Below are 57,671 nucleotides of genomic sequence, written 5' to 3' on the forward strand. Positions count from 1 at the left end.
ATGCATGTTTAAAGTACTTATGGCAAACTGATGTCTCAGGCATAGCAGTTGTGACTTATGTGGGTTGTGGTGATTTACATAAGATCATAAATTGCTGTGCCTGTCACGTTTTGGGGATTCGTCAGCCCTTTGGGCAGCGCCTGTTTAGCATTAATGCTACGTTATCGCCCATTTATGGGGAATAACCACACTACATAGGCTCTGCCTTGCCTAAATACCAAACAGACTGCTGCAAATTTAACCTTGAAAGATCAACAGACCCTAGGAAGAACCCTTTGGGCAGCGCCTGTTTGGCATTAATGCTACGTTATCGCCCATTTATGGGGAATAACCACACTACATAGGCTCTGCCTTGCCTAAATACCAAACAGACTGCTGCAAATTTAACCTTGAAAGTTCAACAGACCCTAGCACAAAGTCATTTAGCCAACTTTGCGCTGTGCAGCCTGAATGTATTGCACTAAATCTTCAATAGAAACCACGGTCATATTATGTTTATTAGCATAATCACTCACCTCAGGTAAGCGCGCCATTGAACCATCAGGATTTGTTAGTTCGCAAATTACGCCAAATGGTTTTAAGCCGGCAAGTTGCATTAAATCAACGGATGCTTCGGTATGACCGCGACGCACTAATACGCCACCCGTTTGTGCCTTTAAACCAAATACATGCCCTGGGCGCGATAAATCACTTGGTTTTGCATTATCCGCTGTCGCTGCTTTTATAGTAGTTACTCTATCAGCAGCAGACACACCTGTTGTTACGCCATGCTTAGCTTCAATAGTGACTGTATAAGCGGTGTTATTTTGACTCGTATTGTTAGCTACCATTTGCGGTAAGTCGAGCTGTTTAATGCGCTCATCCCCCATGCATAAACAAACAATACCGCTGCCTTCGCGGATCATTTCGGCCATTTGAGAAGTCGTTAAATGCTCAGCTGAAAAAACAAAGTCGCCTTCATTTTCACGGTTTTCATCATCAACAACAAGTACGCCTTGGCCTTGCTGTAGTGCAGTGATTGCGCTTTGTACGCGGGTATGGCTTTCGCCGAATTGAGTAAGTAGAGACTGAATCATCATTATATTCCAAATAAAAATAATAGATTCAGGACTGTGAAAGGATCGGTAATACATCACTTAAATTTAAAGTGATCACTACCAAAATAGCTTAAATAAAATAACAAAAAGCACGCAGCAAAAAGCAGCGCACACTGTTATACCAATAACATTAAATTAGTGACTAATTATAGCGCAAAGAAAAATAGCTCACTTAACGCGATACAAGGATCATGTCTTTAATAAAATTGGTTTTAGTATAATAAGCCATATTCTCTTTCATCCGGACTGTAACCGTCGGCTCTGGCATCTCACCAGATCTGCTTGACCTTTACTTAACCTAAAATAAGTTAAATAAAGCGCTCGCGGGCTCGTTTAAGTCATAAAAAACATTAAACATACCGCAGGTGGGGAATTTCACCCCGCCCTGAGAATTTACAGTAAGTATTAGCACTTACTGTAGGCATATTATACGCTTGTATTTATTTGTTTTTCAAAACTAAATACAATAAAAACTACGAAAGTTGAATATTTAACGATGCGCGATCTACTATACCTTCGTTTATATCAGCAACTAACGTACAGGTAGCACCATTGACCAAATTTAAGTTAGGTTGAACGTGCCCTATATCGGCATCAAAAATTACAGGAAATAAACACCCACCTAGCGCTACATCTAATGCATGGCGATAATCAAAGGCATCGTAATGACCTTGTGTTATTTCACTTCTCCCTAAAACCAATCCATTGATATCATCAAATATTCCGGCTAATTTTAATGACAGTAAAAATCGTGCAACGGTTGTTGGTGTAAGTTCTGAGTTTTCGAGGTATAAAATAAGCCCTTCGGGCGCACTGTCCTTTTTAAACTCATGCAGCGCTAAAAATGGCGAGTCGAGCAATAAACCTACGGTATCTAAACACCCACCAAATAACCGGCCAGACATTTCTATGGTACGTTTATCTGTGTAGTTTAAACATTGCCAGTTTGTGGGCTCACTCGGGCTGAGTAATTCGTTCGGGTTTTGCGCGTAATTAGGCTTATTTTTTTGGTATAAAGAAGAAGGACCTTGCTCAAATTTACTACCGGCTTCGTAGGTCAGAGTTTCAAATATTTGTAAGCTATACGGATTTTTTTCATCTGGATGTAATTGCATAAGATTGGCGCTGTGAAGGGTTGCCCATTGGCACTTAGCAGTGAGTGCACATGCAATAGTACTCACATCAGAAAAACCAACTAACCACTTAGGCTTTGCTTCTTTAATGGCGTTAAAATCAAGTAGTGGCAGTATTTCCATTGCCAGCTCACCACCCATTGGCGGCATAATCGCATCTATTTCATCATCTAATAAAAAACCCATTAGCTGCTTAGCATGCGCTTTAGCATTAAGCTGTTCGCGTGGTTTGTTTTGACGTAAAAACTCGCCTTCAACAACATTATACCCTCGTTGTTTTAGTCCATTTATAACAATATCTAAGCGTCCGTGATACTTTTCTTTTAGCCCAGATGAAAGCGAGCAAATAGCAATTTTAGAGCCTACTTTTAAAGGCGCTGGGTAAAGTATATTAGCCATTGAGTGTTCCTTTTAATGAAGTGATTATGTACCTATATCATCATGCTCACTCTTTATGCAATATGAACACCCTTATCAGTATAGTGATTTATTTAAGGCATAAAAAAACCGATGTAAATACATCGGTTTTTATTTAAAACGTTAAAGTGAGTTATGCGTTAAAGATACTCAACTTCAATGATTTCGTACTCAACGATACCTTTTGGCGTTTGGATAGACACTGCATCGTCTACTTGTTTACCAATTAAGCCACGTGCAATCGGTGAATTAACAGAAATTAAGTTGTTTTTAATATCTGCTTCATCATCGCCTACAATACGATATTTTACTTCAGCATCCGTATCTACATTTACTATAGTTACTGTGGTACCAAAAATAACTTTGCCCGTATTTGGCATTTTAGTTACGTCGATTATCTGAACATTTGAAAGTTTAGCTTCAATTTCTTGAATACGACCTTCACAAAAACCCTGTTGCTCACGTGCAGCGTGGTACTCAGCGTTTTCTTTTAAGTCACCGTGTTCACGCGCAACAGCAATGTCGGCGATAATTTTTGGACGGGTAACTGTTTTTAATTCGTTAAGCTCTTTGCGCAGTAAATCTGCGCCACGAACTGTCATCGGAATTGATTGCATACTTTTCTCACTTAACACCAAGGCCCTAGTTGGCCTTGGCACATTTCCTTAGTTCAATCGCAGGTGTAGCTCTTGAACTGACGTTACTTTACTACGGTCATCTGCTTTGTTAGCAGTACAGTTAGCAAAAGCCGCGTTCAAGGTTGTCGTATAGTTGGTTTTATTTTGCAATGCACCACGACGTAACACCTTCGAATCTTCGATCGCTTGGCGACCTTCGGTGGTATTAACGATATAGCTGTACTCTTTATTCTTGATATAATCAAGAATATGCGGGCGGCCTTCATATACTTTGTTTACACGTCGTACTTCAATGCCAGCTTCTTCAAGAGCTTGTGCCGTGCCACCCGTTGCGTCAAGTTCAAAACCTAAGTCGGTCATAATCTTGGCTAATTCAACAATGCGTGGCTTATCGCTATTACGAACAGATAATAACGCGCGACCACCGCGTGGTAAAGTGTTGCTTGCACCTAATTGTGCTTTTGCGAATGCTTCGGCGAAAGTATCACCAACACCCATCACTTCACCCGTTGAGCGCATCTCAGGGCCACGAATTGGATCCACACCCTGAAACTTAGCAAATGGTAAAACAACTTCTTTAACGCTGTAATAAGGAGGGATCACTTCTTTAGTAATACCTTGGCTTGCCAAAGACTGACCCGCCATACAACGAGCCGCCACTTTTGCAAGCGCTACACCGGTTGCTTTTGATACAAACGGTACAGTACGTGCGGCACGCGGGTTAACTTCAATTAAGTACACTTTGCCATCTTTTACAGCAAACTGTGTATTCATTAAGCCAACAACACCAAGCTCAAGCGCCATATCTGTTACTTGCTTGCGCATTACATCTTGCACTTCTTGCGATAAAGAATGTGCTGGTAATGAACATGCTGAGTCACCAGAGTGAACACCGGCTTGCTCAATGTGCTCCATGATACCGCCAATAATTACTTGCTCGCCGTCGCAAATTGCGTCAACGTCAACTTCAATTGCGTTATCTAAGAAACGGTCAAGTAATACAGGTGCTTCGTTTGATGCAGATACAGCTTCGGTCATGTAGCGACGTAAATCGTCTTCATCATATACAATTTCCATTGCACGACCACCTAGTACATACGAAGGACGTACAACGAGTGGAAAACCAATTTCGACTGATTTAAGTAGTGCTTCTTCAGTTGAAGTTACTGTTGCATTTTCTGGCTGAAGTAAGTTCAAACGCTCAACAAGTTGTTGGAAACGTTCGCGGTCTTCTGCACGGTCAATCGCATCAGGTGAAGTACCAATTACTGGCACACCATTCGCTTCAAGCTCACGTGCTAATTTAAGTGGTGTTTGACCACCGTACTGCACGATAACGCCTTTTGGCTTTTCAACACGTACGATTTCGAGTACGTCTTCAAGTGTAATTGGCTCAAAGTATAGTCTATCAGATGTATCGTAATCGGTAGAGACCGTTTCAGGGTTACAGTTAACCATAATGGTTTCATAACCGTCTTCGCGAAGCGCAAGCGAGGCATGTACACAACAGTAATCAAATTCAATACCTTGGCCGATACGGTTAGGACCGCCACCAATAACCATGATTTTGTCTTTATCTGTTGGGTTTGCTTCACACTCTTCATCGTAAGATGAGTACATGTAAGCTGTGTCTGAGCTAAATTCTGCGGCGCACGTATCAACACGCTTGTATACTGGCACGATGTTTAATAGGTGACGTTTTTTACGAATTTCAGCTTCAGATACACCAGCAATTTCAGCTATACGTGGATCTGCGAAACCTTTGCGTTTAAGTTTACGTAGGAAGTCGGCATTTAAACCAGCCATACCTACTTCACCAATTTTTGCTTCGTCTTTTAAAATATCTTCTATTTGTACTAAGAACCAGCGATTAACTTTAGTCAGCTCATAAACATCATCAACGCTCATACCATGGCGCATTGCATCGGCAATGTACCAGATACGCTCAGCACCTGGCTCGCGTAATTCGCGGATGATTTTTTCTTTCGCTTTAGGGTCATCAAGTGCAACTATTGGGTTAAAACCTGTTGCACCCACTTCAAGACCACGTAATGCTTTGTGTAATGATTCTTGTTGGTTACGACCAATCGCCATTACTTCGCCAACCGATTTCATTTGCGTAGTTAAGCGATCGTTAGCACCGGCAAATTTTTCAAAGTTAAAGCGAGGAATTTTTGTTACAACGTAATCGATTGAAGGCTCAAAAGACGCTGGAGTTTTACCGCCAGTAATATCGTTTTGAAGCTCGTCAAGCGTGTAACCTACTGCTAGCTTTGCAGCAATTTTAGCAATTGGGAAACCCGTTGCTTTTGATGCAAGTGCAGATGAACGTGATACGCGTGGGTTCATCTCAATGATAACCATACGGCCATCTTCAGGATTAATACCAAACTGCACGTTAGAACCGCCAGTTTCTACACCAATTTCACGTAATACCGCCATAGAGGCGTTACGCATAATTTGGTATTCTCTGTCGGTTAGCGTTTGCGCTGGTGCAACGGTGATTGAATCGCCAGTGTGAACACCCATAGGGTCAAAGTTTTCAATGGTACAAACAATAATACAGTTATCGTTTTTATCACGTACAACTTCTGTTTCGTACTCTTTCCAACCAATCAGTGATTCATCAATCAATAATTCGTTTGTTGGCGATAAGTCTAAACCGCGCTCACAAATTTCTTCAAACTCTTCCATGTTGTAAGCAACACCGCCACCGGTGCCACCCATGGTGAAAGAAGGACGAATGATACATGGTAAGCCAATTCGGCTCATTGTATCTTTAGCTTCTTCCATTGAGTGAGCAATTTCAGCACGAGGACATTCAAGGCCAATGTTTTTCATTGCTACGTCAAAGCGTTCACGGTTTTCTGCTTTGTCGATTGCATCCGCCGTTGCGCCAATTAGCTCAACGCCGTGCTTAGCCAACACACCGTGCTTGTCTAAATCAAGTGCACAGTTTAATGCTGTTTGACCACCCATTGTAGGCAGTACTGCATCTGGCTTTTCTTTTTCAATAATTTTTTCTACCACTTCCCAGTGAATTGGTTCGATGTAGGTAGCATCGGCCATTTCAGGATCGGTCATGATAGTTGCAGGGTTTGAGTTAACTAATATAACTCTATAGCCTTCTTCTCTAAGTGCTTTACACGCTTGAGCACCAGAGTAGTCAAATTCACAAGCTTGACCAATTACAATTGGGCCTGCGCCTAAGATAAGAATGCTTTTTATGTCGGTACGTTTTGGCATTATTACTCCAGTTAAATTAGTGTTTACGCGCTTGCATCAAATCGATGAAGTGGTCAAATAATGGTGCTGCATCGTGTGGACCTGGACTTGCTTCAGGGTGACCCTGGAAGCTAAACGCAGGCTTATCAGTACGATGAATACCTTGAAGCGTTCCATCAAATAACGATTTATGCGTGGCACGAAGCGTACTTGGTAGGCTTGATTCTTGAGCTGCAAAACCATGGTTTTGAGCTGTGATCATAACTACATTACGGTCTAGGTCTTTAACTGGGTGGTTACCACCGTGGTGGCCAAATTTCATTTTTTCTGTTTTAGCACCTGAGGCAAGGGCTAATAACTGATGACCTAAACAGATACCAAAAATAGGTGTGTCGGTTTCTAAAAAGGCTTGAATGGCTTCAATAGCGTAAGTACATGGCTCAGGATCACCAGGGCCATTAGATAAGAAGATACCATCAGGGTTTAAAGCAAGTACGTCAGCGGCAGAAGTTTGCGCTGGTACTACTGTAAGTTTACAACCACGGTCTACAAGCATACGTAAAATATTACGTTTTACACCGAAGTCGTAGGCAACAACATGAAACTTTTCATCAGCAGCGTCAAGGGTTTTAAATCCTTCACCTAATGTCCAGCTTGATTCGCGCCACTCAAAATTTTCCTTGGTTGAGACAACTTTTGCTAAATCCATACCTTTTAAGCCTGGGAAGGCTTGCGCGGCTTGTAACGCTTTATTTTCGTCTAGCTCGTCACCGGCAACAATACACCCGTTTTGTGCGCCTTTATCACGCAAAATTCGAGTTAGCTTTCTGGTGTCGATGTCCGCAATACCTAAAATATTACGTTCTTTTAAGTAATCATCTAACGATTGCTCGTTACGAAAGTTACTTGCTAGCAGTGGCAAATCACGGATCACTAGGCCTTTAGCCCAAATTTGATTCGCTTCTTCGTCTTCGCTGTTGGTACCCGTATTACCGATATGTGGGTACGTCAAAGTTACGATTTGTTCCGCGTATGATGGATCAGTCAAAATTTCTTGATAACCAGTCATAGACGTATTGAATACCACTTCACCGACTGACATGCCGTCAGCGCCGATTGCAGTACCGCGAAACACTGTGCCGTCTTCTAGGACTAACAGAGCGGATTTAGTCAAGTTAAACCTCCTAACAGTAAAAAACGGGAGTAAGCAATTGCTTAACACCCCGCCAATACCCAGAGGGATCGTCAAAACCAGATTTTTGTGAGCTTAAATTGTTTTACGCAGTCTTAAATGATGCAGATGTAAAGCATTCAACCTTCAATCATTTTTCTTGCCTAAAACTATTTTCATTCCCACTGAAACCCTGGATTTACTAGCCACTTGGGTATAATTGGAAACACGCATTTAGTAATTTTTGGCAAATTGGCTGCATATTACATGAAGTTGCTATTTAGGTCTAACATTATTTGGTTAATTGTTACAAATAAGTCACTGTAGGTAAAATTAGACCCAAACAGTTAAAATAGTAACTAAACTACTTAAGATCTAGCACATCTTGCATATCATAAAGTCCAGCAGGTTTGTTTTTTAACCAGCTTGCAGCCCTTATAGCACCTAGAGCGAACGTCATTCTCGAACTTGCTTTATGTGTTAATTCAAGCCTTTCACCCATTGTAGCGAAGTATGCGGTATGTTCACCTACTATATCGCCCCCTCTTAGCACAGAATAACCAATCTCATTTTGAGATTTCGCTGTTTCTACTTGGCTTCGGTCATATACCGCAACCTGGTCGTGATCCCAGCCTTTCGCTTGCGCGATTGACTCACCTATTGCCAGTGCAGTACCCGATGGTGCATCTATTTTATGACGGTGATGCGCTTCAAATATTTCGATATCTAAATCGTCACCAAATTTAGTCGCTGCAGTTTGCACAAGGTTAAGTAATACATTGACACCTACGCTGTAATTTCGTGCAAATACAATAGGGATATGTTTAGCGGCATCGTGTAATAGCGCCATATCATCATTTGTTAAACCTGTTGTGCCAATTACCATAGGAATTTTTTGCGCAACAGCTGTTTTTAAATGGTTTTTCATACCCGCTGGCAGCGTAAAGTCGATTAAAACATCTACATTATCTATTGTACTTTCGTCGCTAAAGCTAACACTGTTATCGGCTGCGCTATTTACTTGATTTACATTAATGCCCAATAGCGATGAACCACTACGAACATATGCGCCTGTAAGTTGTGTTTGATCTTTAATTGTCGCGGCTTCTAATAGGGCTAAGCCCATTCTGCCGTTAGCACCAAAAACACCTATTCGATTTGTAGTCATGGTTTTTACCTAATTTAATTTGAATCCGTTTATTAGCCATATATCCGGGCATTACAAAATACGCAGGTGGGTATTTTTATGCAGTTGGATAAATATTAATCGCTGAAAATCGCGTTGCTTTATAGATATTATCTAAAAGTCATGCAATAGTCAGGTGACCTTTTAATTTAATAATAATAACAATACCAGTTTACTTTAGCCATCTATACATTTAAACTTCTCTTTCGCGTCGATTTGGTCTTTGGCTTGCGGACGCTGCGGCTAACAACTTTTTAAAATAAAAAGTTGTACTGCTAAATTCAGCTAAAAGAGGAGTTTTGGCTGTGATAAATTTTACTGGTTATGAGGATTATGATGCAGCCATCATTTAATAAAAACAAAGCAATACTTTCTTTACTTCCCCTACTTACCTTTGTAGCGCTATTTTTAGGCTCAGGTTTGTATTTGCAATCGCAAGGGGTTGATTATGCTTTTTACCAACTACCTGCACCTGTTGCTATATTGCCCGCCATCATGCTTGCGTTTATTTTAAATAAAGGCACGGTAAACCAATGTGTAGAGACCTTTATTAAAGGTGCCGGACACAACAATATTATTACCATGTGTTTAATCTACTTACTTGCAGGTGCTTTTTCTGCTGTGGCAAGTGCAACCGGTGGTGTAGATGCGGTAGTAAATGCAGGCTTATCGCTTATTCCACCTTCGTTATTGCTCCCTGGTTTGTTTTTAATTGCGGCCGTTGTTTCTACTGCAATGGGAACGTCAATGGGTACGATTGGCGCCATTGGCCCTATCGCTTATGCGGTATCAATTAAAACGGGTATAGATCCAGCATTAATGGCCGGTACGATTGTATCTGGCGCTATGTTTGGCGATAACTTATCTATTATTTCAGACACCACTATTGCAGCTACGCGCACGCAGGGCTGTGAAATGAAAGACAAGTTTAAAGAAAATCTTAAAATTGCAGTCCCTGCAGCCATTCTAACAATCGCCCTGTTGTTTTATTTAACACCTGCTGCACAAGTAGTTGAAACTAAAGATTATGATATTTGGTTAGTACTTCCTTATGCCTTTATTTTAGTGTTAGCAGTTGCTGGCTTGAACGTATTTGTAGTGTTGTTTAGCGGTATTATTTTTGCCGCATTAATGGGCTTTACCGGTAGTTACGAAGGCGCAAGCTTTGTAAAAGACATTTACAAAGGCTTTACTGATATGCAGGAAATATTTTTACTTTCTATGTTTATTGGTGGCTTATCTGAATTTATTCGTATTAACGGTGGTCTTGATTACATTGCTCAAAAAATTCAAGCAATTACTAAAATCATTGCAAAATGGCACCGTAAAGTGGCTGACCAATTAGGTATTGCCGCATTAGTTTTAACAAGTAATGTATGTATTGCTAATAACACAGTGTCTATTATTGTCGCGGGTCCTATTGCTAAAAAGCTAGCAGATGACGGTGAAATAAGCGGTAAACGCTCTGCCAGTTTACTTGATATATTTGCCTGTGTTACACAGGGTTCATTGCCATACGGTGCCCAAGCATTGTTATTAGGTGCTACGTTTAAAATTAGCCCGTGGGAAGTATCAACGTCTTCTTATTACTGCTTTATTTTAGCATTTACAGCCATTGCAGTTATTTGCTTACGCCGTAATAAAGCATAGTTTAAACACCGACACTATGTTGCAGCTTAATAAGTAAGCTGCAACATATGTTAAAATAATACTCTACATATCAATCACTTTTGCTATAATGCGCGCCTTCGCGTGTCACTAAAATTATAGTTAAATACAGATATGAAATTTAAAAAATTACTTCCTCTCGTTACTTTTACATCAATTGCTTTATCGTCTTCTGCTTTTGCGGCTAATTGGAGCAGCACAGCACTACATATTAATAATGGCGACCAAAAAAACCCATTCACTGAGCAAGAGTCAAACACCACTGTTTACTCGGTTCAACATGCATCGGGTTACGATTACGGCGATAACTTCTTTTTTATCGATTACAGTAAAGACGATACCGATGATGGTTACCAAGATGCTGATTTTTATGGTGAGTGGTATTCAACGGTAAGCTTATCGGCCATTAGCGGCGAAAAAATTGGCGCAGGCGCATTATTAGATGTGGGCCTTACCGGTGGTATTAACGTTGCTGGCGACGCTAAAGTAATGAAATACTTGCCTGGTGTTAAATTAAGCTGGGATGTACCTGGGTTTAACTTTTTTCAAACGCTATTCACAGCTTACATTGACGATAGTGAAGGTGTAGCAAAAGGCGGTGCTCCTATTGAAACAAATAGCTGGATGCTTGATGTTGCCTTTGAATACCCTTTCACTATTGGCTCACAAAAATTTAGCTTTAAAGGCCACGCTGAATACATTGCAGAACGTGAAGATGAATTTGGTAACGATGTAGAGGCGTGGATACTCGCACAGCCTATTTTAGTATGGGATATGGGCCACGCTCTTCAAATGAAAGAAAACACACTACTGTTGGGTATGGAATTACAATACTGGCACAATAAACTAGGTACTGAAGTCACTGAGTCAGTGCCACAAATCCATATTGAGTGGACGTTTTAAGCTTTAACGATACTCGTTTTACTCTACATTAATAAGCGAAGCTCTCTTTTAGCTTCGCTTTTTTCATCTCCAAATTAAACAACGTTGAGCATGACAAAGCCTCAATTGAATAGTACTTAATGTTTGGTTACTATAATGAATTATTCTGAGTTTTATATATTAGAGCTCATATTATTTGTCCTTAATTGGAGTAACCAAATGTCGTCGATTAAAGTTATTTGCTTTTCTACTTTATTGTTATTAACAAACAATGCATTAGCGAGCACAACGCAAGATACCTCTTCACTTTCTTATGATGCACTTTTAAGCAGTTATCAGTACGACTTTAAAGTAAATTACTTTAACATTGAGTCACAAAAACAGTCCCTTAAAATGGCGTATATTTACTTAAAGCCTACCAAATCCGACATGCCTACAGTGACGCTTATGCACGGCAAAAATTTTAATGCAGATTACTGGACTACCACTGCGCAATACCTGCAATCTTTAGGCTACGGCGTATTAATTCCTGATCAAATTGGTTTTGGAAAATCATCTAAACCAACTAATTACCAGTATTCATTTGCGGCTCTTGCTCATCATACTCATGCGTTAATGGACTCACTTAATATAAAAGAGTCAATTGTATTAGGGCACTCTATGGGTGGGATGCTAGCGAGTCGTTTTGCACTAATGTACCCAAACACAACTAGTAAATTAATTTTACTTAACCCTATTGGGCTTGAAAACTACCTGCAGTATGTTGATTACAAAGATACAAATTTTTTCTATAAAAACGAATTTTCAAAAACGCCAGAAGGCGTAAGAAAATACCAACAAAAAAATTACTACGATGGTAAGTGGAATACCACATATTCAGCCCTAACCGACTTTATAACAGGGCAAATACAAGGCCCAGATAAAGAACAAATGGCATGGGTAAATGCAAAAACATACGATATGATTTTCACTCAACCTGTAATAACCGAATTTAAAGATTTAGCAGTACCGGTTAAATTAATTATTGGTACACGCGATAGAACCGGCCCTGGCCGTAACTGGAAAAAAGACGGTGTTGATTACGAGCTTGGTCGATATGATAAATTAGGCAAACACGCTGCAACACTTATCCCTGACGCACAATTATTTGAACTGGATAATTTAGGGCACCTGCCGCACATTGAAGATTTCGAACGCTTTAAAAATGTATTTAAACAAGCACTTGCTGCTGAATAACCACGCTTAAAAACTAAAATAAAACCCCTGTAGGTAAAATACTTACAGGGGTTTTATTTTAATTACGCATTAATACTAAACGTACACTACTTCAGATAGTAAAGCGCTTAACTACAGTGTGCATTGTGGGTTTTTACCCTGTGCTTTAGCAGTGCTTTGCTCGCTAAGTGCTTTACTCATTTGCGCTTGTAGATTTTTAATACGGTTACTTGGCGCTGGGTGAGTAGATAAAAACTCAGGGGTTGTACCGCTGCCCGCTGCACTCATATTTTCCCAAAGTGTAACCGACTCTTGTGGATTAAACCCCGCCTGTGCCATTAAATCCAGACCTATAGTATCGGCTTCTGATTCGTGAGAGCGGCTAAATGGTAAAACAACTCCATATTGTGCGCCCAAACCTAAGCCTTGCATAATTTCGTTACGGTATTGAATATTACCCATTTCAAGTGCAGCACTACCAAGCTGCATACCGGTATCTAAAATAGAGCTTTGTGAAACACGCTCATTAGAATGCTCAGCAATTACGTGCCCTACTTCGTGCCCTAGTACTGTTGCTAATTGGTCTTGATTGGTGGCTATTTTTAATAAGCCCGTATGAACCCCAATGTAACCCCCAGGTAATGCAAAAGCGTTAGCAGATTCATCTTCAAATACCACTACTTCCCAATTTTGCGACGCGTATTCTTTTGGTAATACAGCCACTACTTTTTCAGCAATACAATTTACATAAGAATTTGTTTTAGCGTCTTTATTTATTGGCTGAGATGCTTTCATTTCGGCAAAGCTAGCAGTACCCATTTCACTCATTTGTTGATCTGAGTAAAGCGCTATTTGAGTACGTCCTGTTGGTGACGTTTTACAACCGGCTAAAACGGCTGTCGCTAATACTGCAAGTACTAGTTTTTTCATGATAATTCTCTTAAGTAATGAATTTTTTATTGCTTGTAGAATAGCAAACACAGTACCAATTTAAAATATTTGCTTTATGTACCGTTATATTAAAAAAAAAGCAATATGACGATAAACTTAGCGGGCAAACTAAGTTTATCCAAATACAATGCCCTGTTACACTATAACCCTTGTTTTTAGTGATTGTTGAGTTTACACATGGACGCCTCAGCCTCGTCTTTTAATACCCGTATTTTATTGCCTTTATTAGCCAGTATAGTGGCGATTACGCCATTGGCGATAGATATGTACTTACCTGCCATGCTGGTAATTGCAAACGATTTACACACTAATATGCCCAATGTACAAATATCGTTGAGTATTTACTTAGCAGGCTATTCATTAGGGATGCTATTTTTTGGCCCCATTGCCGATCAAATTGGCCGCCGTAAGCTTGCACGTATCGGCTTAACCTTATTTGGTGCAAGCTCACTTGCACTGGCATTTACCACCGAAATCCATGCTTTTTGGACTCTTCGAGCAGTGCAAGCATTTACGGGAGCGGCAGCAACGGTAGTAGTACCGGGTATTATTCGCCATATTTATCAGCAAAATACAGCTAAGGGAATGTCGTATGTGTCGATGATTATGATGGTAGCGCCGTTAGTTGCCCCCTCTGTTGGCTCGTTTATTTTAGGATTTTCTGTTTGGTCAACCATATTTTTGGTTCTTGCTGGGTATAGCTTTTTAATATTGGCGTTTGTGCAAGTGTATCTAATTGATATTCCTATTCACAAAAACGAAAAAAAGGGTCTCGCTCTATTTTTTGATAGCTATAAAACAGTACTCAGTAATAAAGATGCACGTGCCGACATACTCAGTTCTATGTTTGTATCGTTTGGATTTTTTTGCTTTTTGACCTCAGTACCATTTATTTATTTAGATTTATATGAAGTGTCAGAACAGTTATTTGGTGTGTTATTTGCCTTTAACGTAATGGCGCTGATGTTTGGTAACTTTTTAAATACGCGAATTGTACCAAGGCTGGGCTCTCGAAAAATGCTCTATATTGGGCTTACATTTGGATTTGTATCGGGGCTGGCTTTGTTAACATTTAGCTTATTGCATTTATCACTTTATTATATTGTGGCTGCTATTGCGCCATTAATGATGAGCTTAGGCGTCACTGCAAGTAATGCTGACTCGCTAATATTAATGAAGTTTGAAAAAAACACAGGCACGGCAACGGCCGTAATTGGCACACTTCGTTTTGGCAGTGGCGCATTAGTTGGCCCACTACTCGCTATTATGCATGCAAAAAGCGCAGTGCCGTTTTCAAGTTTAATGTTCAGCGCTGTTTTGCTTACTATGCTCGTACAGTTAATTCACTATAAAAAAGACAAAAAAAATGCCTCAATATGAGGCATTTTTTAAAACTAATAATTCAATTAAGCATCAGCAGCTTTAGAAACCATAACCATTGCAGGGCGTAATAAACGACCATTCAATGTGTAACCTTTTTGCATAACAGCAAGTACTGTATTAGGTGTTACATCGTTACTTGGTTGAATTGACATTGCTTGATGAAAATCTGGATTAAACTGCTCACCTTGTGGGTTTACAATTTCAACACCAAACTTTGCAACAGCATCGTTAAAGCTTTTAACTGTCATATCGATACCTTCAAGCAACGGCTTTAAAGTCTCATTTTCTTTATCAGAAAACTCAATAGCACGCTCAAGATTATCAATTACAGGTAGTAATTCGTTAGCAAATTTTTCTAGTGCAAACTTATGCGCTTTTTCTACATCTTGTGCTGCACGACGACGAATGTTGTCTACGTCTGCTGCAGCACGAACAACACCATCTTTTTGATCAGCAATAGTTTGTTTAGCAGCTTCAAGCTCTGCATATAGCATAGCTATTTCTGCTTCAGGGCTTTGCTCTTCTTCTGCATGTTGATCAGCGGCTTCTACTGCTGCTTCTACATCAGCCTGCATTTTAGAAATTTCTTCGTTTAATTCTACTTCTTGCTCAGGGTTTTGTGTCTGCTCAGACATAAAATACGTGCTCCAATTCTTTACAACTGCGGTAATTATGGGGATTGAATAAAAAGATTCAAGAGTTAGATGCCTCAATTAATTTAAATTCTCGAATTATTTCTTCGATTTGCGCTGATTTAGGGCAAATTATACAAAAGCGGCTTTGGTATTCTTGATTTTGAAAGTACGGCACGCTTATTACGATCAATTCATCACACTCAGTAAAAGGCAATTTTTCGCTATTAAGTACCGATACACCGTTTTTAAAAGCGAGTTTATCTTCTACATAATTTAAAAACGAAACACCAATATTTAAACTTTGCTCACAATCGATTTGTTTATAGAGGTAATTTTCGCCAACTACAATACTATTATCTGAGCCTAATTTTTGACTTAGCTGTCGCGTCCATTGATTAAGCGAATCATGACAATTTCGAGGCGCTGTATTTGCCATCGCCTGCATACGATACAGACCCTCCATAAGAGTTTGTTGGCTAAATACGGTATTCAACCATGTTGCAAACTGATAACGAACAGAATCTGACGAATCATGAGGTTTATCAATACAAATGTTGTGGCTCTGCCCAGCCCTGTCTATTAATAGAATAAGCCAGTCGGTAGAATCAAAATCAAGCACCTCTACTCTAAACACTTGCTGCGAGCTGACTTGTGGTAAACCAACACAACAACATATTTGGTATTTTTGGCTCAAACCATGTGCTAGTTCAACGAGTTGTGATTGCTCTGGTTGCCAATAATTAGCAATGTCAGCGAGTGGAAAAAACTCGTCAAACCAATAATCAAACCCTTCATTTGTGGGCACTCGTCCTGCAGATGTATGAGGTGAATACAATAGCCCCACTTTTTCTAAGCGAGCCATAGCATTACGAACCGTAGCCGAGCATACTGCCATGCCTTTGAGCTTGGCAATTTTTGTTGATGGAACAGGCAAGCCTTCACCATTACAGTACATGTTCATAACAGCTGAAAAAATTTGCTGATCTCGTGAGTTTAGTTTCATGGTATCTACATCTTGTTGCATGAAAGAGATATCGGGGCGTTTAGTTGTTTTTCAAGTCGTGCAGTTAACTGACTGCGAATAAAATTGAAGGTTTATAATATTGCTATAATCTGTATTTTCAAACACTTCTGTTTTGAGTTACTCTACAATTATTAAATCTTTTTGTGCGTACATTATGGACTCTCCTTTTAATACCATAGGCCTAATTGGCAAACCTAATCACCCGGGAGCCGCTGCTACCCTTCAGCGCTTACATACATTTTTACTTGCGCTTGGTTTTGAGGTAATAGTAGAAAAACGCACAGGGAGTCAATTAGACGATATCCCGCATGACAAACTTGTTAAGTTAGTCGACTTAGGAGAACAAGCCGATTTAGCTATTGTTGTAGGCGGTGACGGTAACATGCTTGGTGCTGCACGCGTGCTTGCGCGCTTTAACATTGCTGTTATTGGTGTAAATAGAGGTAACCTTGGCTTTTTAACTGATTTAAACCCTGAAGGGTTTGAAGCGAGCTTAGAGCAAGTCCTCAGTGGTGAGTACCTTGAAGAAAAACGCTTTTTATTAGAAGTAGAAGTATATCGCCACAACGAATTAAAGAGTGCAAACTCAGCCGTTAACGAAGCGGTACTTCATGCCGATAAAGTAGCGCATATGATTGAGTTTGAAGCTTTTATAAATAATGACTTTGTGTTTTCTCAGCGCTCTGACGGTTTAATAGTATCAACCCCTACTGGCTCTACGGCATATTCACTTTCAGGTGGCGGGCCAATTTTAACGCCAGAGCTAAATGCAATATCGTTAGTACCTATGTTTCCTCATACCTTATCTAGCAGACCTTTAGTTGTCGATGCCGATAATGAAGTTCGTTTAAAGCTAAGCCTAGAAAATACAGATAGCCTACAGGTAAGTTGCGACAGCCATGTCGTGCTTGCCGTATTACCCGGCGATGAGGTAGTAATTAAAAAAGCGGATAAACAATTGCGTTTAATTCATCCAAAAAATTACTCGTACTACAACGTTTTACGTACAAAACTAAATTGGGGTAGTCGTTTGTACTAATTTTATTGCCAAAAGTTAAACGATAGAGCAAAATATTAGTAACAACTAAAAATTAAACATTTCAGGAACAAACGGCAATGACTTATGTAGTATTCTTTGCTTTACTGCTATTAATTACACTTTTATACAGTTACCTCAAAATTGAGAGTAATCGCAAAAAAGCAATCGAAGCTAGAAAAAAGCTATTTAATGAACGTGTTTCGCATGTAAATTCACGCCTTAGAGTAAAACTTAATGATCTTCTTGATGCTAAAATAATTCGCCCAAAATACGCTCCTCGTATTCAAGCTATTGTAAATAATTTTTTTGTTGTGCAATCGCATACAGACGAGAATTTGCAACAACTTGAAGATACCGCTGACCTACTAATTAATACGTTGTCCAACGAGTTAATTAAAACTAATCAAACGAATATAATCCAGCCATTGATTGATAATATACAGTACTTTGTATCTGAGTTACCTCAGCAAGGAATTTTATACAATAAGAGTTTTTACCTAAATACTTTACCTCCACTTATCGGACTACTTAAAACCGAAGACATTATACAAGCTACTGATATTGTTGATGATCAAATTGATACCTCCCCAAAAACTTCTGATACACAATTTACTCAAGATGTAAGCGTTGCATAAATAATAAAAAATTAATTTGCAAAAAACCAAAACACTGTATAAATTAACAGTTAATTGACTGGATGGATAAACAGTATGTTAATTGGTTTAGAAGTTAAAAATTTTGCAATTGTTAGTAATTTAAGCACAGAATGGCGCAGCGGTATGACCGCGATCACTGGCGAGACAGGTGCTGGTAAATCTATTGCTATTGATGCGCTATCATTATGTTTAGGTGAGCGCGCTGAAGCGTCAGCAGTGCGCCCAAGCTCTGATAAAGCAGAAGTATGCGCTCAATTTGACCTAACAGATTTACCGCTAGCTCAATCGTTTTTAGAGCAACATATGCTAAACAATGACGATAATGAATGTTTATTGCGTCGTGTTGTTTGCAAAAATGGACGCAGTAAAAGCTATATTAATGGCAGTGCCGTTACCGCATCACAATTAAAAGAACTTGGTCAATATTTAATATCTATTCATGGACAACATGCCCACCAACACTTATTAAAAGCTGAGCATCAGTTACAGCTTTTAGATGCCTATGCAGGGCATCACCACTTAGTAAATGATGTAAATAACAACTATAAACAGTTTGCTAACTTACAAAAAGAATTTAAACATTTAGAGCAACAACAGCAGCAACAAGCAGCGCAAAAACAATTGTTAGAATACCAAGTTGCAGAACTCGATGAGTTTGCCTTACAAGAAGGTGAGTTTGATTTAATTGAGGCCGAGCATTACAAACTTAGTAACAGCCAAACAATATTAGAATCGTGTCAACGTGAATTACAATATTTATATGAAAGTGATGAACAAAATGCTTGTTCAATGCTGCAGCACAGTGCCCAACAATTCGCTGAGCTGGCTCAATACGACGAAAGCTTAGCAGGCGTAGCAGCCCTCCTTAGTGAAGCCGCAGTACAAGTTGAAGAAGCAAGCCGTGAAGTTCGAAATTATACTGAGCAAGCAGATTTAGACCCTGCTCGTTTAGGTGAAGTAGAAAATAGACTAAGCGGTGCGATGGATTTAGCGCGTAAGCATCACATAAAACCACAGCAGCTAGTTGAGTTTCATCAATCGATTGCTCAGGAGCTTGAGTCAATAAGTAATAATAGTAATCGTCTGGAGCAACTAGAATCAGAAATAGAAAGCGCGTTACTTAGTTATAAGCAAGCTGCCGATGAACTAAGTAAAAGTCGCTATGAGTATGCTAATACACTTAACACACTAATAAGTGAAAGCATGGCTAATTTATCGATGGAAAACGGTGTATTTGAAATAGCTTTAACTCAAGAGAGTAGCCGCGCACCTAATAGCTTAGGGTACGATAATGTGTCGTTTTTAGTATCAACTAATCCGGGGCAGCCACTTCAGCCGTTAGCTAAAGTAGCCTCAGGTGGTGAGCTTTCGCGAATTAGCCTTGCTATACAGGTAATTATTGCCCAAAAAGTAACAACCCCAACGCTTATTTTTGATGAAGTTGATGTAGGTATTTCTGGCCCTACAGCATCAGCCGTAGGCAAACTATTGCGCCAGTTAGGTAAGTCTACTCAAGTGATTTGTGTTACCCATTTACCACAAGTTGCTAGTAGCGCACACCAACAATTTTTTGTAGCTAAAGAAATAGCACAAGGCGAAACGTTCACTCATATGCTGCCTTTGAATAAAGATGGTCGTATTAATGAAATAGCTCGCTTACTTGGTGGTGATAATATCAGTAAAACAGCTAAAGCGAATGCTAAAGAACTAATAATGGCCCATGCCTAATATTGGTTAATAGAGCTTTGAAGGATTAAATAATGCACAGTACTTTAGTTAATTTTTGTATCATTTTAAGTTGGTTTTTATTAGCGCTAAGCAGCTGTTTAATTATTTTTAGTAAATATAAGCATATTTACTTTAAACAGCGTTTACTGAGGTTTTTAAATAGCTTTTTAGTTCTTCAGATAATCGCTGTAGCCTATTACTTTACTAGCGAAAAAGTAAATAACCTAAGTAACTTAGGGATAAGTTATTGGCTATTAATTACAATGCAGATTGCCTGCAATGCAATGTGTTACATGAGCGTAAAGCGCAGAAAGGCTAAAATAAAGCCATCACTTGATTCGTTTTCAATGGATTAAAGTAGATAAACCTTTAAGAAGAACACGTTCTGTTTTTACCTTGCGCTTTTGCTTTATAAAGTAGTTCATCAGCACGCTTGATATCAAGATCAATTGAGCGTTCGGCACTTGCAGAGATAACACCAATACTTAGCGTAATATTGGTACTATCTGAAAATAAGCTCACAACTGAAGCTTTAAGGGCGTGGTGGATTTTTTCTGCAACTTGCTCCCCCTGCTCAACTGTTGCATCTGGAATAACAATTAAAAACTCCTCTCCGCCCCAACGTGATGCAATCGCATTTTTTGGAATACTTTTATCAAAGGTTTTAGCTAACTGAATAAGTGCTTCATCGCCAAAATCATGGCCGAATTGATCATTAATTTTTTTAAAATTATCTACATCAGCTAATAAAATTACAAAAGGAGTATGATTATCTTTCAGCTCACTTTTAAAAGCCACAAGCTTATTCATGGTATAGCGACGGTTTGGCAGGTTGGTGAGTGGATCTATAGTTGCTAAAAATTCATTCTTTTGACTCAAAGCAATTATTTTATTGCTGTATTTTTCTCTTGAACACTCGTAGTAGCCACTCAGCGACGCGACAATCATAAAGGCAATTATTATTCTTATAGGAAACTGTTCCGGACTATAGTCATATATGTTGAATATATCAGCACAGTAAAAGCCTAAAACAATCGCTAATAAAAACAAAATTATATCAAATGTACCTCGTTTAAGTCCGCGTATTGAATAAGTAACAGGAGACACTATGAATATCCATATAGGTCCTGTTCCTTGTGCTCCCCCAGTGAGAACTAGGTAAAACATTAGTGCATAAAGGTTGTATAAAATTATAGTGCCTGACTTCTCTACTCCCCTACTTATGCTAAATGCCAATAAATAAACAAACGAAGAAACAACCAGGGTACACGCTAATAAATAACTGCTATTAATAAATGCTAAGCTAGCCATCGAAAACGTTGCTATAAACCCTATTGAAGAGAAGAATCGAACAATGAGTTTCCTTTCCGATTTGTTTGAATATTCGTACATAATTTCTATTTATTTTATTAATGTATAAAAGCCTACTTGTATGTAAAAAGTAAGCAAACCGTAAACAGCGTGCGATAATGAACCAACTTTATATTTAAATCAACTCCAAAGATTAGTTATTTAGGCTTGATAAAAGTGTATATTTTAGTCATTATTTACCTTTATCAGGGATGAATACGGTTATTGTAATGTATGATCCCATGATGTAATACGCTTTATTTAAAGAAATAAAGCCTAGGATAAAACAATAACGTTAAGGATTAAAAATGAATAAACTTGCTCTTCTTGTTCCTGCACTAATAGTACTGAGTGGCTGTAAAAGTAATGATATAACTCGCGCAGTTAAAGATGGTATTAACGGTGCTGTAAATAGTGTATCTAGCTCTAGCAACCAATCAATTAACTCTTCAAATCAAAGTGCTTATACAACGACGCAAACAAAAGTTTTAGCGTATAAAGCAACAAAAGAAGCTAGAGATTATGGCCAAATAACGTTAGCTAGTACAGCTGAAAATCCAAAAAAACAAACTCGAGTTGCTATAAATAAGTGCCTGCATCCTCGTGTAGGTGAAGTAAAATGTAAGGCTTATATGTATGAGATTAGCCCTCAAGGCTGGTTAATAGATGCCCAAAGCAACCGTATTTGGCTCGAAACAAGAACAACCCACTATGACAAGGTAGTTCCTTCTGGTAGTTACTATATGAAAGTAAGAACGGAAGGTGTCGCTAAAGAAAGCTATGCTACAGGTGATATTAATATAATACCGTTTGTTACTAACTACGTTGACATTACATTCGAATAAAACAAATAAAAAAGCAAGCCAGTTGGCTTGCTTCTTATTCATTTTATTAATACGAACAATTAGACTTTTAAATAATCCATAATACCTTCTGCAGCATTACGTCCTTCAAAAATAGCGGTTACCACTAAATCTGAACCACGCACAATATCGCCACCAGCAAATATTTTAGGGTTCGTTGTTTGATGTGTAAATTCACCTTGTTCTGGAGCATTAATGCCGCCCCAGTGGTTTATTTCTACATCGTATTTTTCTAACCAATCCATTTTATGAGGCTGGAAACCAAATGCCATAATAACTTGATCAGCTTCTATCACATGCTCTGAACCAGGTACTTCTTCAGCACGACTTCTGCCATTTGCGTCAGGTTCGCCTAATTTAGTTTTAACCATTCTAACGCCAGTTACTTTACCTTTATCGTTCAATACAATGCCTTTAGGCTGAACGTTATAGGTAAATATAACGCCTTCTTCTTTGGCGTTTTTAACTTCACGTTTAGAACCAGGCATATTTTCTTTATCACGACGATAAGCACACGTTACTTTTGCAGCATTTTGACGAATAGACGTACGCACGCAGTCCATCGCTGTATCACCACCACCAAGTACAACTACTTTTTGGTTAGCCATATCAATACACGGCTGCTTAGTCTCGTCATAGCCCATTACACGGTTAGTGTTACCAATCAAGAACGGGAGTGCATCGTGAACACCTGGTGCATCTTCATTTTCAAGACCTGCACGCATACTTTGATACGTACCAACTCCTAAAAATACGGCGTCGTAATCAGCTAAAATTTGATCCAGCGTAATATCAACACCTACTTCAACATTTAACTTAAACTCCACGCCCATTTCAGTGAAAATTTCACGGCGCTTTTGCATCACTTCTTTTTCAAGTTTAAAAGAAGGAATACCAAACGTGAGTAGTCCGCCAATTTCTGGGTGACGATCAAACACCACTGGTTTTACGCCGTTACGAACTAAAATATCAGCACACCCTAAACCAGCTGGGCCTGCACCAATAATAGCTACTTTTTTGTCGGTCCATGTTACATAAGACATATCAGGCTTCCAGCCCATTTTAAATGCCTCATCGGTAATGTATTTTTCAATATTACCAATCGTTACAGCACCAAACTCTTCATCTAATGTACACGAGCCTTCACACAAGCGGTCTTGTGGGCAAACGCGGCCACACACTTCTGGTAAACTGTTTGTACGATGTGAAAGCTCAGCTGCCTCTATAATACGACCTGTGCGTATTAACTTTAACCATTGTGGAATGTAGTTATGTACTGGGCACTTCCACTCACAATACGGGTTACCACAATCTAAACAACGATCAGCTTGTGAGTTAACCTGATTCTCTGAAAAGGGTTCGTAAATTTCTACGAAAGATTTTTTACGTGACGAGATTGGTTTTTTGCGTGGGTCTACACGCTGCACGTCTATAAATTGATATACATTTTCGCTCATACTGCCCCCTTATTGCGCCTGAACACGTAGTTCGGCACTACTACGAGCGCGATGCCCGAGTAAACTTTTTACGTCGCTTGATTTTGGTTTTACTAATTTGAACATAGGTAAGTACAGTTCAAAGTTAGCTAAAATGCTTTCTGCTCTGCACGAACCTGTAAGCTCTAAATGCTCAGCAATTAAGCCGCGTAAATGTTCTTGATGCGACGTTAATTCCTCTAGTGTTACTATTTCGACAAGCTCTGGATTAATGCGTTTTTCAAAATCATTTCGCTCATCTAAAATATAAGCAAAACCACCAGTCATGCCCGCGCCAAAGTTAACACCTACATTACCAAGTACACACACAACGCCACCGGTCATGTATTCACAACCATTGTCACCTACACCTTCAACAACCGCTTGCACACCTGAGTTACGTACTGCAAAGCGCTCACCGGCACAACCCGCTGCAAACAGTTTTCCGCCTGTAGCGCCGTACAAACATGTGTTTCCGGCAATGGTTGCTTTATGGCTTTCAAAAGATGAGCCAAGTGGTGGACGAATCACTAACTTACCGCCTGCCATGCCTTTACCTACGTAATCGTTAGCATCGCCAACCAATGTCATTTCAAGACCACCGGCATTCCAAACACCAAACGATTGACCCGCCGTACCGTGTAATTCAATTGCTACGGGGTCTGCCGCCATACCTTGATTACCGTGTTTATCAGCAATATAACCCGAAAGCATTGCACCTACAGAGCGGTCAGTATTACAAATACGACTCACAAGCGAGATACCGCTTGACGTATCAATTGCCTCTTGCGCTTTAGCTAATAAACTTTCGTTTAACTTACCTAGATAATGCGAACTGTTAGGCGCACTACAATAAAGCGTTTCGCCAGTTGGGTTGTTCGGCTGAGCAATAACAGACGATAAATCAATTTTCTTCTGCTTTGCAGTTTTGCCTTCAATTTCTTCTAATAAATCTAAACGGCCAATTAAGTCAGTTAAATTTGCAACGCCTAGGCTAGCCATAATTTCACGCGCTTCTTGCGCTATAAACTTAAAGTAGTTCATCGCCATTTCTGGTAAGCCGTGATAATGCTTTTGACGAAGTGTTTCGTCTTGTGTTGCAACACCGGTCGCACAGTTATTTAAGTGACAAATACGTAAGTATTTACACCCAAGGGCAACCATTGGACCAGTACCAAAACCAAAGCTTTCAGCACCTAAAATTGCCGCTTTAATAATATCTAAACCTGTTTTTAAGCCACCATCTGTTTGCAGGCGAATGCGATGACGAAGGCCATTTTCAACTAGTGCTTGCTGTGTTTCAGCAAGTCCAAGCTCCCATGGGCTACCCGCATATTTAACAGAAGTAAGTGGGCTTGCGCCTGTACCGCCATCGTAGCCAGAAATAGTAATTAAATCGGCATATGCTTTAGCAACACCTGTTGCAATGGTTCCCACACCTGGCTCTGAAACAAGTTTTACAGAAATAAGTGCTTTAGGGTTTACTTGTTTTAAATCGAAAATTAGCTGTGCTAAATCTTCAATTGAGTAAATATCGTGATGCGGTGGTGGCGAAATTAACGTAACACCTGGTACCGAATAACGAAGCTTAGCAATATACGGCGTTACTTTTTCACCTGGTAATTGTCCACCTTCGCCTGGTTTTGCACCTTGCGCTACTTTAATTTGAATAACGTCAGCACTGCGTAAGTAATGAGGCGTTACACCAAATCGACCTGAAGCGACTTGCTTAATACGCGAGTTTTTTTCTGTACCATAACGCAGTTTATCTTCACCGCCTTCACCCGAGTTTGAACAACCACCTAAGCGGTTCATTGCAATTGCTAGCGCTTCATGCGCTTCTGGTGATAACGCACCAATACTCATTGCTGCTGAGTCAAAACGCTTGTATAGGTTTTCTGCAGACTCTACTTCATCAATGCTTATACCTTGCTCAGGTAATTTAAGCGCTAACATATCGCGCAAAGTCGCAATTGGGCGATTATTAACTAAATCAGCGTACGCACTGTAGTCTTTATAATCACCTGATCGAACCGCTTTTTGCAGGGTTTGAATAACATCTGGATTATAAGCATGATACTCACCACCGTGAACGTACTTAAATAAACCACCGTGGCTTAATAATTTCCGCTTACTTAAAGCAAGTTTGTGCAAACTTTGCTGATCGTCATCAAAGTCGGTAAAGCATGCACCTTGTATACGACTTGCAACGCCTTTAAAGCACATTTCAATAATCGCATCAGATAATCCCACCGCTTCAAACAACATTGAACAACGATAAGACGCAACCGTACTTATGCCCATTTTAGACATAATTTTGTACAAGCCTTTATTAATGGCTTTACGATAAGCAAGGGTCACTTCGCAATACGACTTATCAATAATTTTGCTGTCGCTCATCGCAACTAACGATTCATACGCAAGGTATGGATAAATTGCCGTAGCACCAAAACCTAATAGCACAGCAAACTGGTGCGCATCTCGCACACTGCCAGTTTCAATGATAATATTTGATTCACAGCGCAAGTTGTTATCAACTAAGCGTTTTTGTACCGCACCTACAGCCATAGCTGCTGGAATTGGTAAATTTATTTCATCAAAGTTACGGTCAGTTAAAATAAGCATGATACAGCCCGCAGCTGCTTTTTCTTGTGCTTGGTCACAAATACGCGTAACCGCGTTTTCTAAACCCTCTTCAACTGTGTAGGTAATATCAATTTTACAGTAGCTGTAGTGCGCTTCATCAGCATTTAATAGCTGCTGCATATCTGCGTACATTAAAATTGGTGTATCAAACTGTAGGCGCTTAGCGTGGCCTGTTGTTTCGTTAAATACGTTTTGCTCACTACCAATACAGGTTGCAAGCGACATTACATGGTTTTCACGTAGTGGATCGATAGGTGGATTTGTTACTTGCGCAAATTTTTGGCGGAAGTAATCATAAAGTGAACGATGCCCTTCACTAAGCACAGCAAATGGCGTGTCATCACCCATTGAGCCTGTCGCTTCTTGGCCGTTTTCACCCATTACACGAATAACGCTATCTAGCTCTTCGTTGGTATAACCAAACATTTTTTGATATTTAGCTAGCGTTTCGTCATCAAATGAGCGATTACCGGCGTCTTGCTCAGTAAGTTCTTCAAATGGAACTAAACGTTTAACGTTTTCTTCAAGCCATGACTTGTAAGGATGGCGAGATTTTAAATCTTGATCGATTTCATCCGAGTGCCAGATTTTGCCAAGTTTAGTATCAATAACTAATAATTCACCTGGACCAACACGGCCTTTTTCAACCACTTCATCGGCAGTGTAATCCCAAATACCCACTTCTGATGCAAGCGTAATAAAACCATCTTGTGTAATTACATAACGTGCTGGGCGAAGTCCATTACGGTCAAGGTTACACGCCGCAAAACGACCATCCGACATAACAATACCTGCCGGGCCATCCCATGGTTCCATATGCATAGAGTTAAAGTCGTAAAATGCACGTAAATCGTCGTCCATTGCACGGTTTTTCTGCCATGCAGGCGGCACGAGCATACGCATAGCGCGGAATAAATCCATTCCGCCAGCTAAAAATAGCTCAAGCATATTATCTAGGCTTGATGAATCAGAACCGGTTTCGTTTACAAACGGCGCTGCGCTTTGTAAATCAGGAATAAGCGGTGACGCAAATTTATAAGAACGTGCGCGTGCCCACTGGCGGTTACCTTCAATAGTATTAATTTCACCATTGTGTGCTAAATAGCGGAAAGGTTGAGCTAAAGGCCAACGCGGCTGAGTATTAGTAGAAAAGCGCTGATGGAAAACACAAATCGCACTCGTCATACGAATATCAGCTAAATCTAGGTAAAAATTAGGTAAATCCGCAGGCATCATTAAGCCTTTATAGATAGTTACCAAACCAGATAGACTTGCGATATAGAAAGCTTCATCATCAACAATGCGCTTTTCAGCGCGGCGGCGTGCTACATATAAGCGACGCTCTAAGTCTTTAGAACGCCAACCTTCTGGCGCGCTAACAAAAATTTGTTCAAAACCTGGTAATTGCTGTACAGCAATAGGACCCAACATAGATGGGTCGGTTGGTACAACACGCCAACCTAAAATATTTAGCGTTTCTTTTTCTAATTCTTCGCTAAGTATTTGTTTTGCAGCTTGTGCTAAAACAGGGTCTGAATTTAAAAATATCATACCCACTGAGTAGTTTTTGCCTAAGTGCCAATTATGTTCACTGGCAATTGCACGGAAAAAGCTATCTGGTTTTTGTAATAATAAACCACAGCCATCACCTGTTTTACCATCGGCAGATATACCGCCACGGTGCTGCATGCGATCAAGCCCCGTAATAGCAGTACGAATAAGCCTATGACTAGCTTGACCATTAACTTGGGCTATTAAGCCAAAGCCACAATTTTCTTTTTCTAACTTTGAGTCGTATAACATAGACCCCTCCCCTTGCTGCACTGTTAGCGTGGATGAACTGCTCGACGATTTGCTAACAGACGGACAAAACTAGCCTCTATCTTAAATAGAGTCAATAGCACTTTGAATACATATTCACATTCTTGAATATTTCTCACTTCATAGCAAGATTTCTTTTTATCATTATTTTTAACATTTAGCGTTATTTTAACCACTATTTTTTCATGACACTGGTGTCAAGTTTAACATATTGTAAAAAACACAAGTACCCAAAAGTGCAGCTTACGTAAACGTAAAGGTGAGTAAAAGTGAATAAGTATTCAACACATGAAGGGCTATTCAGTTAACATTTAGATAGTTTTATGGTATTTCATTACTTTAATGGCTTAACATCCCCGATTATTGCTGCTCATTAGTATAGTTATGAAAGTTCATGTCCTTTTTTGTACATTAATAGTGAATTTTTATTTAAAGCGGTGTCCGATGCGGACATAAAAACTGTCCGCGGACATCATTTTCAAGAACAAAAAATAAAAAGCACCTTAATATCAATGTGATAATAGTTGGCATATTAATCGTATAGCTTTACATATAATCGCTAATTGGAATTACCATGTTTACTCTAAGCTTATTTTTGCTCTCTCCTATTGCCGCCATTTGCACAGCAGCTTTATTACTGCTGTGCGAAAAATACATAAAAGCAATGTAGGGGGAATTAAATGATTAAAGATACCAGCGCACAAGACGTACAAGTAAAGGCACCTATAAGCTATAAAAAATACGCGATAATCACTGCGGTTGTTTTCATTGTGGTCTCTACAGTTGCTTATATTTTTTTAACTAACCATAGCGCTAAAAGCTCTATTAGCCGCTCAAAAGTACAGGTTGCAAAAGTACATGTTAAAGCGCTCATTCGAGATATTGCCGCCAGTGGTAAAATTGTTGCTGCTAATGCTCCTAAAATCTACAGTCCAGAACGTGGATTTATAGATTTAAAAGTAAAGGCCGGCGATACAGTAAAGCAAGACGATACACTTGCCCTGCTGCAAAGCCCTGAGTTAACTAATGAATTAAAGCAACAGGAATCTGTACTTAAACGACTACAAGGCGAGCAGCAAAGGCAGCATTTGCAAGCAAGACGCCAAACACTCACTTTAAATAAAACACTCGATATGGCACAAGTTGAGCTTAATGCCGCTGAGCGCGAAAATCGCCGGGCACAGTTATCAATTCAAAAGCACTTAATTAGCCAAATTGATCTTGAAAAAGCAGTTGATGATTTATCACGCGCAAGACTCTCATATAAACATGCACAACAAGAGGTATTGCTTGCCAAAGACACGCTCGCCTTTGAACTACAAGCAGCTAAAAGTGATGTGACCCGCCAACAACTTATTGTTGATGATTTAATCAGAAAAGTAAGCAACCTATCTATTAAGGCTACCGTTACTGGGATCGTGGGTAACCTACTTGTGCAACAAAAAGCCGCAGTGACGCAAAGCCAACCTCTTATGACTCTCGTCGACTTAAGTAATTTCGAAGCGGAACTTCAAGTACCTGAAAGTTACGCCAACGAATTAGGACTCGGTATGGAAGTAGAGCTTAAGTTAGGCAATGAAACAGTGATGGGGAATTTATCCGCCATATCACCAGAAGTTAATAATCGTGAAGTAACAGCACGCGTCCGATTTAAAGGTGTTACTAACAACATCCGTCAAAACCAACGCTTAACTGCACGTATTTTACTCGACAACCGAGAAGGTGTAATGCAGGTAAAACGCGGCGCTTTTATGCAGCAAGGCGGAATTTTTGCTTATAAGGTAGAAGGCAATATTGCAAAGCGTATACCTATTACAATAGGCGCTACCAGCATTAATGCGGTTGAACTTTTAAGCGGTGTTAAAGAAAACGATGAGATTATTATTTCAAGCTACAGCGACTTTAAGCAAGCCGATACGATTTTATTAAATTAAACAGACGCTCTCAACCAACGCTAAAAATAATTAGGTACAGTCATGTTACAAATGAACAATGTAAGTAAAGTATACCAAACAGAAATGGTACAAACCCATGCGCTTCGAGACTTTAACCTGCAAGTAAACGAAGGCGAATTTATTGCTGTTACCGGTCCTAGCGGCTCAGGAAAAACAACCTTTTTAAATATTGCAGGTATGCTCGAGCCTTTTAACGAAGGTGAGTATTTGTTAGATGGCGTTAATGTTGGCAGCCTAAACGATAACCAACGTGCTGATTTACGTAATCAAAAAATTGGCTTTATATTCCAAGGCTTTAATTTGATCCCCGATTTAAATTTATATGAAAACATAGAAGTTCCTCTTCGCTACAGAGGGATTAAAGCAAATGAGCGAAAACGTCGAATTGAACAATGCCTTGAACAAGTTGGTTTAGCATCTCGCGCTAAACACTTACCTCAACAACTCTCTGGTGGCCAGCAACAACGTGTGGCAATAGCCCGTGCGCTTGCTGGTAAACCTCGCTTTTTACTTGCCGATGAGCCAACAGGTAACCTTGACAGCTTAATGGCGCGCCAAGTTATGGAGTTACTTGAGCAAATAAATCGCGACGGTGCCACTATAGTAATGGTAACGCATGATAGCGAATTAGCCCGCCGTGCTCCGCGTAATATTCAAGTAGTTGATGGGCAACTTGCCGACTTTACACTTTATCAAGGCGCGCAAACTATAAAAACAGCATCGGGGGTTTAACTAATGTTTATTCATTATTTAGATTTAAGTTGGCGCAGCTTCAAGCGCACCCCACTGGTTAGCTTTTTAATGGTACTTGCCATTGCGATAGGTATAGGCATAACAATGACCAGCCTTAGTGTTTATCACATGATGTCGGCCGACCCTATCCCAGAAAAAAGCAGCCAACTTTACAGTGTGCAATTACAAACAATGGACGATGGTAGTACGTGGTGGACAGAAGATAACATACCACTGCAACTGACCTATCAAGATGCTGAGAACTTATTAAACGCACCCACGTCAGAGAAAAAAGTGGCTATGATGCGTACCGGCTTTTCAGTTTATCTAGACTCCGACAAAATAAAACCTTTTATAGGTAATGCTCGCATGACAACGCCTGACTTTTTTAGCATGTTTAATTTGTCATTTTTATACGGGGGGGCTTGGAGCAAAGAGCAAGAAGACTCTGCCGCACCTGTGGTTGTTATTACCCAAGAGATAAACGATAAACTATTTTCAGGAAAAAACTCTGTCGGAGAACTGATTTACTTAGATGATGCAAGCTATCAAGTAGTTGGTGTTATTAACCACTGGCCTCTCAATATTAAATATTATGATTTAAATAACGGTGCATTTAATCAAGTAGAAGAGTTATTTATGCCCTTTAGCTTAATAAAGACAAAAGAGCTAGTAAGTTGGGGCAATAGCAATGGATGGAAACACGAAAACACACCAACCTTTGCAGATAAACTGCAATCTGAACAAGTATGGATCCAGTTTTGGGCAGAGCTAAATACGCTTGAACAAAAACAAGCCTATCAAAATTACTTATTAGCCTATATGCAAGAACAACAAAAACGTGGTCGATTTAATCGTAAAGAACTTGAGTATAAACTTCGCGATGTAAACCAATGGATGCAATACAACAACGTCGTCACCGAAGACAATAAAATTTTAGTGGGCCTGAGCTTTATGTTCTTAGGTGTCTGCTTAGCCAATATTTTAGGTTTACTTTTAGCTAAGTTTTTACGCAGAGCGCCAGAAGTAGGTGTAAGACGCGCATTAGGTGCTAGTAAAAGGCAAATATTTTTACAGCACTTAGTTGAGGTCGCCATGCTTGGCTTTATAGGTGGCATGCTAGGAATTGTACTAGCACAACTTGGCTTAATGGGCGTAGGGCAAAGCTACGACTACTATGAAAACTTAGCGACAATGGATTTAACCATGCTATTGAGCGCCCCATTGATTGCAATTACAACCTGCATTTTAGCTGGTTTATACCCAGCTTGGTTAGTGTGTAAAACCAATCCTGCTATTTATCTTAAGAGCCAATAAGGAATGTCACAATGTTAGAAATAAAACCTATATTTAACGCCTTATGCCGCTCAAAGGTGGGCGCTGTATTACTACTAATTCAAATTGCAATTACTACAGCTATAGTTAGTAATGCTGCGTTTATTATTCAAGATAGAATTAGCTATTTAAACCAAGAAACGGGCTACCCTGAGCAAGATATATTTAAGTTTAATGTAATGACCTTTGGTACTGATATTAACTTAAGCCAGCAGTTTGAGCTTGATGAAAGCATGCTTAGAAAAATGCCAGGCGTAGTTGATGCCGCATTAAGCAGTAGTATTCCGCTATCAGGGGGTGGCAGCGCTTCGAGCTTTAATTTAAAACCTGCCCCACAAGAAGGCCTAAGTGTCAGGACCGCTTATTTTTTTATAGATGACCACGCAATTAATACCTACGGCGTTAACTTAATTGCAGGGCGAAACTTTACCGAAGATGAAGTGCTCGTTACAAACGAAATTACACAAAAGCGCACCAACGTCACTATAGTCACTAAAGCCTTACTTGATGAGCTCTACCCTGATGGAGATGGTTTAGGGAAAATAGTTTATTTTGGCGACCTACCACTTAAAATTATTGGCGTGATCGGAAAAATGAAAGGCCCGTGGCTCAAAGACAGTAAACCCGATAATCTTGCGTTTATTCCTTATATTAAAGCAGCAAGTTATGCACAAGTTGCCGTTCGTACTAAGCCTGGTCAGCGAGCAGCTGTAATGAAAGAAATAGAAAATGCTATGCTCGAAAATTACAGCAAACGCGTTATTAACAACATTAAAGGGCTTGATGAATTAAAAAATGAGTATACCGCTCAAGATCGCCTTATGATGCGCATGCTCATAGTATTAATCACTATTTTAGTGCTTATAACCGCTCTCGGTATTTTTGGCTTAACCTTATTTAATATTAGCAAACGTACTAAGCAAATTGGTACACGCAGAGCACTTGGCGCAAGAAAGTCAGCTATTGTTAGCTACTTTTTAGTAGAAAATGCATTAATTTGTAGCCTAGGTTTAGCCTTAGGTGTAGTAACAGCAATACTACTTGGGAAAATGTTAATGCAGTATTTTTCTGTAGCCGCACTACCGCCAAGTTATATAGCCGTTACCGCCATTGCCGTATTTTTAATGAGTTTACTTGCAGTATTAGCGCCGGCTAAACGCGCTGCCAATATTTCGCCCAGTATCGCAACTCGCACTATTTAACCTAGAATCCGCTTGAGGTAGATTTATTATCCAGAGTTTAGGTTACTAAATCATGTAAAAATCACTATGCTACACTGATTAGTAAGGCAGTGTAGCCATTAAAAAATTATAAAAATAACCTATGACTCATAAAATACTCATTGTTGATGATAACCAAGCAGTACTCGACGCACTTTCATTGTTGCTCGAGATCCACGATTTTTCGGTAGTCACTGCAACAAATCCATTTGATGCTTTGCAAATAGTTCGCTATCAGCGAATTGAGCTTGTAATTCAAGACATGAACTTTACCAGCGACACCACCTCTGGCGAAGAAGGTAAAGCGTTGTTTTATGAACTACGAGAAATAAACCCACACCTACCTATTGTACTTATTACAGCCTGGACCGAACTTGCCACCGCCATTGAGCTTGTAAAAGCCGGTGCTGCTGATTACTTACCAAAACCCTGGGATGATGCAAAACTACTAGTTTGTATCGGTAACTTAATAGAGCTAGGCAGTGCTAAAAAAATAGTGGCGACACATAATCGCCATCAACAAGAACGTGAAGGTACATTTAAAAATGCAGACCTTGCTGGGCTAATATTTAAAAGTACTGCGATGGAACGACTGGTTACTATGGCGCTTCAAGTGGCTAAATCTGATATATCTGCATTAATTACAGGCCCTAATGGGAGTGGCAAAGAGTGTATTGCGCATATTATTCAAAAAAACTCCCCGCTTGTATCGCAGCCTTTTATTAAGGTAAACGCAGGTGCACTACCGCAAGAACTTATAGAGGCCGAACTTTTTGGCGCTGAAGCCGGAGCATATACGGGGATAACCAAACAACGTATTGGTCGATTTGAAGCAGCTGATGGCGGTACGTTATTTTTAGATGAAATTGGTAATTTACCACTTTCAGGACAAATAAAATTACTACGCGTACTACAAACCGGCGAGTTTGAACGTTTAGGCTCAACACAAACACGAAAGGTAAATGTGCGGGTTATATCGGCTACTAACGAAAACTTACTACAAGCAATTCAACAAGGTCGATTTAGGGAAGACTTATATTATCGTCTTAATGTAATTGAGCTCAATGTGCCTGCCCTAAGTGAAAGACAAGATGATGTTTTAGCACTTATTAGCCATTTTTTACCTCACCGAGAGCTGACTATAAACACAGAGCAAGCACTTCAGCACTACAAATGGCCGGGTAACGTTCGAGAGCTAGAAAACGCTTGTAAGCGTGTAGCGGTACTAAAACCTACAGGTGCGCTTAAAGTCGATGACTTTGCACTATCGTCACCGGTTACTGCTCAACAAGAAGCAAAAGCAGAGCCTACCAAACAGGAAATAGAACACGCAATGCGCGCTCATCAAGGTGTTATAGCCAAAGTGGCCCGTGAATTTGGTTTAAGCCGACAAGCTCTTTATCGTCGATTACAAAAAATGGGTATTGATTATTAATGCCAAACATTATTAGCAACTTTACCCTAAGCCAAAAGGTTGTATTAATTTGCGGGCTTTGTAGCGCGCTGCCTGTTGTTATTATTGCCGCGCTAAGTGGCTTTGATATTTACTACACTCTGTTTTTAATATTACTAACGCTTACATTTAGCACTCTGCTTTCAAGAGCTCTCACCAAGCCAATAAAGCTTGGCATGCAATCGCTTGAAACCGGATTACTTAATTTTAAAGATGGTGAGCTCTCCAGTTTGCTTGCGTATAAAAGTAATGATGAACTTGGAAAACTATGCCAACTTTATAATCAAACCGCAAAACAGCTTCGCCAAGAAAAACAATGGATTTACCAGCGCGAGTTAATGCTTGATAAAGTATTGCAAAGCTCGCCGCAAGCGTTATTGCTGGTCAATGATAATAATACGGTGGTATTTAGTAATTTAATTAGCCGTAGTTTATTTAATAGCGCAACTCGCCTTGAAGGTATGCAACTAAGTAAGTTACTCGAAAATTCGCCTCTGCAATTAGTAGCAGCTATAGAGCACGGTATTGATGGCCTCTTTAATATAGAAATAGAGAATCAAGACTCGCAAACTTGGCATTTAGCCACTGGGGAGTTTTTACTCAATAATCAAAAGCATCATTTATATATATTTAAACAGTTAACCCGTGAACTTAGTCGTCAAGAAGTTGCGGTGTGGAAAAAAGTAATACGCATTATTAGCCACGAATTAAATAATTCACTCGGCCCTATGTCATCCATGCTACACAGCGCACAATTGCTCGCAAATAAAGTTGATGAGCCTCGCCTTGCCCGTGTATTTGCAACTATTGATGAGCGAATTAGTCATTTAACTGAATTTGTACAAGGCTATGGCAAGTTTGCTAAATTACCTCAGCCACAAAAAACGCGGATTAACTGGCAAAACACACTCGATAATTTAAAAAACCACTGGCTATTTAGCTACGAAATAAAAAATTCACACAATGAATTACAAGCTGATCAAACACAACTCGAGCAGCTGCTTATAAACTTATTAAAAAATTCACACGAGTCAGGCTCCAACGCCAATGAAATACATATTCAGGTCGAGTTTGTACCCCATGCATGTGTTATAAATGTAAGCGACTGCGGCAAAGGAATGAGCGAGCAAGTAATGGCAAATGCTTTAGTGCCCTTTTATTCTACAAAAAGTACGGGGAGTGGTTTAGGGCTAGCTTTATGCAGAGAAATAGCAGAAGCGCACCAAGGCCATATAAGTTTACATAACAAAATAGAGGGCGGCTTAAACGTTCAAGTGAGCCTTCCTTATTTATAAATTCACATAAATTAAAAACAACAAAGCCACTTAAAAAAGTGGCTTTGTGTTTAAAGAGCTTAATAACCTGAGTTCAGGTTGAGTAATGAATTACTCTGCGTCAGCTTCTTTGTATTTAGCAGCAGTTTCAGTAATTAACGGCTGTAATTCACCGCGTTGAAACATTTCGATAATAATGTCACAACCACCAACTAATTCGCCATCTACCCAAAGTTGTGGGAATGTTGGCCAATTTGCGTATGCTGGAAGCTCAGCACGAATGTCTGGATTAAGTAAAATATCAACGTATGCAAATGGTTCACCACATGACATTAACGCTTGCGATGCTTGTGAAGAAAAACCACAATTTGGTAATTTTGGTGACCCTTTCATGAAAAGGATTATTGGATTTTCTGAAATTTGCTGTTTAATTTTATCAATGGTTTCCATCTACAACCTCAAAGTAACGATAGCTAAATATATTTAGGTCTTGAAAATAACTCATCGTGACCACAAATATATAACTTAAAATGGGCAAATAAAGCCGCAATTGAAATAGTCTTTCGCAATAGCATTGCTGTTTGCTTAAACTTGAGTAAAATACTCAACAATTATAGTAACACTATATTACCGCTTGGTATAGGTAACTGCTCTGTTTCAACAGGCATTACGTATTACCAAATGGACTATCAACCAAAGAAGATGGAGATAAAAAAATGGCATTTGAACTACCGTCACTACCATATGCAATCGACGCACTTGAGCCACATATTTCAAAAGAAACGCTAGAGTTTCACCATGGCAAACACCACAACACATACGTGGTTAAGCTTAATGGTTTAATTCCTGGTACTGAGTTTGAAAACAAATCTCTAGAAGAGATCGTATGTTCATCAGAAGGCGGCGTATTTAACAACGCAGCACAAATCTGGAACCATACTTTTTACTGGAACAGCTTATCTCCAAACGGCGGCGGCGAGCCTACTGGCGCAGTTGCTGATGCAATCAACGCTAAATGGGGTTCTTTTGATGCGTTTAAAGATGCATTAAATGACAAAGCAGTAAATAACTTTGGTTCAAGCTGGACGTGGTTAGTTAAGCTTGCTGATGGTTCACTAGACATCGTTAATACATCTAACGCTGCTACACCATTAACTGATGATGGCGTTACTCCAATCCTTACAGTGGATTTATGGGAACACGCTTACTACATCGATTACCGTAACGTTCGTCCAGATTACCTTAAAGGTTTTTGGTCGCTTGTTAACTGGGAATTCGCGAACGCTAACTTCGCTTAATTAGCCTTTAAACGCTAATGTAAAAAAGACGCTTAGGCGTCTTTTTTTGTTTCTTGTTTATCACACCTAAGCGCCTCATCATTTAATAAAACGCTTTTAGTAACATGATCTTTTTTCACTTAAATTTTTAATTTTATTGCACAAAAATACACATTCGTGACTAGACTTTAAAAGGTAAGCACCTTTTTACAGCGGGTTTCGGAGGTTATTATGACGATTTTTGAGCATTACCAAGCACGATACGAAGCGGCACAGGAAGAAGAATACAGTATCGCTGAATTTCTTGAGATTTGTAAAACCGATAAGTCTGCCTACGCCAGCGCACCAGAACGCCTACTCATGGCAATTGGCGAACCACACATGGTAGATACCGCAACGGATGCACGACTAAGTCGATTATTTTCAAATAGAGTAGTTGCGCGCTACCCTGCCTTTGCTGATTTTTATGGTATGGAAGACGCCATTGAGCAAATAGTCTCTTATTTAAAACATGCGGCTCAGGGGCTAGAAGAATGCAAACAAGTGCTTTATTTACTTGGACCTGTTGGTGGGGGTAAATCATCCATTGCTGAAAAACTAAAGTATTTAATGCAACAAGTGCCTATTTATTCAATTAAAGGGTCTCCTGTAAACGATCACCCCCTCTCCTTGTTTGATCCTATCGAAGATGCAGACGTACTCAGCAAAGAATACGGTATTAAACCACGCTACTTAAAAACCATTATGTCGCCTTGGGCTGGCAAACGCTTAAAAGAGTTCAATGGTGATATAAGCCAGTTTAGAGTGGTTAAACGCTACCCTTCTATTTTAAACCAAATAGGCATTGCCAAAACCGAACCAGGAGATGAAAACAACCAAGATATTTCAGCACTGGTTGGTAAGGTCGATATTCGCCAGCTTGAGCACTTTGCCCAAAACGATCCTGATGCATACGCCTACTCTGGCTCTTTGTGTTTAGCTAACCAAGGGCTGATGGAATTTGTAGAAATGTTTAAAGCGCCTATTAAAGTGCTGCACCCTTTACTTACCGCAACCCAAGAAGGTAACTATAACGGCACAGAAGGCATTAGTGCCCTGCCCTTTAATGGCATGATCCTCGCTCACTCGAATGAGTCTGAGTGGCAAACCTTTAAAAACAATAAAAACAACGAAGCATTTTTAGACCGTGTTTATATTGTGAAAGTCCCTTATTGCTTACGTGTAACTGAAGAAATTAAAATTTACGACAAATTACTTGAGCACAGCGAGCTATACAACGCGCCATGTGCACCGGGTACACTTAAAACATTGGCGCAATTTACGACGCTATCACGTTTAAAAGAGCCAGAAAATTCAAGTATCTATTCTAAAATGCGGGTATACGATGGCGAAACTCTAAAAGATACCGACCCTAAAGCAAAATCGTATCAAGAGTATCGTGATTACGCAGGGGTTGATGAAGGTATGACGGGGCTCTCTACCCGCTTTGCGTTTAAAATTTTGTCCCGAGTGTTTAACTTTGATACCACTGAGGTTGCTGCAAATCCGGTGCATTTGTTCTATGTGCTTGAGCAACAGATAGAGCGCGAGCAATTTTCAAGTGAAATAGAAGAGCGTTATTTAAGCTTTTTAAAAGGCTATTTAATTCCACAATATGTCGAGTTTATAGGTAAAGAACTGCAAACCGCTTATCTAGAATCGTACTCAGAATACGGACAAAATATTTTTGACCGTTATGTTATTTATGCAGATTTTTGGATACAAGACCAAGAATATCGCGACCCCGATACAGGGCAACTATTTGACCGCGCAGCGCTAAATGCTGAACTTGAAAAAATAGAAAAGCCAGCGGGTATTTCTAATCCTAAAGATTTTCGTAATGAAATAGTGAACTTTGTACTGCGTGCCCGTGCACACAACAACGGTAAAAACCCACTATGGACAAGCTACGAAAAACTACGCACGGTGATTGAGAAAAAAATGTTCTCTAATACCGAAGATTTACTCCCTGTTATTTCGTTTAATACTAAAACGTCTGCAGAGGATCAGCAAAAGCACGAAGACTTTGTGAACCGTATGGTCGAAAAAGGCTATACACAAAAACAAGTTCGCTTGCTTTCTGAGTGGTATTTACGGGTTAGAAAATCGCAATAACCTTCATAGTCGTAGTATATAGGAGGTCAATATGGCGCATTTTATAGATAGGCGTTTAAACGGAAAAAATAAAAGTACGCTTAATCGCCAGCGCTTTATTAGGCGCTATAAAAAACAAATTAAAGAAGCGGTTTCAGATGCGATTAACAAACGCAGCGTTACCGATTCAAGCTCTGGTGAGAGTATTTCTATTCCACAACGCGATATCAGCGAACCTATATTTCATCAAGGGCAAGGCGGGAATAGAGAACAAATTCACCCTGGTAACGATCAGTTTTCTACAGGTGATAAAATTGAGCGCCCTAAAGGCGGACAAGGCGGTGGTGCCGGTGAAGGTGACGCCAGCGATTCGGGCGAGGGACAAGATGAGTTTGTATTTTCAATATCAAAAGATGAATACCTTGATTTACTATTTGAAGATCTAGAACTTCCTAACTTACAAGAAAACCAACTTGAAAAGTTAGTGCAAATGAAAACCCATCGCGCAGGATTTTGTAGCGACGGCATGCCAAGTAATATTGACATTGTACGCTCTCTTCAAGGCTCGCTTGCACGGCGTGTTGCCATGAGTGCAGGTAAAAAACGCCGTTTAAAAGAGCTCGAAGAACAACTTGCTCTGCTGCTTGCTGGTCCACATAACGATAAAGCGGCAATTGCTTTATTACAAAAAGAAATTGCAGCATTAAAAGTGCAAATTAAGTCGGTTCCGTTTATTGATAACTACGATTTACGTTTTCGTAATTACGAAAAGCGCCCTCACCCCACCAGCAAAGCCGTGATGTTTTGTATTATGGATGTGTCAGGCTCAATGGATCAGCCAACAAAAGACATGGCAAAGCGTTTTTATATTTTGCTCTATCAATTTTTAACGCGCAGTTATAAAGACATAGAAGTTGTTTATATTCGCCACCACACACAAGCTAAAGAAGTAGACGAACAAGAGTTTTTTTACTCTCAAGAAACTGGTGGCACTATTGTTTCGAGCGCACTTAAATTAATGAACGAAATAATAAAAGAGCGTTATCACGCAAACGAGTGGAATGTATACGCCGCACAAGCCTCTGATGGCGATAACTGGGCGGACGACACCCCGCAGTGTGGTGAAATATTACGTAATAAGCTCTTAAGCGCAGTACGCTATTTTGCTTATATTGAAATAACCACTCGTGCTCATCAAAGCCTATGGCGCGAATATGAATCAATAACACACAGCCATAATAATTTCGCCATACAGCATATTCAAAGCGTTGAAGATATTTACCCAATTTTTAGGGAGCTATTTAAAAAAGGTCGTCAACAGCAAAACTCTGCATAGCCAAAAGCGAGGTAGTATTATGAATGATAAACGATTGAGTGATGGCCCAGATTGGACCTTTGATTTATTAGATGAGTACCAAGGTGAAATTGCCCGTGTTGCAGCTCACTACAGGTTAGACACCTACCCTAATCAAATTGAAGTGATAACCGCAGAGCAAATGATGGATGCTTATTCAAGCGTTGGTATGCCTATTGGCTACAGTCATTGGTCTTACGGTAAGAAATTTATTCAAACAGAGCAAAATTATAAGCGCGGACAAATGGGTCTCGCTTACGAAATAGTGATAAATTCAGACCCTTGTATTGCGTACTTAATGGAAGAAAACACCCTACCTATGCAAGCGCTTGTAATGGCACATGCGTGTTACGGACATAACTCATTTTTTAAAGGTAATTACTTATTTAAAACCTGGACCGATGCAGGTTCAATTATTGATTACTTGGTATTTGCTAAAAACTACATAAGCCGCTGTGAAGAAAAGCATGGTATTACACAAGTAGAAGCCCTACTCGACTCATGTCATGCATTAATGAATTACGGGGTCGATCGCTACAAACGTCCACAACAAATATCGCTATTTGAAGAGCAAAAACGCCAACAAGAGCGCGAAGACTACCTTCAATCGCAAGTAAACGAATTATGGCGAACTATTCCTGAGCAACAGCAAGAAACCAAAAAGAAAGTCCGCCATTTCCCTTCTGAACCTCAAGAAAATATTTTGTATTTTATTGAAAAAAATGCTCCATTACTGGACTCTTGGCAACGTGAAGTGATACGTATTGTTCGTAAAATTTCGCAATACTTTTACCCACAAAAACAAACTCAAGTAATGAACGAAGGCTGGGCAACTTTTTGGCATTACACCATCCTTAATCACTTATATGATGAGGGAAAGCTCAGCGACTCTTTCATGTTAGAGTTTTTACAAAGCCACACCAACGTAGTTTATCAGCCACCTTATAACAGTAAGTATTATTCAGGCATTAACCCATATGCTTTAGGCTTTAATATGATGGTTGATATTCGCAGAATATGTGAACACCCAACTGAAGAAGATAAACGCTGGTTTCCTGAATATGCAGGTAGTAACTGGCTAGATACACTGCATTTTGCAATGGCAAACTTTAAGGATGAGAGTTTTATTAGCCAGTTTTTATCGCCTAAGTTAATTCGTGATTTTAAATTATTTACTATTATTGACCATACTAATAATCCCCATTTAGAGATTGGCGCAATACATAACGACAACGGCTATAAGGCAGTGAGAGAAGCACTCTCAGCGCAGTACAATTTAAGTAATCATGAGCCTAACATTCAAGTGTATGATGTTGATATTAGAGGTGACCGTTCATTAACTCTACGCTATGTACCTCATAACAATATTCCTTTAGCAAACTCGCACGAGGAAGTGCTTAAGCATCTTTACAGATTATGGGGCTTTAAAGTAAAGCTAGAGCAAGAGTCAAATTCTGGTGAGGTTTCAATGATTGGTCAATGCCCAATAGATGACTCTCGACACACAACACAATAATGAAGGGCAATACAATTTCCATACTGATTGGATTTGCTCAGCAGATTGTAAAAAAACACGGTATTATTTAACCCTAAATTCTGGATATAAAAAATGACGCTTAAGCGTCATTTTTTATATCTTCGTAGGCTATTACTTTATTTCGCCCTGTATTTTTAGACTGGTACAGTGCTTTATCTGCAGCCTCTATCCAGCGCTCATGATTTTTAAAATCATTACTGCTACCAGCCAGCCCTATACTTACCGTCATTGTTATTTCAAAGTGTTTATACTTAACAGGGTTAGTTTCAATCAATACCCTTAAACGCTCAGCAAATACAAAAGCGCCTTCTTTATCTGTATCAAGCAATGTCACTGCAAACTCTTCACCGCCATAGCGCCCTGCAACATCTGTCTCGCGCAGCGTCGTACGTAGTAAGTTAGATAAGTGACGAAGCGATTCATCACCACAGCTATGACCATATTCATCATTTATTTTTTTAAAGTGATCAATATCAAACATTAATAATGTACTACAGCCACCACTTCGCTTAACTCTTAAAAACTCTTGGCGTAGCGTACCTTCCCAGTGTCCACGGTTTGCAAGCTGCGTTAAGCTATCTGTTTGACTTACTTGTTCTAATTTTTTATTTAACTCTTCAAGCTCTTTTTTATTTACCGCGACATCTGTTACATCATACAAAATAATACAAATGTGGCTAACTTCGCCCATCGTATTGGTAAGAGGGATGAATGTCGCATTTTGATACATGTAATCAGCTTTACCAGTAATAGGTCGATAATTTTTAAACCTAAAAATGTATGGCTGCTGCTCCCAAATCGTAAAAGAGCGGTTTTTTAAAACAAAAACCGACTCAGATTTACTTCTAAACCATTTTTCGTCTATTGCAGGAAATAAATCAAATAGATCTTTATCTTTTACTGCGCTTGGTAGAAGCCCTGAATGGTTTTCCATAAAACCATTCCATACACACACCTTATAATCCCTATCGAGTACCACAAGGCCTACATCAACGGTATTAAACATATCCATTAACCAATGGATCTCATTCATTTCTAAATCAGCGGCCATAACTTAATCTTCTAATAGGTAAGCAACTTTGTATTTCAAAGTTTTAAGTGAATCTTCAGTAAATAACAGCATGAGGTCGCAATTTATATCATGGTTTTCAATACCGTAACTAATCTCTATTGCAAGGGTGCGTTGCCAACGTGACTTGTTTGATTTAACCAACTCAGATACATCTCTGTGTTGGCCAAGTACAATCGGGTGCCCTTGGCTAAATGACATATCGAGCTGTTTTGAAAGACCCGTTAAAATAGCGCCTATCAAAATATTACTAATATCCATAAGCAGCTCAAGTTCAACTTTATCGTTTAACTCGCCGTCATAGTTCATCAAAGAAGCTATTTCTTTAAAGCTTGAATCATTTAAAAGTAATAGCGCCTCGCCCGAAATACCACCGCCAATAAAGCCCTGGCACACACCCGATGTAGCTGCGTTATTATCTATAGACTGCAGCGCCATGTCGAGTTCATTAACTTCCAAAATATTCACATTAGGAATTGGTAACTCTACAAATACATTAAGAAGACGTGCAAGTAAATCCCCAGCCTGCCCCATAGCAACGTTAGTTAGCTCTTGGTATATATCCCGAACATCAGGGTCGACTTGCTCTCCTAGCGAATGAGAGAGACGCTCACGCATGGCTTTATCTTTAATCCCATGGTGTTCAATTATGCTGGCTAGTTTTTCGGGAGAACATGGTTTTTGAATAAAATCGATAGCACCAAGCTCAAGCACTCTTTGGTGTGCACTTGGTTGTATATCACCAGAGACAACAACAGTGAGAATATTAAGCCCCTGTTCTTTCATAGCGATTAAAACTTCATAACCGTCCATTTCTGGCATGTTTAAATCGAGAAAAAGTATCTCTGGTTCAATTAACTTTATTTGCTTTATACAATCAACGCCGTCAAGTGCAAATTCAACTTTAATGTCCCAATCTTCAGGTAATGAGCGAGCTAGCTGACGCCTAGCTAATTTCGAGTCATCACATATTAATACCGATGTTGACATATTATCTCTCTGTTTCTAAACCAGTAATGAGCATTAAAATCATTTTATGATGGTTTTTATTTTTATTATTGAAGATATCTTTTGTAACTTCATGTTAATCAAAGTTTAGCATAGTTACAATTTTTATATTTCAGAGCTAATACCCACTCTATTAAGCAGGTTTAATCACTTGGTAACTAAAGCCCAGTATAATACACTGACGCCCATTGCGTTAATTTAAAAGGAAATACCTTATGTTACGTTCACTTGCCTTTGCTTTGAGTTCATTTTGTTCTGTGGCTATTGCAGCCGACTATCCAGAAAACACACTTGATGCAGGAAAAGTATCCGCACAAGGCAAACCAGTCACTTTATTAGGTCAAGGTATCTCAATTGGAGATAGTGCGCCAAACTTTAAAGTTGTTGATGACAACTTTATTCCAGTGACACTTGAGGATTATAAAGGCCAAGCTGTATTAATAAGTGTAGTACCCAGCCTAGATACCGGCATTTGTAGCCTGCAAACTAAGCACTTTAATGAAAAAGTAGCCTCACAATTCCCAAGTGTAGTTATGCTAACAATTAGTGCTGATTTACCATTTGCTCAAAAGCGTTTTTGCAAAGCTGAAAATATCGATAAAATCACTACGTTATCAGATTCTGTTTGGCGTGATTTTGGTCAGAAATACGGATTGATTATTAAAGATATGGGCTTACTAACGCGAACAGTCTTTATTTTAGATGAAAGCCATAACGTCATTTATAAACAGTTAGTTAGTAGCCTTTCAACTGAACCAGAATACAACAGCGTAATTGAGAAACTTAAAACATTGTAAAGTCCATTAAGTAGCACTAATTAAGCAATGCTAAATAGCCTTAAAACAAAAAACCGCCAATTGGCGGTTTTTTAATGTGCTTTTATAATTAACCTAAAAGTTCACCAAGTTGTTGGCTAACAGTTTCAACAGCTTGTGTACCATCTAGTTTATGGTATTGAGTATTACCAGCAGCCGCTTCTGCTTGATAGTAATCAACCAATGGCATAGTTTGCTCGTGGTAAATACCTAAACGTTTACGTACTGTTTCTTCAGTATCATCAGCGCGAACAATTAAGTCTTCGCCAGTTTCGTTGTCTTTACCTTCCACTTTTGGTGGATTATAAACAACGTGGTAAACACGACCAGAACCAGGATGAACGCGACGTCCGCCCATACGCTCAACAATGACTTCATCAGCCACGTCAAATTCAATAACGTGATCAACCACTACGCCATTTTCTTTCATTGCATCCGCTTGCGGGATTGTACGCGGGAAGCCATCAAGTAAAAAACCTTTCTCACAATCCGCTTTAGTAATACGCTCTTTAACTAAACCAATAATAATATCGTCAGAAATTAGTTGACCAGCATCCATTACTTTTTTTGCTTCTAGACCCAGTGGCGTGCCTTCTTTAATTGCCGCACGTAACATATCGCCAGTAGAAATTTGTGGAATACCGTATTTGTCCATTAAAAACTGAGCTTGAGTACCTTTACCTGCACCCGGCGCGCCCAAAAGAATAATGCGCATATTATTGTCCCCTAGTATGGATATTTATTTTAAAGCCTGAATTCTTCCACAAGCGCCGCCGATACTCAAGCAACTTATACTAATTGATGAGCCGTTGGGGTGTTTACAGGGCATTAAAAAAGGGAACACACGTTCCCTTTTATTTAAAGTACATAATTTATACTTTATTAACTGAGTAAATAGCTATTTGCTTATTTACTTAGTTCAAGCATCAATTTATTTAAGCGAGTAACAAATCCTGTTGGATCTTTAAGTGTACCGCGTTCTGCAAGTAGCGCTTGATCTAGTAAAACGTGTGACCACTGCGCAAACTTATCTTCATCTTGTTCGTCATTTAAGTGCTTAACAAGTTGATGCTCTGGGTTTAGCTCAAACACAGGTTTTGCTTCAGGGGCTGCTTGACCAACAGACTCCATTAGCTTTTGCATTTGTGAGCTCATGTCGTTGTCGTCGCTTACAACACATGCTGGAGAATCTGTTAAGCGGTGCGTAAAGCGCACTTCTTTAACGTCATCACCTAGTGCTGTTTTAATACGTTCAACAAGCCCAGCCATTTCTTTTTCAGACTCTTCTTGCGCTTTTTTAGTTTCTTCGTCGTCAAGCTTACCTAAATCTAAGTCACCACGTGTGATCGACTGTAGTTGCTTATCAGCAAATTCAGTTAGGTGACTCATCATCCACTCGTCAACACGGTCACTTAGTAGTAATACTTCAATGCCTTTTTTGCGGAAAATCTCTAAATGCGGTGAGTTTTTCGCAGCGGTGAATGTATCAGCTACTACGTAGTAAATTTTGTCTTGGCCTTCGTTCATGCGTTCAACATATTGCTCAAGCGACACATCTTGTGTTTGTGAATCAGTGTGTGTCGAAGAAAAACGAAGTAGCTTACAAATAGCTTCTTTATTGGCAGCATCTTCAGCTGGGCCTTCTTTCATTACTTGACCAAACTCATTCCAAAATACTTGGTAATCGTCAGCTTTGTTTTTAGCCATACGCTCAAGCATTTTAATAATACGCGATGTACACCCTTTACGAATAGCTTGCGTTACTTTGTTGTCTTGTAGAATTTCACGAGATACGTTCAGTGGTAAATCGTTTGAATCTAGTAAGCCTTTTACAAAGCGAAGGTAGCTTGGCATGAATTGCTCAGCATCATCCATTACAAACACACGTTGTACGTAAAGTTTTAAACCACTTTGACGTTCACGGTTCCATAAGTCGAAAGGTGCTTTTTTAGGAATATATAAAAGGCTAGTGTATTCAGTTTTACCTTCAACCTTATTATGTGCCCAGCTAAGTGGCTCTTCCCAATCATGGCTTACATGCTTGTAAAACTCTTTGTATTCATCATCAGAAAGCTCTGATTTATCGCGTGTCCACAATGCAGTCGCGCGGTTAATGCTTTCCCACTCACCTGGTACTGCTGGAATTTTTTCGCCGTCTTCACCTTCAGATTCTGGCACTTCTGCTTTAAACATTTGTACTGGCGTTGAGATGTGATCAGAGTATTTAGTAACGATACTACGTAGGCGCCAGTCATCAGCAAATTCTTTTTCTTCATCGCGAAGATGTAAAATAATGTCGGTACCACGGCCTTCTTTTTCAATTTCTTGAAGTGTGTATTCGCCTTCACCTTGAGATTCCCACTCATAAGCGGTTGTTTCACCGGCTTTGCGTGTACGAACAGTGACTAAATCAGCAACAATAAATGCTGAGTAAAAACCAACACCAAATTGACCAATTAACTGTGAATCTTTACTTTGATCACCCGTTAAGTTTTTGAAAAACTCAGCAGTACCCGACTTTGCAATAGTACCTAATGAGCTAATGATTTCATCGCGCGTCATACCAATACCATTATCTGAAATGGTAATTGTATTTGCTTCTTTATCTGCACTAATACGAACACGTAAATCGGCATCACCTTGGTAAAGGTCACCTTGAGATAATGCTAAAAAGCGTAATTTGTCTGCTGCGTCTGATGCATTTGACACAAGCTCACGTAAAAATATTTCTTTATTAGAATAAAGAGAATGAATCATTAAGTTTAATAATTGTTTTACTTCTGTTTGAAAGCCTAATGTTTCTTTTTGTGCTGCAGTCATTTATATATCTCCAATTTGCAAAGTGTCTGCGTTATGCACTTAATATGGGGTGAGGTGTTCGAACTTCAAGGGAAAAATTTAAAAAAGGTGAAACGAAAACAAAGAACCATTAATTTGTTTAAAACGAATGCGGACAATTAATATGAATCTTTTCACCAGTTGTTGGATGTTTAAAATATAAATCGCTGGCATGTAATTGTAACCGCCGTGCCATATGTTCACTTTGCGCACTTTTATATATATCACAGCCTAAAATTGGGTGCCCTATAAACTGGCTGTGTATTCGTAATTGATGGGTACGCCCAGTAATAGGTGTAAATTGCACTAAGGTTCTGCACGGCTGCCTGAGCCGCTCAAGTACTTTATATTCACTCAGCGCTGTTTTACCTGTCGATTGGCAAATTTTAACACGCGGAAAAAGCAGTTTATCTTTTGCAATTGGCGCAGTAATTTGCCCTTCATCAACAGCCAAGCATCCCTCTAACATGGCTACATAACGCTTTTGAATAGTACGCGCTTGAAATTGCTTATTAAGGTGCTTTGACGCAATCGCGTTTAACCCAACAATCATAATGCCCGATGTGCCCAAATCTAGCCGATGCGGTAACTTAGCCTCTGCAAATGCAGCTGTTAAGCCCTTTTGACCATTTACTAAGCGGTAATGCACTGAGTCCCAATTAAGCGGATTTTTACCTGATAAGCTTAATAGTCCACTGGGTTTATTGATCAGTAAAATATCGTCATCTTGATATAATATTTCAATAAACCCGTCGCACTTAGGGGCTACAAAATCATCAACTATAATGGGTTGTTCTGAAGGTGTTTGCGATGTTGAGTTAGCCATTAAGTTAATCATTAAATTAGTCACTATCTTTTGAATGAAGCGCTTTTAAAGCCAATACTTTTTCACGTAAATCATCTGCTACTACTTTATCAGCAGCAATCGGGGCACCGACTGCAACCGACACCAAAGACCATTTTAATCGAGGCAATTGCCACTTAGCTTTACGACTAAACATGCTGCCCCATAAACCACCTAAGTGCACAGGAATAACGGGCACAGGTGAGCGCTCAATAATGCGCTCGATTCCACGGCGAAAAATATCCACTGAGCCGTCACTGGTTAGTTTTCCTTCAGGGAAAATACCAACAAGTTCGCCTTTATTAAGCGCAGCAGCTACTTCGTCAAAGGCTTTTTTAAACGCTTCTGGATTGGTTTTTTCACTGTTAATGGGAATAGCCTTAGCCATTTTAAATAACCAATGTAGGGCCGGCGAATAATAAATAGGGGCAAATACCATAAACCGGATAGGCCTTGGTGATGCGGCTAAAATAAACATCCAATCAACAAAGCTGACATGATTACACACGACAACCGCAGCGCCTGAATCAGGTATATTACTTTCACCTTTTGTACGCACTCTGTACATACAAATAGCTAAAATATATATAATAAATCGTAAAAAGAACTCTGGTACTTTGGTATAAATATAAACAGAGATAAGTAAGTTTAGCCCGGCAAGTAACAGTAGCAACTCTGAAATACTCCACTGAAAAACAGACAGCGTTACAATACTTAAAACAGCACTGCCCACCATAAACAGTGCATTTAATACATTGTTAGCCGCTATAACTCGTGAGCGACTCGACTCTTCAGTACGCTGTTGAATAAGCGCATACAGCGGTACAGTGTAAAAACCAGAGCCAATACCAATGCCTGCCATCCATACAAAGTGCCACACCATATCGCCTGTTTTTAATAGCTCCTGAAGCGTCAATAACTCAAGGTTTTGAGGTAAATAAGAGCTAATGGCTGGCTCTTGGCTCAGTAAGTATAAAAACAAGGTAATTAAGATCGCGCCAAAAGGCACAATTCCTAATTCTATTCGAGAGCGGGAAAGCTTTTCACACAGTAACGAACCAATAGCAATACTTAGTGAAAACACAACAAGCGCGCTAGTTACAACCAGTTCATCGCCGCCCATTGTGTGTTTTACATAATTTGGTAGGGACGTTAAAACGATGGCGCCAATTAACCAAAACCAACTAATCCCGAGGACTGATTTACCAACCGATTCTGTTTGCGAGTTAAGTACTGAAAATACATTTTTTGTGGATGAGAATATATTATAGGTAAATTTTAAGCTAGGCTCGTTTGCTTCACTAGTGGGTATAAAGCGACTGCTCACATAACCCATCACGGCCAAGACTAATACGGCAATACTTATAAGCGTAGGCCCTACTGATTTAGTAATATAATAAGTGCCAAAAATTGTACCCATTAGTATCGCCACAAACGTGCCTGATTCAACCAAACCATTCGCTTTTGTTAATTCATTAGGTGCTACGTGCTGCGGTAAAATAGAATATTTTAATGGACCAAAAAACGCACTTTGCACGCCCATTAAAAATACGGTGGCTAACATTAGCCACACATACTGCGTTAAAATAGAAACTGCCCCAACAACCATAATAGGGATTTCACATAGTTTTACGATTCTAATCAATTTTGATTTTTCTGTTTTTTCTGCAAGCTGCCCTGCCATCCCTGAAAATAAAAAGAACGGAAGAATAAATAACCCAGCAGCAATATTTGAATAAAGTGCGCCATCTGCAAGCGTTGCAGCCTGAAATATTAATAGAATAAGCACTGATTGCTTATACACGTTATCGTTTATCGCTGAGAAAAACTGCGTAATAAAAAGCGGTAAAAAACGCTTACTACCGAGTAATGCACCTTGATAGGGTTGGTTATCTTTCATTGTATTCCTTACTAATTAGAGACATAGCCCAAAAATAAATTAGATTGTTTTTAAGCTTACCTTAAAAACGAAAAAGCCTACATGATTTAATCATGTAGGCTTTTGTAATTTGTTTTCAAATAGTGACTTAGAGTTAGTCTTGAGTAACTAGGCGCCTGCCGCTAAAGGCATGCATAAGTGTTCTACCATCTACTAAGTCAAGCTCACCTCCCACAGGAATACCATGGGCAATACGTGAAGCGCCTACTTTGTATTTATGACAAAGCTGAGCAATATAATGTGCGGTAGTATCGCCTTCAACGGTAGGGTTAGTCGCTAAAATAACCTCATTAATATCGCCTTGAGCAAGCTTTTGCTCTAAAACATCTAAGCCAATCTCTTTAGGACCAATACCGTCTATTGGCGATAAGTGACCCATTAATACAAAGTATAGACCTAAATACTGACCTGTTTGCTCGATGGCAAGTACGTCAGTCGGCGATTCAACAACACATAATATACCGCTGTCTTGGCGTTTTGTACTTAAACAAATATCGCACTGAGCTTGTTCGCAAAAAGTACGACAAGACTGACAGTGCCCTATGGCGGTCATTGCTTTAGTGAGTGCATTGCCCAGCTGAGTGCCTCCCTTTCGGTCGCGCTCAAGCAGGTGAAAAGCAATACGTTGCGCTGACTTTGGACCAATGCCCGGTTGACAGCGCAGTGCTTCTATAAGCTGATTTAAACTATCTGAAAGTTGCATTATTTACTTAAAACGGCATTTTCATACCTGGTGGTAATTGCATACCGCCAGTTACTTTACCCATACGCTCTTGTGTTTCTTCAGCAACACGGCGTACAGCATCGTTACATGCTGCTGCAAGTAAGTCTTCAATCATGTCTTTGTCGTCTTCCATCAAGCTTTCATCAAGCTGAACACGACGTACATTGTGGTTACCAAGCATAGTTACTTTAACTAAACCTGCACCGGCTTCACCAACAACTTCAAGAGTTGCGATTTCGTCTTGGGCTTTTTGCATGCGATCTTGCATTTGCTGCGCTTGCTTCATCATGTTGCCCATTCCACCTTTAAACATAACTTTCTCTCTTTCTTTTAATACATTAATTAACATGAACATAAGGGCGATTGTATGTAATTACAATGCCTGAATACTGTTTTCGTCAATTTCGGCGCTAAATACTTGCTGAAATTGTACTATGTTTTCATCCGATGTGATCACATCGATTGCTTGTTGATGACGTCCTGCATCTATTTTTTGCTGAATAAGATAAGGAGAATCAATAACTCCCTTAGCAAAATTAATACTTAACGACACGTTATGCTCATAAATGCTCGACAATGCGGCATCTAATCTTTGGCGAAGCATCGGTGTATCTAAATGCTTTTGTGATTCATCAACGTCTATATGTAAACTGTTGCCTTGCTTGGTAAATATTGAATGCAACGCAAATTGGCGCATACGACCACCCAGTCCCATACGTTTAATTAAATAAGCCCATTCATCTTGTTGATGTGCAAATCTAATTTCACTAATTGGACTTTGAAAATCATCAGGCACGGGAATGCTAATTTCCTCGGGCGCTGCTTCAGGTACTTTTTGAGGGTTTATTTGCTCAAGTAGCTCTGGCGCTAGATTTTCGGTAATTGTTTGATGCTTTTCTTTAAAATCAACTTTTCGTGCTGGTTTTGTATTAGCGTGACCATGTGCCTGGCTTTCGCTCCCTGTTAGTGGGAGCTCATGCTTTTTTTCACTTGCATCTGCACTATCATTCACCCAAGGAGGGGGATCGCTAGGTGCTACGTTTGTAACGCTGTTGAGCTCGTTTGTATTTTCAGCGGTGCTATCTTGGTTAACACTTTGAGCTTTAGGCATTCTTTGCTGGTGTTCAGGCTTTTTAGCGGGCGCTTGGTTTGGCTGCACTGCTACATTATTTGCAGAGGTGCTTGTACTCTTGCTTGATAACCTACCCGCACCGGATATGTTTCTGTCACGTAAAATACGAGCAATGGCAGATTGCGCCTGCGCTTCTTGTTCAGCTATTGGCGTACTTGCATTGTGATTTGTTAAGGGCTCTGGTGAAGACTCTGAGTTTGCAGTAGGTGCAGGTTTAAAACCCTGATCTACAGCGCTACTCATTATATCGTCAAATTGCGAGGCCAGCGTTTGTTCAGCATCACTATGGAGCATATAAGCTTCATCTTCACTTTGTCGCTGGGCTTGAGCATCTGAAACAACATTGGTTTGTGGTTGCTCTTTAGCTAAAGCCTGTTGCTTTGAAGCGTTTTCACTTTGTTGAACCGGTTGCTCTACTGCAACTTGGGCAGGCTCATTATTACTTTGCACGACTTCATTATTTGATGACTGAGCGGCAGCGTTAGCTGAAGGCTCTATCTCAACGGCTTTAGGCTGCTCTGCATTGCTAACTGGCTTAATATTATTTACTGGAGTACTGCTTTGGCCTACTACGGTGCTTTGCGATGTTTTATTTTTATTTAATATATCTCGCAGTGCATTTGCGCGGCCTTGTTTATTTGGGGCCGGCTCTTCGTTTGCTGTGTGTACAGTTTGTTGCGCGTCTGTAGGCTTAAATGCTAATAATCTTAGCATAATCATTTCAAAACCTAAGCGAGGCTCTGGTGCCCATTGTAAATCTTTTTTACCATTTAACAGTAACTGATAATAAATTTGAATTTGTTGTGGGCTCGTATGTTGTGCAACATGAGCAATATAATCTACATTTTTTTCATCTAGCCCTGCCGCTTCAGGCACTAACTGGGTTAGTTGTGTTAAATGTGTAAGTGCAATTAAATCATCAAGCAATGCCACATAATTAGGATTACGACTTGCCACCTGCGCAATCTCATCCATTAACGCAGCGCCATCTTGTGCAAGTAATGCCGCAAGCAAGCTTTGGCTATAATGAGTATCCATTAAACCAAGCATTGTTTGTACTGCTTGATTATTAATATCACCATTTGTTTGCGCAATAGCTTGGTCGGTTAAGCTAAGCGCATCACGCATACTGCCATCAGCGGCTTTTGAAATAATGCTAAGTGCATCGGTATCAAAGCTAAGCTGTTCTTGAGTAAGTACGTGTTCAAGCTGTGTTTTAATCTCACTTTGCGACAAGGCATTTAGATTGAATTGTAAACAGCGAGATAAAATAGTAACTGGTAGTTTTTGAGGATCCGTCGTCGCCAATAAAAATTTCACATGCTCTGGTGGCTCTTCAAGCGTTTTTAAAAGCGCATTAAAGCTGTGCTTAGAAAGCATGTGAACTTCATCGATTAGGTATACTTTATAACGTCCACGCGTTGGTGCATATTGAACATTATCAAGTATTTCGCGAGTGTCTTCTACTTTTGTACGAGAAGCCGCATCTATTTCGAGTAGGTCAATGTAGCGCCCTGCTTCTATATCCAAACAGCTGCTACATTGTCCACACGGATTTGCAGATATACCTTCATCGCAATTTAAGCTTTTAGCAAAAATACGTGCAATGGTGGTTTTACCTACACCGCGGGTTCCAGTGAATAAATAAGCGTGATGCAGTCTATTTTGCGTAAGCGCATTTACAAGCGCTTGCTTAACATGAGACTGCCCAACCAATTCATGAAAGGTTTGAGGACGCCATTTTCTCGCTAGAACCTGATAACTCATCGATTACTCGCCTTCGAATTCAACCAATTTTAGGATTTTAATACCCATTTTTTTGATGCGCTGCTCGCCACCAAGTTCTGGTAGTGATACAACAAATGCTGCATCTGTGGCTTCGCCACCTAGTTTATTAACTAACTTAGCAGTGGCTTCAATTGTGCCACCAGTTGCTAATAAGTCATCAACTAGTAATACTTTGTCGCCAGGTACAATTGCATCTACATGCAGTTCTAGCGTGTCTTCACCGTACTCAAGTAAGTAATCTTGGCGAATAACTTCGCGTGGTAACTTACCTGGTTTACGTACTGGAATAAACGGAATGCCTAACGCGTAAGACAATGGCGCACCAAAAATAAAACCACGTGATTCTGTGCCTATGATTTTAGTAAAGCCCTGATCTTTATATTCTGCGATAAACGCGTCAATAGTTGCTTTAAAGGCTTCTGGATTTGCCATTAAAGTGGTTACATCGCGAAACATAATGCCCGCTTTTGGATAATCAGCAATTGTAGTTATGCTGTTTTTGATAATTGCTGGTGTTACTTGAGTCATAATTTTAACTGCTCAATTGTTTATATTACAAAGCAGGTGATTATAACCTTAACTAACCTTTAATTGCGAGTTTGGCGTTATTATAAAAGAAGTATTAAATATGGAAGGGGTAATTAAAATAAAGTGGTTCAAGGCTGAAGTTAGCAACAGCCTTAATAAACGCTATACATTTTACGTTAAGCTAGTGATCCAGCCTAATATTGCATTTAAACAACCAATCCCTGCAAATACAGCTAAAAAAGCAAGAAAGTAAGTAGCGTTGAACGGATCTTTAAAGTCTTTATCATCTGACATTGGTACAACCTTTTATTAAGCACGGCAAATAAGGCTGCCATAATAGACGATGTAAAATCATCAATAAAGACCTTAGCCTTGATTTTTTGTCACAATTACTCCTCGTTCAACCATAGCATTAAGAGTAACCAGTGCACCTTGAGTAATTTGCTCTGCATTAAATTGTTGTGCATGAGCTAATACCTGTTGGCAGACGTTGTCAAATGTCGCGCCTTCGCTTGCCTCTATGATTGACAATAGCAAAGCTGTCATCGCATTCGTAGCCAGAAATTGAACGTCATCATCTTCATCTCTATATACAACAAAATAATTAGGCTGAGGTGATGGCTCTTTTGGTTTAAAGCGATTGCTAATATTTTGAACCGGAAATTGATAACTTAAATTTCTTGCCGTTTTCGATAAATATAAAGCTGAACTAGTGAGCGCTGTTGTTTGTAATTTTTTCTCTTGCTCATCTTCGTGTGCAATGGATACATCTAGCTCTACCCATTCATAATGGGCAAGCTCAAGCATAAACACGGGATCGTATTTTTTCATTTTATAATCACTTGATAAGTAATTAATAAACTCCCCTGCTATGTCTAAAAAGTACGGCGAATGACAATCATATTCGCTAAAAAACTGGCGTACGAGGGCTTGCCATTGCTTCTGGGTATATAACGTTTTTAATACCGGAAAACCTGATGATATAAAACCTTCAATGTTATTAAAAAATAGGTCGCGATAAATAGCCATACGCCTGTCTTCGATACCGCTGGGCTTTTTATTTTTTTGAGGCTCGCGAATATGCGCCATAAATTCGTTTTGTATTTCAATAAAGCTCATAACTAGGCACTCTTTTAATGTTGATAAAGGCTTATATTAAGCTCGTTGTTTTGAAACAGTTGAATCAAAGTGTTTAGCTTGTAGATCATGAATTATATCTAACTCTTTGGTTAAAACATTCATGGTAGGAATATTAAAATCGCGCTCAAGCAAGGTTGGAAATACGCCATGCACTTCGTATGCTTTATCGAGTAGCTCCCAAACAGGATCAATCACATCAGCGCCATGTGTATCAACAATTAAGTCATCAGCCTCATTATAATGGCCAGCAACATGCCCATAGGCTATACGATTAGAGGGTAACCCAGTTAAAAATGCTTGCGCGTTGTAGCCATGATTTATCGAATTAACATAAATGTTATTCACATCAAGTAAAAGCTTGCAGTCAGCTTGCTCTAAAATAATATTCGTAAATTCAAGCTCTGATAATTGCTGTCCAGGAGCACCATAATAGGAAACATTTTCTATCGCAATTTGCTGCTCTAGTATGTCTTGAACTTGTTTAATGCGAGGTACAACATGTGCTATGGCATCTTGTGTAAATGGAATGGGCATTAAGTCATACATATGCCCTGTACCGGAGCAGTAACTTAAGTGCTCACTAAAAATTTTTATATTGTGCTCTTCAAAAAACACTTTTAAAGACTTAACAAATTCAACATCAAGAGGTTCGGGAGAACCGATAGACAGTGATAATCCATGACACACAAAATTATTAGCATCGGTTAATGTTTTAAATTGCTTTTTAAAGCGTCCACCCAGTTTTAACCAGTTCTCTGGCGCAACTTCTAAAAAGTCTACTTGATTAGGTACATGCTCAAGCAGCTCATCAAGCATTTCTCGTCGTAGGCCAAGGCCCACCATCCCAAAATCTTTACTTTGAGTTTGTATCATAACTACCTCTAACTTAACAAAAAAGGGCCTTAGGGCCCTTTTAGCATAACTTATTTAGAATAAGATATTAACGGCCACCACATTTACCTTCGCCGCACTTACCTTCTTTTTTAGTTTTTTTAGCGTCGCCGCCACATTTACCTTCACCACATTTGCCTTCTGTTTTAGCTTTTGCGTCTTTTGCATCGCCGCCGCATTTACCTTCTTTTTTATCTTTTGCGTCGCCACCACATTTGCCTTCGCCGCATTTACCTTCTTTTTTACCTTTTGCATCGCCGCCACATTTGCCTTCGCCGCATTTGCCTTCTTTTTTATCTTTTGCGTCGCCACCACATTTGCCTTCGCCGCATTTACCTTCTTTTTTATCTTTTGCGTCACCGCCACATTTGCCTTCACCGCACTTACCTTCTGCAGCATCTAATTGGTAACCTGTTACTAGTTGTTGAAACTCAAATGGGTTAGCTTGTACATCTGCAGATACAAAACTTGCAGAGCCAACT

The 57,671-nt window shown here is 39.6% G+C and carries 48 protein-coding genes and 1 riboswitch (1 of these 49 running past the window's edge); of the genes, 21 read left to right on the forward strand and 27 right to left on the reverse strand.

Annotated elements, in window-relative coordinates; genetic code table 11:
* The coding region (locus H5088_RS20195; protein ID WP_220488860.1) for a hypothetical protein at positions 1–185 on the forward strand (185 nt) is incomplete at its 5' end.
* Positions 186–422: 237 nt separating this feature from the next.
* Here H5088_RS20195 and ribB read toward each other — a convergent pair.
* The 6 genes from ribB to dapB form a co-directional block, all read right to left on the reverse strand.
* Positions 423–1,076 carry a 3,4-dihydroxy-2-butanone-4-phosphate synthase gene (gene ribB / locus H5088_RS09365; RefSeq protein WP_182752810.1) on the reverse strand — a complete coding sequence of 218 codons (654 nt, stop codon included), beginning with the start codon at positions 1,074–1,076 and terminating at the stop codon, positions 423–425.
* Positions 1,077–1,322: 246 nt separating this feature from the next.
* A riboswitch (FMN riboswitch) is annotated at positions 1,323–1,494 on the reverse strand.
* Between the two features lie 76 nt (positions 1,495–1,570).
* Positions 1,571–2,629, reverse strand: coding sequence for a S66 peptidase family protein (locus tag H5088_RS09370; protein WP_182752742.1), 1,059 nt, complete (start codon positions 2,627–2,629; stop codon positions 1,571–1,573).
* 158 nt (positions 2,630–2,787) lie between these two features.
* A complete protein-coding gene (greA, locus tag H5088_RS09375; RefSeq protein WP_004335404.1) occupies positions 2,788–3,264 on the reverse strand; it encodes a transcription elongation factor GreA in 477 nt (158 codons plus the stop codon).
* A 48-nt stretch (positions 3,265–3,312) separates the two neighbouring features.
* Positions 3,313–6,531 carry a carbamoyl-phosphate synthase large subunit gene (gene carB / locus H5088_RS09380; protein WP_182752743.1) on the reverse strand — a complete coding sequence of 1,073 codons (3,219 nt, stop codon included), beginning with the start codon at positions 6,529–6,531 and terminating at the stop codon, positions 3,313–3,315.
* Between the two features lie 16 nt (positions 6,532–6,547).
* Positions 6,548–7,684 (reverse strand): glutamine-hydrolyzing carbamoyl-phosphate synthase small subunit, encoded by a 1,137-nt coding sequence (gene carA / locus H5088_RS09385; protein ID WP_004335400.1) that lies wholly within the window; start codon positions 7,682–7,684, stop codon positions 6,548–6,550.
* A 361-nt stretch (positions 7,685–8,045) separates the two neighbouring features.
* Positions 8,046–8,849 (reverse strand): 4-hydroxy-tetrahydrodipicolinate reductase, encoded by an 804-nt coding sequence (gene dapB / locus H5088_RS09390; protein WP_182752744.1) that lies wholly within the window; start codon positions 8,847–8,849, stop codon positions 8,046–8,048.
* Between the two features lie 354 nt (positions 8,850–9,203).
* Between dapB and H5088_RS09395 the strand changes: the two genes are divergently transcribed.
* The 3 genes from H5088_RS09395 to H5088_RS09405 all read left to right on the forward strand — a co-directional run bounded on the left by H5088_RS09395 (position 9,204) and on the right by H5088_RS09405 (position 12,653).
* Positions 9,204–10,517: a Na+/H+ antiporter NhaC family protein gene (locus H5088_RS09395; RefSeq protein ID WP_004335396.1), complete on the forward strand. Its 1,314-nt coding sequence runs from the start codon at positions 9,204–9,206 to the stop codon at positions 10,515–10,517.
* Positions 10,518–10,649: 132 nt separating this feature from the next.
* Positions 10,650–11,438 carry a nucleoside-binding outer membrane protein gene (locus tag H5088_RS09400; protein WP_024597204.1) on the forward strand — a complete coding sequence of 263 codons (789 nt, stop codon included), beginning with the start codon at positions 10,650–10,652 and terminating at the stop codon, positions 11,436–11,438.
* Between the two features lie 198 nt (positions 11,439–11,636).
* Positions 11,637–12,653: an alpha/beta fold hydrolase gene (locus tag H5088_RS09405; protein WP_024597205.1), complete on the forward strand. Its 1,017-nt coding sequence runs from the start codon at positions 11,637–11,639 to the stop codon at positions 12,651–12,653.
* 111 nt (positions 12,654–12,764) lie between these two features.
* Here the strand turns inward: H5088_RS09405 and H5088_RS09410 are convergent, their stop codons facing one another.
* Positions 12,765–13,562, reverse strand: coding sequence for a M48 family metallopeptidase (locus H5088_RS09410; protein WP_039487466.1), 798 nt, complete (start codon positions 13,560–13,562; stop codon positions 12,765–12,767).
* A gap of 198 nt (positions 13,563–13,760) precedes the next feature.
* On the opposite strand from H5088_RS09410, the gene H5088_RS09415 reads away from it, so the two are divergent.
* The gene (locus H5088_RS09415) at positions 13,761–14,963 is read left to right on the forward strand and encodes a Bcr/CflA family efflux MFS transporter (protein ID WP_182197406.1); all 1,203 of its coding nucleotides are present in this window, start codon (positions 13,761–13,763) and stop codon (positions 14,961–14,963) included.
* A gap of 26 nt (positions 14,964–14,989) precedes the next feature.
* Here the strand turns inward: H5088_RS09415 and grpE are convergent, their stop codons facing one another.
* Both grpE and H5088_RS09425 read right to left on the reverse strand, forming a co-directional pair.
* Positions 14,990–15,601: a nucleotide exchange factor GrpE gene (gene grpE / locus H5088_RS09420; protein WP_024597391.1), complete on the reverse strand. Its 612-nt coding sequence runs from the start codon at positions 15,599–15,601 to the stop codon at positions 14,990–14,992.
* A gap of 58 nt (positions 15,602–15,659) precedes the next feature.
* On the reverse strand, positions 15,660–16,625 hold the full coding sequence (locus H5088_RS09425; protein ID WP_024604215.1) for an HrcA family transcriptional regulator: 966 nt from the start codon (positions 16,623–16,625) through the stop codon (positions 15,660–15,662).
* A gap of 154 nt (positions 16,626–16,779) precedes the next feature.
* On the opposite strand from H5088_RS09425, the gene nadK reads away from it, so the two are divergent.
* The 4 genes from nadK (at position 16,780) to H5088_RS09445 (ending at position 20,404) form a co-directional block, all read left to right on the forward strand.
* A complete protein-coding gene (nadK, locus tag H5088_RS09430) occupies positions 16,780–17,664 on the forward strand; it encodes an NAD(+) kinase (RefSeq protein ID WP_004335384.1) in 885 nt (294 codons plus the stop codon).
* Between the two features lie 77 nt (positions 17,665–17,741).
* Positions 17,742–18,299 (forward strand): hypothetical protein, encoded by a 558-nt coding sequence (locus H5088_RS09435; RefSeq protein ID WP_182752745.1) that lies wholly within the window; start codon positions 17,742–17,744, stop codon positions 18,297–18,299.
* Positions 18,300–18,374: 75 nt separating this feature from the next.
* Positions 18,375–20,048 carry a DNA repair protein RecN gene (recN, locus tag H5088_RS09440; RefSeq protein ID WP_039487455.1) on the forward strand — a complete coding sequence of 558 codons (1,674 nt, stop codon included), beginning with the start codon at positions 18,375–18,377 and terminating at the stop codon, positions 20,046–20,048.
* A 32-nt stretch (positions 20,049–20,080) separates the two neighbouring features.
* The gene (locus tag H5088_RS09445; RefSeq protein ID WP_182752746.1) at positions 20,081–20,404 is read left to right on the forward strand and encodes a hypothetical protein; all 324 of its coding nucleotides are present in this window, start codon (positions 20,081–20,083) and stop codon (positions 20,402–20,404) included.
* A gap of 13 nt (positions 20,405–20,417) precedes the next feature.
* Here the strand turns inward: H5088_RS09445 and H5088_RS09450 are convergent, their stop codons facing one another.
* Positions 20,418–21,440, reverse strand: a complete 1,023-nt coding sequence (locus H5088_RS09450) for a GGDEF domain-containing protein (RefSeq protein WP_404936291.1) — start codon at positions 21,438–21,440, stop codon at positions 20,418–20,420.
* Between the two features lie 266 nt (positions 21,441–21,706).
* Between H5088_RS09450 and H5088_RS09455 the strand changes: the two genes are divergently transcribed.
* On the forward strand, positions 21,707–22,243 hold the full coding sequence (locus H5088_RS09455) for a hypothetical protein (RefSeq protein ID WP_039487450.1): 537 nt from the start codon (positions 21,707–21,709) through the stop codon (positions 22,241–22,243).
* A 59-nt stretch (positions 22,244–22,302) separates the two neighbouring features.
* On the opposite strand, the gene H5088_RS09460 is transcribed toward H5088_RS09455, so the two are convergent.
* Together H5088_RS09460 and gltB are read right to left on the reverse strand one after the other, a co-directional pair.
* Positions 22,303–23,718 carry an FAD-dependent oxidoreductase gene (locus H5088_RS09460; RefSeq protein WP_004335378.1) on the reverse strand — a complete coding sequence of 472 codons (1,416 nt, stop codon included), beginning with the start codon at positions 23,716–23,718 and terminating at the stop codon, positions 22,303–22,305.
* A 9-nt stretch (positions 23,719–23,727) separates the two neighbouring features.
* A complete protein-coding gene (gltB, locus tag H5088_RS09465) occupies positions 23,728–28,185 on the reverse strand; it encodes a glutamate synthase large subunit (protein ID WP_182752748.1) in 4,458 nt (1,485 codons plus the stop codon).
* A 698-nt stretch (positions 28,186–28,883) separates the two neighbouring features.
* Here gltB and H5088_RS09470 point away from each other — a divergent pair.
* The 6 genes from H5088_RS09470 (at position 28,884) to H5088_RS09495 (ending at position 36,193) form a co-directional block, all read left to right on the forward strand.
* Positions 28,884–30,137, forward strand: coding sequence for an efflux RND transporter periplasmic adaptor subunit (locus H5088_RS09470; RefSeq protein ID WP_182752749.1), 1,254 nt, complete (start codon positions 28,884–28,886; stop codon positions 30,135–30,137).
* Positions 30,138–30,179: 42 nt separating this feature from the next.
* Positions 30,180–30,890: an ABC transporter ATP-binding protein gene (locus H5088_RS09475; protein ID WP_024592687.1), complete on the forward strand. Its 711-nt coding sequence runs from the start codon at positions 30,180–30,182 to the stop codon at positions 30,888–30,890.
* 3 nt (positions 30,891–30,893) lie between these two features.
* Positions 30,894–32,207, forward strand: a complete 1,314-nt coding sequence (locus H5088_RS09480) for an ABC transporter permease (RefSeq protein WP_182752750.1) — start codon at positions 30,894–30,896, stop codon at positions 32,205–32,207.
* Positions 32,208–32,218: 11 nt separating this feature from the next.
* On the forward strand, positions 32,219–33,427 hold the full coding sequence (locus H5088_RS09485; protein ID WP_039487439.1) for an ABC transporter permease: 1,209 nt from the start codon (positions 32,219–32,221) through the stop codon (positions 33,425–33,427).
* Between the two features lie 121 nt (positions 33,428–33,548).
* On the forward strand, positions 33,549–34,880 hold the full coding sequence (locus H5088_RS09490; protein WP_182752751.1) for a sigma-54 dependent transcriptional regulator: 1,332 nt from the start codon (positions 33,549–33,551) through the stop codon (positions 34,878–34,880).
* Positions 34,880–36,193: a PAS domain-containing sensor histidine kinase gene (locus H5088_RS09495; RefSeq protein WP_182752752.1), complete on the forward strand. Its 1,314-nt coding sequence runs from the start codon at positions 34,880–34,882 to the stop codon at positions 36,191–36,193. The genes H5088_RS09490 and H5088_RS09495 overlap by 1 nt, the downstream gene beginning before the upstream one ends.
* A gap of 90 nt (positions 36,194–36,283) precedes the next feature.
* Here H5088_RS09495 and H5088_RS09500 read toward each other — a convergent pair whose 3' ends face one another.
* Positions 36,284–36,622, reverse strand: a complete 339-nt coding sequence (locus H5088_RS09500; protein WP_004335359.1) for a Grx4 family monothiol glutaredoxin — start codon at positions 36,620–36,622, stop codon at positions 36,284–36,286.
* A gap of 266 nt (positions 36,623–36,888) precedes the next feature.
* Here H5088_RS09500 and H5088_RS09505 point away from each other — a divergent pair, with 266 nt between their 5' ends.
* The 4 genes from H5088_RS09505 (at position 36,889) to H5088_RS09520 (ending at position 42,452) form a co-directional block, all read left to right on the forward strand.
* A complete protein-coding gene (locus tag H5088_RS09505) occupies positions 36,889–37,470 on the forward strand; it encodes a superoxide dismutase (RefSeq protein WP_002960323.1) in 582 nt (193 codons plus the stop codon).
* A gap of 210 nt (positions 37,471–37,680) precedes the next feature.
* The gene (locus tag H5088_RS09510; protein ID WP_007375848.1) at positions 37,681–39,603 is read left to right on the forward strand and encodes a PrkA family serine protein kinase; all 1,923 of its coding nucleotides are present in this window, start codon (positions 37,681–37,683) and stop codon (positions 39,601–39,603) included.
* 31 nt (positions 39,604–39,634) lie between these two features.
* Positions 39,635–40,918, forward strand: a complete 1,284-nt coding sequence (locus tag H5088_RS09515; protein WP_182752753.1) for a YeaH/YhbH family protein — start codon at positions 39,635–39,637, stop codon at positions 40,916–40,918.
* Positions 40,919–40,937: 19 nt separating this feature from the next.
* Positions 40,938–42,452, forward strand: coding sequence for a SpoVR family protein (locus tag H5088_RS09520; protein WP_182752754.1), 1,515 nt, complete (start codon positions 40,938–40,940; stop codon positions 42,450–42,452).
* 100 nt (positions 42,453–42,552) lie between these two features.
* Here H5088_RS09520 and H5088_RS09525 read toward each other — a convergent pair whose 3' ends face one another.
* Positions 42,553–43,524, reverse strand: coding sequence for a diguanylate cyclase (locus H5088_RS09525; RefSeq protein ID WP_024592692.1), 972 nt, complete (start codon positions 43,522–43,524; stop codon positions 42,553–42,555).
* Between the two features lie 3 nt (positions 43,525–43,527).
* The gene (locus H5088_RS09530) at positions 43,528–44,532 is read right to left on the reverse strand and encodes a response regulator (protein WP_024590825.1); all 1,005 of its coding nucleotides are present in this window, start codon (positions 44,530–44,532) and stop codon (positions 43,528–43,530) included.
* A gap of 233 nt (positions 44,533–44,765) precedes the next feature.
* On the opposite strand from H5088_RS09530, the gene tpx reads away from it, so the two are divergent.
* A complete protein-coding gene (tpx, locus tag H5088_RS09535) occupies positions 44,766–45,347 on the forward strand; it encodes a thiol peroxidase (RefSeq protein ID WP_182695637.1) in 582 nt (193 codons plus the stop codon).
* Between the two features lie 88 nt (positions 45,348–45,435).
* Here tpx and adk read toward each other — a convergent pair whose 3' ends face one another.
* The 12 genes from adk to H5088_RS09590 form a co-directional block, all read right to left on the reverse strand.
* A complete protein-coding gene (gene adk / locus H5088_RS09540) occupies positions 45,436–46,080 on the reverse strand; it encodes an adenylate kinase (RefSeq protein ID WP_002962321.1) in 645 nt (214 codons plus the stop codon).
* Positions 46,081–46,271: 191 nt separating this feature from the next.
* Positions 46,272–48,185 (reverse strand): molecular chaperone HtpG, encoded by a 1,914-nt coding sequence (gene htpG, locus H5088_RS09545; protein ID WP_024596357.1) that lies wholly within the window; start codon positions 48,183–48,185, stop codon positions 46,272–46,274.
* A 118-nt stretch (positions 48,186–48,303) separates the two neighbouring features.
* On the reverse strand, positions 48,304–49,041 hold the full coding sequence (locus tag H5088_RS09550) for an RluA family pseudouridine synthase (RefSeq protein ID WP_182752755.1): 738 nt from the start codon (positions 49,039–49,041) through the stop codon (positions 48,304–48,306).
* A gap of 4 nt (positions 49,042–49,045) precedes the next feature.
* Positions 49,046–50,947 (reverse strand): MFS transporter, encoded by a 1,902-nt coding sequence (locus H5088_RS09555; protein ID WP_182752756.1) that lies wholly within the window; start codon positions 50,945–50,947, stop codon positions 49,046–49,048.
* A gap of 133 nt (positions 50,948–51,080) precedes the next feature.
* Positions 51,081–51,689, reverse strand: coding sequence for a recombination mediator RecR (gene recR, locus H5088_RS09560; protein ID WP_002962308.1), 609 nt, complete (start codon positions 51,687–51,689; stop codon positions 51,081–51,083).
* 7 nt (positions 51,690–51,696) lie between these two features.
* Positions 51,697–52,023: a YbaB/EbfC family nucleoid-associated protein gene (locus H5088_RS09565; RefSeq protein ID WP_002962306.1), complete on the reverse strand. Its 327-nt coding sequence runs from the start codon at positions 52,021–52,023 to the stop codon at positions 51,697–51,699.
* Between the two features lie 60 nt (positions 52,024–52,083).
* On the reverse strand, positions 52,084–54,609 hold the full coding sequence (gene dnaX, locus H5088_RS09570) for a DNA polymerase III subunit gamma/tau (protein WP_182752757.1): 2,526 nt from the start codon (positions 54,607–54,609) through the stop codon (positions 52,084–52,086).
* A 3-nt stretch (positions 54,610–54,612) separates the two neighbouring features.
* On the reverse strand, positions 54,613–55,158 hold the full coding sequence (apt, locus tag H5088_RS09575) for an adenine phosphoribosyltransferase (protein ID WP_002962303.1): 546 nt from the start codon (positions 55,156–55,158) through the stop codon (positions 54,613–54,615).
* Between the two features lie 171 nt (positions 55,159–55,329).
* Positions 55,330–55,452 carry a hypothetical protein gene (locus H5088_RS20315; RefSeq protein ID WP_002962301.1) on the reverse strand — a complete coding sequence of 41 codons (123 nt, stop codon included), beginning with the start codon at positions 55,450–55,452 and terminating at the stop codon, positions 55,330–55,332.
* A gap of 72 nt (positions 55,453–55,524) precedes the next feature.
* Positions 55,525–56,277, reverse strand: a complete 753-nt coding sequence (locus H5088_RS09580) for a DUF2063 domain-containing protein (RefSeq protein WP_182752758.1) — start codon at positions 56,275–56,277, stop codon at positions 55,525–55,527.
* A gap of 36 nt (positions 56,278–56,313) precedes the next feature.
* Positions 56,314–57,171 (reverse strand): DUF692 domain-containing protein, encoded by an 858-nt coding sequence (locus H5088_RS09585; RefSeq protein WP_024596352.1) that lies wholly within the window; start codon positions 57,169–57,171, stop codon positions 56,314–56,316.
* 67 nt (positions 57,172–57,238) lie between these two features.
* On the reverse strand, positions 57,239–57,671 hold the 3' portion of the coding sequence (locus tag H5088_RS09590) for a hypothetical protein (protein ID WP_182752759.1). It continues 50 nt past the right edge of the window; only the last 433 of its 483 coding nucleotides appear in the window; the start codon falls outside the window, past its right edge; the stop codon is at positions 57,239–57,241.

This window comes from Pseudoalteromonas sp. SR43-3, from assembly GCF_014163875.1.
In the GTDB taxonomy this organism is placed as follows: domain Bacteria; phylum Pseudomonadota; class Gammaproteobacteria; order Enterobacterales; family Alteromonadaceae; genus Pseudoalteromonas; species Pseudoalteromonas distincta.

Bases quoted from the DNA above. Each gene is read 5' to 3' on its own strand.
- H5088_RS09515 (WP_182752753.1), top strand. From the start codon at position 39,635: ATGGCGCATTTTATAGATAGGCGTTTAAACGGAAAAAATAAAAGTACG.
- H5088_RS09435 (WP_182752745.1), top strand. From the start codon at position 17,742: ATGACTTATGTAGTATTCTTTGCTTTACTGCTATTAATTACACTTTTA.
- nadK (WP_004335384.1), top strand. From the start codon at position 16,780: ATGGACTCTCCTTTTAATACCATAGGCCTAATTGGCAAACCTAATCAC.
- H5088_RS09445 (WP_182752746.1), top strand. From the start codon at position 20,081: ATGCACAGTACTTTAGTTAATTTTTGTATCATTTTAAGTTGGTTTTTA.
- H5088_RS09490 (WP_182752751.1), top strand. From the start codon at position 33,549: ATGACTCATAAAATACTCATTGTTGATGATAACCAAGCAGTACTCGAC.
- H5088_RS09370 (WP_182752742.1), bottom strand. From the start codon at position 2,629: ATGGCTAATATACTTTACCCAGCGCCTTTAAAAGTAGGCTCTAAAATT.
- recN (WP_039487455.1), top strand. From the start codon at position 18,375: ATGTTAATTGGTTTAGAAGTTAAAAATTTTGCAATTGTTAGTAATTTA.
- H5088_RS09510 (WP_007375848.1), top strand. From the start codon at position 37,681: ATGACGATTTTTGAGCATTACCAAGCACGATACGAAGCGGCACAGGAA.
- H5088_RS09450 (WP_404936291.1), bottom strand. From the start codon at position 21,440: ATGTACGAATATTCAAACAAATCGGAAAGGAAACTCATTGTTCGATTC.
- H5088_RS09520 (WP_182752754.1), top strand. From the start codon at position 40,938: ATGAATGATAAACGATTGAGTGATGGCCCAGATTGGACCTTTGATTTA.
- H5088_RS09580 (WP_182752758.1), bottom strand. From the start codon at position 56,277: ATGAGCTTTATTGAAATACAAAACGAATTTATGGCGCATATTCGCGAG.
- H5088_RS09480 (WP_182752750.1), top strand. From the start codon at position 30,894: ATGTTTATTCATTATTTAGATTTAAGTTGGCGCAGCTTCAAGCGCACC.
- H5088_RS09475 (WP_024592687.1), top strand. From the start codon at position 30,180: ATGTTACAAATGAACAATGTAAGTAAAGTATACCAAACAGAAATGGTA.
- H5088_RS09485 (WP_039487439.1), top strand. From the start codon at position 32,219: ATGTTAGAAATAAAACCTATATTTAACGCCTTATGCCGCTCAAAGGTG.
- apt (WP_002962303.1), bottom strand. From the start codon at position 55,158: ATGACTCAAGTAACACCAGCAATTATCAAAAACAGCATAACTACAATT.
- carB (WP_182752743.1), bottom strand. From the start codon at position 6,531: ATGCCAAAACGTACCGACATAAAAAGCATTCTTATCTTAGGCGCAGGC.
- gltB (WP_182752748.1), bottom strand. From the start codon at position 28,185: ATGTTATACGACTCAAAGTTAGAAAAAGAAAATTGTGGCTTTGGCTTA.
- H5088_RS09585 (WP_024596352.1), bottom strand. From the start codon at position 57,171: ATGATACAAACTCAAAGTAAAGATTTTGGGATGGTGGGCCTTGGCCTA.
- H5088_RS09455 (WP_039487450.1), top strand. From the start codon at position 21,707: ATGAATAAACTTGCTCTTCTTGTTCCTGCACTAATAGTACTGAGTGGC.
- tpx (WP_182695637.1), top strand. From the start codon at position 44,766: ATGTTACGTTCACTTGCCTTTGCTTTGAGTTCATTTTGTTCTGTGGCT.
- H5088_RS09505 (WP_002960323.1), top strand. From the start codon at position 36,889: ATGGCATTTGAACTACCGTCACTACCATATGCAATCGACGCACTTGAG.
- H5088_RS09525 (WP_024592692.1), bottom strand. From the start codon at position 43,524: ATGGCCGCTGATTTAGAAATGAATGAGATCCATTGGTTAATGGATATG.
- dnaX (WP_182752757.1), bottom strand. From the start codon at position 54,609: ATGAGTTATCAGGTTCTAGCGAGAAAATGGCGTCCTCAAACCTTTCAT.
- H5088_RS09425 (WP_024604215.1), bottom strand. From the start codon at position 16,625: ATGCAACAAGATGTAGATACCATGAAACTAAACTCACGAGATCAGCAA.
- H5088_RS09405 (WP_024597205.1), top strand. From the start codon at position 11,637: ATGTCGTCGATTAAAGTTATTTGCTTTTCTACTTTATTGTTATTAACA.
- dapB (WP_182752744.1), bottom strand. From the start codon at position 8,849: ATGACTACAAATCGAATAGGTGTTTTTGGTGCTAACGGCAGAATGGGC.
- greA (WP_004335404.1), bottom strand. From the start codon at position 3,264: ATGCAATCAATTCCGATGACAGTTCGTGGCGCAGATTTACTGCGCAAA.
- H5088_RS20315 (WP_002962301.1), bottom strand. From the start codon at position 55,452: ATGTCAGATGATAAAGACTTTAAAGATCCGTTCAACGCTACTTACTTT.
- H5088_RS09495 (WP_182752752.1), top strand. From the start codon at position 34,880: ATGCCAAACATTATTAGCAACTTTACCCTAAGCCAAAAGGTTGTATTA.
- H5088_RS09400 (WP_024597204.1), top strand. From the start codon at position 10,650: ATGAAATTTAAAAAATTACTTCCTCTCGTTACTTTTACATCAATTGCT.
- H5088_RS09550 (WP_182752755.1), bottom strand. From the start codon at position 49,041: ATGATTAACTTAATGGCTAACTCAACATCGCAAACACCTTCAGAACAA.
- H5088_RS09460 (WP_004335378.1), bottom strand. From the start codon at position 23,718: ATGAGCGAAAATGTATATCAATTTATAGACGTGCAGCGTGTAGACCCA.
- H5088_RS09415 (WP_182197406.1), top strand. From the start codon at position 13,761: ATGGACGCCTCAGCCTCGTCTTTTAATACCCGTATTTTATTGCCTTTA.
- H5088_RS09470 (WP_182752749.1), top strand. From the start codon at position 28,884: ATGATTAAAGATACCAGCGCACAAGACGTACAAGTAAAGGCACCTATA.
- H5088_RS09530 (WP_024590825.1), bottom strand. From the start codon at position 44,532: ATGTCAACATCGGTATTAATATGTGATGACTCGAAATTAGCTAGGCGT.
- H5088_RS09500 (WP_004335359.1), bottom strand. From the start codon at position 36,622: ATGGAAACCATTGATAAAATTAAACAGCAAATTTCAGAAAATCCAATA.
- htpG (WP_024596357.1), bottom strand. From the start codon at position 48,185: ATGACTGCAGCACAAAAAGAAACATTAGGCTTTCAAACAGAAGTAAAA.
- adk (WP_002962321.1), bottom strand. From the start codon at position 46,080: ATGCGCATTATTCTTTTGGGCGCGCCGGGTGCAGGTAAAGGTACTCAA.
- ribB (WP_182752810.1), bottom strand. From the start codon at position 1,076: ATGATTCAGTCTCTACTTACTCAATTCGGCGAAAGCCATACCCGCGTA.
- H5088_RS09395 (WP_004335396.1), top strand. From the start codon at position 9,204: ATGCAGCCATCATTTAATAAAAACAAAGCAATACTTTCTTTACTTCCC.
- H5088_RS09410 (WP_039487466.1), bottom strand. From the start codon at position 13,562: ATGAAAAAACTAGTACTTGCAGTATTAGCGACAGCCGTTTTAGCCGGT.
- H5088_RS09565 (WP_002962306.1), bottom strand. From the start codon at position 52,023: ATGTTTAAAGGTGGAATGGGCAACATGATGAAGCAAGCGCAGCAAATG.
- H5088_RS09555 (WP_182752756.1), bottom strand. From the start codon at position 50,947: ATGAAAGATAACCAACCCTATCAAGGTGCATTACTCGGTAGTAAGCGT.
- grpE (WP_024597391.1), bottom strand. From the start codon at position 15,601: ATGTCTGAGCAGACACAAAACCCTGAGCAAGAAGTAGAATTAAACGAA.
- recR (WP_002962308.1), bottom strand. From the start codon at position 51,689: ATGCAACTTTCAGATAGTTTAAATCAGCTTATAGAAGCACTGCGCTGT.